Source organism: Streptococcus sp. ELY_86, from assembly GCF_058314495.1.
Map to the genome: position 1 here is coordinate 1 of NZ_JBZFUK010000002.1, position 57,671 is coordinate 57,671.

At 42.4% G+C, this 57,671-nt stretch carries 49 protein-coding genes, 3 tRNA genes, 1 other RNA gene and 2 riboswitches (1 of these 55 running past the window's edge); of the genes, 7 read left to right on the plus strand and 46 right to left on the minus strand.

Annotation, left to right across the window (positions count from 1 at the left end):
- Positions 1-208: 208 nt before the first annotated feature.
- The 14 genes from AC4HAN_RS03025 to truB all read right to left on the minus strand — a co-directional run bounded on the left by AC4HAN_RS03025 (position 209) and on the right by truB (position 13,883).
- On the minus strand, positions 209-751 hold the full coding sequence (locus tag AC4HAN_RS03025; RefSeq protein WP_491091127.1) for a hypothetical protein: 543 nt from the start codon (positions 749-751) through the stop codon (positions 209-211).
- A gap of 719 nt (positions 752-1,470) precedes the next feature.
- Positions 1,471-4,017, minus strand: a complete 2,547-nt coding sequence (locus AC4HAN_RS03030; RefSeq protein ID WP_491091128.1) for a M1 family metallopeptidase — start codon at positions 4,015-4,017, stop codon at positions 1,471-1,473.
- A gap of 42 nt (positions 4,018-4,059) precedes the next feature.
- Positions 4,060-4,713: a phosphate signaling complex protein PhoU gene (gene phoU, locus AC4HAN_RS03035; RefSeq protein ID WP_491091129.1), complete on the minus strand. Its 654-nt coding sequence runs from the start codon at positions 4,711-4,713 to the stop codon at positions 4,060-4,062.
- Positions 4,714-4,740: 27 nt separating this feature from the next.
- Positions 4,741-5,502 carry a phosphate ABC transporter ATP-binding protein PstB gene (gene pstB / locus AC4HAN_RS03040; protein WP_491091130.1) on the minus strand — a complete coding sequence of 254 codons (762 nt, stop codon included), beginning with the start codon at positions 5,500-5,502 and terminating at the stop codon, positions 4,741-4,743.
- Positions 5,503-5,513: 11 nt separating this feature from the next.
- Positions 5,514-6,317: a phosphate ABC transporter ATP-binding protein PstB gene (pstB, locus tag AC4HAN_RS03045; RefSeq protein WP_491091131.1), complete on the minus strand. Its 804-nt coding sequence runs from the start codon at positions 6,315-6,317 to the stop codon at positions 5,514-5,516.
- A gap of 10 nt (positions 6,318-6,327) precedes the next feature.
- A complete protein-coding gene (gene pstA, locus AC4HAN_RS03050; RefSeq protein WP_491091132.1) occupies positions 6,328-7,215 on the minus strand; it encodes a phosphate ABC transporter permease PstA in 888 nt (295 codons plus the stop codon).
- Complete coding sequence (pstC, locus tag AC4HAN_RS03055; protein ID WP_491091133.1) at positions 7,205-8,140, minus strand: phosphate ABC transporter permease subunit PstC; 936 nt, start codon at positions 8,138-8,140, stop codon at positions 7,205-7,207. Before pstC ends, pstA begins: the two co-directional genes overlap by 11 nt.
- A 97-nt stretch (positions 8,141-8,237) precedes the next feature.
- Positions 8,238-9,101: a phosphate ABC transporter substrate-binding protein PstS family protein gene (locus AC4HAN_RS03060; protein ID WP_491091134.1), complete on the minus strand. Its 864-nt coding sequence runs from the start codon at positions 9,099-9,101 to the stop codon at positions 8,238-8,240.
- Positions 9,102-9,193: 92 nt separating this feature from the next.
- Complete coding sequence (locus tag AC4HAN_RS03065; protein WP_491091135.1) at positions 9,194-10,507, minus strand: RsmF rRNA methyltransferase first C-terminal domain-containing protein; 1,314 nt, start codon at positions 10,505-10,507, stop codon at positions 9,194-9,196.
- A gap of 54 nt (positions 10,508-10,561) precedes the next feature.
- The gene (locus AC4HAN_RS03070) at positions 10,562-11,320 is read right to left on the minus strand and encodes an inositol monophosphatase family protein (RefSeq protein WP_491091136.1); all 759 of its coding nucleotides are present in this window, start codon (positions 11,318-11,320) and stop codon (positions 10,562-10,564) included.
- The gene (locus AC4HAN_RS03075) at positions 11,310-11,591 is read right to left on the minus strand and encodes a UPF0223 family protein (RefSeq protein WP_491091137.1); all 282 of its coding nucleotides are present in this window, start codon (positions 11,589-11,591) and stop codon (positions 11,310-11,312) included. Before AC4HAN_RS03075 ends, AC4HAN_RS03070 begins: the two co-directional genes overlap by 11 nt.
- Entirely contained in the window at positions 11,581-11,997 is a 417-nt protein-coding gene (locus AC4HAN_RS03080) for a Spx/MgsR family RNA polymerase-binding regulatory protein (protein ID WP_491091138.1), read from the minus strand. Before AC4HAN_RS03080 ends, AC4HAN_RS03075 begins: the two co-directional genes overlap by 11 nt.
- Before the next feature lie 56 nt (positions 11,998-12,053).
- Complete coding sequence (locus AC4HAN_RS03085; protein ID WP_491091139.1) at positions 12,054-12,974, minus strand: bifunctional riboflavin kinase/FAD synthetase; 921 nt, start codon at positions 12,972-12,974, stop codon at positions 12,054-12,056.
- 27 nt (positions 12,975-13,001) lie between these two features.
- Positions 13,002-13,883: a tRNA pseudouridine(55) synthase TruB gene (gene truB / locus AC4HAN_RS03090; RefSeq protein ID WP_491091140.1), complete on the minus strand. Its 882-nt coding sequence runs from the start codon at positions 13,881-13,883 to the stop codon at positions 13,002-13,004.
- A gap of 188 nt (positions 13,884-14,071) precedes the next feature.
- Here truB and AC4HAN_RS03095 point away from each other — a divergent pair, with 188 nt between their 5' ends.
- Positions 14,072-14,584 (plus strand): NAD(+) diphosphatase, encoded by a 513-nt coding sequence (locus AC4HAN_RS03095; RefSeq protein WP_491091141.1) that lies wholly within the window; start codon positions 14,072-14,074, stop codon positions 14,582-14,584.
- A 124-nt stretch (positions 14,585-14,708) separates the two neighbouring features.
- Here the strand turns inward: AC4HAN_RS03095 and AC4HAN_RS03100 are convergent, their stop codons facing one another.
- The 7 genes from AC4HAN_RS03100 to AC4HAN_RS03130 all read right to left on the minus strand — a co-directional run bounded on the left by AC4HAN_RS03100 (position 14,709) and on the right by AC4HAN_RS03130 (position 23,961).
- On the minus strand, positions 14,709-16,058 hold the full coding sequence (locus tag AC4HAN_RS03100) for a DUF438 domain-containing protein (protein ID WP_491091576.1): 1,350 nt from the start codon (positions 16,056-16,058) through the stop codon (positions 14,709-14,711).
- The gene (locus AC4HAN_RS03105) at positions 16,058-16,291 is read right to left on the minus strand and encodes a DUF1858 domain-containing protein (protein WP_491091142.1); all 234 of its coding nucleotides are present in this window, start codon (positions 16,289-16,291) and stop codon (positions 16,058-16,060) included. Before AC4HAN_RS03105 ends, AC4HAN_RS03100 begins: the two co-directional genes overlap by 1 nt.
- Before the next feature lie 111 nt (positions 16,292-16,402).
- Positions 16,403-17,155, minus strand: coding sequence for an alpha/beta hydrolase (locus AC4HAN_RS03110; RefSeq protein WP_491091143.1), 753 nt, complete (start codon positions 17,153-17,155; stop codon positions 16,403-16,405).
- 22 nt (positions 17,156-17,177) lie between these two features.
- The gene (locus AC4HAN_RS03115) at positions 17,178-18,431 is read right to left on the minus strand and encodes a DUF2130 domain-containing protein (RefSeq protein WP_491091144.1); all 1,254 of its coding nucleotides are present in this window, start codon (positions 18,429-18,431) and stop codon (positions 17,178-17,180) included.
- Between the two features lie 204 nt (positions 18,432-18,635).
- Complete coding sequence (locus AC4HAN_RS03120) at positions 18,636-19,916, minus strand: O-acetylhomoserine aminocarboxypropyltransferase/cysteine synthase family protein (RefSeq protein ID WP_491091145.1); 1,281 nt, start codon at positions 19,914-19,916, stop codon at positions 18,636-18,638.
- A 184-nt stretch (positions 19,917-20,100) separates the two neighbouring features.
- Positions 20,101-22,383 (minus strand): DNA helicase PcrA, encoded by a 2,283-nt coding sequence (pcrA, locus tag AC4HAN_RS03125; protein ID WP_491091146.1) that lies wholly within the window; start codon positions 22,381-22,383, stop codon positions 20,101-20,103.
- 261 nt (positions 22,384-22,644) lie between these two features.
- On the minus strand, positions 22,645-23,961 hold the full coding sequence (locus AC4HAN_RS03130; RefSeq protein WP_491091147.1) for an FAD-containing oxidoreductase: 1,317 nt from the start codon (positions 23,959-23,961) through the stop codon (positions 22,645-22,647).
- A gap of 202 nt (positions 23,962-24,163) precedes the next feature.
- Positions 24,164-24,250: riboswitch (glycine riboswitch) on the plus strand.
- Positions 24,251-24,336: riboswitch (glycine riboswitch) on the plus strand.
- Positions 24,337-24,445: 109 nt separating this feature from the next.
- On the opposite strand from AC4HAN_RS03130, the gene AC4HAN_RS03135 reads away from it, so the two are divergent.
- On the plus strand, positions 24,446-25,777 hold the full coding sequence (locus AC4HAN_RS03135; protein WP_491091148.1) for an alanine/glycine:cation symporter family protein: 1,332 nt from the start codon (positions 24,446-24,448) through the stop codon (positions 25,775-25,777).
- A gap of 85 nt (positions 25,778-25,862) precedes the next feature.
- Positions 25,863-27,065: a cation diffusion facilitator family transporter gene (locus tag AC4HAN_RS03140; RefSeq protein ID WP_491091149.1), complete on the plus strand. Its 1,203-nt coding sequence runs from the start codon at positions 25,863-25,865 to the stop codon at positions 27,063-27,065.
- A 12-nt stretch (positions 27,066-27,077) separates the two neighbouring features.
- On the opposite strand, the gene AC4HAN_RS03145 is transcribed toward AC4HAN_RS03140, so the two are convergent.
- From AC4HAN_RS03145 to AC4HAN_RS03210, 14 genes are all read right to left on the minus strand, one after another.
- Positions 27,078-27,911 carry an amino acid ABC transporter substrate-binding protein gene (locus tag AC4HAN_RS03145; protein ID WP_491091150.1) on the minus strand — a complete coding sequence of 278 codons (834 nt, stop codon included), beginning with the start codon at positions 27,909-27,911 and terminating at the stop codon, positions 27,078-27,080.
- 21 nt (positions 27,912-27,932) lie between these two features.
- Positions 27,933-28,562, minus strand: a complete 630-nt coding sequence (locus AC4HAN_RS03150) for an amino acid ABC transporter ATP-binding protein (RefSeq protein WP_491091151.1) — start codon at positions 28,560-28,562, stop codon at positions 27,933-27,935.
- Positions 28,563-28,571: 9 nt separating this feature from the next.
- Positions 28,572-29,213: an amino acid ABC transporter permease gene (locus tag AC4HAN_RS03155; protein WP_491091152.1), complete on the minus strand. Its 642-nt coding sequence runs from the start codon at positions 29,211-29,213 to the stop codon at positions 28,572-28,574.
- Positions 29,214-29,429: 216 nt separating this feature from the next.
- A complete protein-coding gene (locus AC4HAN_RS03160) occupies positions 29,430-29,762 on the minus strand; it encodes a zinc ribbon domain-containing protein YjdM (protein ID WP_491091153.1) in 333 nt (110 codons plus the stop codon).
- A 141-nt stretch (positions 29,763-29,903) separates the two neighbouring features.
- Complete coding sequence (locus tag AC4HAN_RS03165; protein ID WP_491091154.1) at positions 29,904-31,052, minus strand: mannitol-1-phosphate 5-dehydrogenase; 1,149 nt, start codon at positions 31,050-31,052, stop codon at positions 29,904-29,906.
- Positions 31,053-31,272: 220 nt separating this feature from the next.
- Complete coding sequence (locus AC4HAN_RS03170) at positions 31,273-31,710, minus strand: PTS mannitol transporter subunit IIA (protein WP_491091155.1); 438 nt, start codon at positions 31,708-31,710, stop codon at positions 31,273-31,275.
- 1 nt (position 31,711) lies between these two features.
- Positions 31,712-33,664 (minus strand): BglG family transcription antiterminator, encoded by a 1,953-nt coding sequence (locus AC4HAN_RS03175; protein ID WP_491091156.1) that lies wholly within the window; start codon positions 33,662-33,664, stop codon positions 31,712-31,714.
- 29 nt (positions 33,665-33,693) lie between these two features.
- Entirely contained in the window at positions 33,694-35,466 is a 1,773-nt protein-coding gene (locus AC4HAN_RS03180) for a PTS mannitol transporter subunit IIBC (protein WP_491091157.1), read from the minus strand.
- A 296-nt stretch (positions 35,467-35,762) separates the two neighbouring features.
- The gene (glmS, locus tag AC4HAN_RS03185; protein WP_491091158.1) at positions 35,763-37,577 is read right to left on the minus strand and encodes a glutamine--fructose-6-phosphate transaminase (isomerizing); all 1,815 of its coding nucleotides are present in this window, start codon (positions 37,575-37,577) and stop codon (positions 35,763-35,765) included.
- Between the two features lie 181 nt (positions 37,578-37,758).
- On the minus strand, positions 37,759-38,313 hold the full coding sequence (lepB, locus tag AC4HAN_RS03190; RefSeq protein ID WP_491091159.1) for a signal peptidase I: 555 nt from the start codon (positions 38,311-38,313) through the stop codon (positions 37,759-37,761).
- A gap of 136 nt (positions 38,314-38,449) precedes the next feature.
- Positions 38,450-38,692: a GlsB/YeaQ/YmgE family stress response membrane protein gene (locus AC4HAN_RS03195; protein WP_027975968.1), complete on the minus strand. Its 243-nt coding sequence runs from the start codon at positions 38,690-38,692 to the stop codon at positions 38,450-38,452.
- A 333-nt stretch (positions 38,693-39,025) separates the two neighbouring features.
- Positions 39,026-40,528: a pyruvate kinase gene (gene pyk / locus AC4HAN_RS03200; RefSeq protein WP_491091160.1), complete on the minus strand. Its 1,503-nt coding sequence runs from the start codon at positions 40,526-40,528 to the stop codon at positions 39,026-39,028.
- A 63-nt stretch (positions 40,529-40,591) separates the two neighbouring features.
- Positions 40,592-41,605 carry a 6-phosphofructokinase gene (gene pfkA, locus AC4HAN_RS03205; RefSeq protein ID WP_491091161.1) on the minus strand — a complete coding sequence of 338 codons (1,014 nt, stop codon included), beginning with the start codon at positions 41,603-41,605 and terminating at the stop codon, positions 40,592-40,594.
- An 82-nt stretch (positions 41,606-41,687) separates the two neighbouring features.
- Entirely contained in the window at positions 41,688-44,792 is a 3,105-nt protein-coding gene (locus tag AC4HAN_RS03210) for a DNA polymerase III subunit alpha (protein ID WP_491091162.1), read from the minus strand.
- A 259-nt stretch (positions 44,793-45,051) separates the two neighbouring features.
- Here AC4HAN_RS03210 and AC4HAN_RS03215 point away from each other — a divergent pair, with 259 nt between their 5' ends.
- From AC4HAN_RS03215 to AC4HAN_RS03225, 3 genes are read left to right on the plus strand one after another with little or no spacing between them, the layout of a single operon-like run.
- A complete protein-coding gene (locus AC4HAN_RS03215; protein WP_491091163.1) occupies positions 45,052-45,423 on the plus strand; it encodes a GntR family transcriptional regulator in 372 nt (123 codons plus the stop codon).
- On the plus strand, positions 45,420-46,127 hold the full coding sequence (locus AC4HAN_RS03220; RefSeq protein WP_491091164.1) for an ABC transporter ATP-binding protein: 708 nt from the start codon (positions 45,420-45,422) through the stop codon (positions 46,125-46,127). Before AC4HAN_RS03215 ends, AC4HAN_RS03220 begins: the two co-directional genes overlap by 4 nt.
- 9 nt (positions 46,128-46,136) lie before the next feature.
- On the plus strand, positions 46,137-46,940 hold the full coding sequence (locus AC4HAN_RS03225; protein ID WP_491091165.1) for a permease: 804 nt from the start codon (positions 46,137-46,139) through the stop codon (positions 46,938-46,940).
- A 53-nt stretch (positions 46,941-46,993) separates the two neighbouring features.
- Here AC4HAN_RS03225 and AC4HAN_RS03230 read toward each other — a convergent pair whose 3' ends face one another.
- The gene (locus tag AC4HAN_RS03230; RefSeq protein ID WP_491091166.1) at positions 46,994-47,608 is read right to left on the minus strand and encodes a DUF3862 domain-containing protein; all 615 of its coding nucleotides are present in this window, start codon (positions 47,606-47,608) and stop codon (positions 46,994-46,996) included.
- Positions 47,609-47,655: 47 nt separating this feature from the next.
- Positions 47,656-48,004, minus strand: a transfer-messenger RNA (tmRNA) gene (gene ssrA / locus AC4HAN_RS03235).
- A gap of 78 nt (positions 48,005-48,082) precedes the next feature.
- On the opposite strand from ssrA, the gene AC4HAN_RS03240 reads away from it, so the two are divergent.
- Positions 48,083-48,694 (plus strand): TVP38/TMEM64 family protein, encoded by a 612-nt coding sequence (locus tag AC4HAN_RS03240; RefSeq protein ID WP_491091167.1) that lies wholly within the window; start codon positions 48,083-48,085, stop codon positions 48,692-48,694.
- A gap of 93 nt (positions 48,695-48,787) precedes the next feature.
- Here AC4HAN_RS03240 and AC4HAN_RS03245 read toward each other — a convergent pair.
- The 9 genes from AC4HAN_RS03245 to parC all read right to left on the minus strand — a co-directional run.
- A tRNA-Arg gene (locus AC4HAN_RS03245) sits at positions 48,788-48,859 on the minus strand.
- Positions 48,860-48,940: 81 nt separating this feature from the next.
- Entirely contained in the window at positions 48,941-50,845 is a 1,905-nt protein-coding gene (locus AC4HAN_RS03250; protein WP_491091168.1) for an ABC transporter ATP-binding protein, read from the minus strand.
- Complete coding sequence (locus tag AC4HAN_RS03255; RefSeq protein ID WP_491091169.1) at positions 50,808-52,541, minus strand: ABC transporter ATP-binding protein; 1,734 nt, start codon at positions 52,539-52,541, stop codon at positions 50,808-50,810. Before AC4HAN_RS03255 ends, AC4HAN_RS03250 begins: the two co-directional genes overlap by 38 nt.
- Before the next feature lie 241 nt (positions 52,542-52,782).
- Complete coding sequence (rpsA, locus tag AC4HAN_RS03260) at positions 52,783-53,982, minus strand: 30S ribosomal protein S1 (protein ID WP_491091170.1); 1,200 nt, start codon at positions 53,980-53,982, stop codon at positions 52,783-52,785.
- 132 nt (positions 53,983-54,114) lie between these two features.
- Positions 54,115-54,186: transfer RNA gene (locus tag AC4HAN_RS03265), tRNA-Gln, on the minus strand.
- 153 nt (positions 54,187-54,339) lie between these two features.
- Positions 54,340-54,420 (minus strand) — tRNA-Tyr (locus AC4HAN_RS03270).
- 59 nt (positions 54,421-54,479) lie between these two features.
- Positions 54,480-54,710: a DUF2969 domain-containing protein gene (locus AC4HAN_RS03275; RefSeq protein ID WP_027975956.1), complete on the minus strand. Its 231-nt coding sequence runs from the start codon at positions 54,708-54,710 to the stop codon at positions 54,480-54,482.
- 65 nt (positions 54,711-54,775) lie between these two features.
- Entirely contained in the window at positions 54,776-55,945 is a 1,170-nt protein-coding gene (locus tag AC4HAN_RS03280) for a branched-chain amino acid aminotransferase (protein WP_491091171.1), read from the minus strand.
- Positions 55,946-55,999: 54 nt separating this feature from the next.
- On the minus strand, positions 56,000-57,671 hold the 3' portion of the coding sequence (gene parC / locus AC4HAN_RS03285) for a DNA topoisomerase IV subunit A (protein WP_491091172.1). Its footprint extends 791 nt past the window's final position; the window shows 1,672 of its 2,463 coding nt (coding positions 792-2,463); the start codon falls outside the window, past its right edge — the gene reads right to left on this strand; the stop codon is at positions 56,000-56,002.

Genomic DNA, 57,671 nt, shown 5'->3' on the forward strand with positions numbered 1-57,671 from the left:
AAAATTTCTGTTTGGGCTAGCCCAAACAGCCTAAACAATGGCATCCTAGTCTATCCATGAACTTGTTGCACTTGACTTGACACTGTGCCAAATAAAAAGATTGAATCCAAATATACAGGATCCAATCTTTTGAACTCTATAATATCTAAAAAGTGTCCCAGTTTTACAAAGAACTTTCAAATAATTATTAAGCAAAAAGATTTTAAAACTAATAAATATTACGTACGTAAGAAGTTGAACCAATTTGTTTGCTATTAGCATAAGTAACAACAACTTCTTTTATTTTTGTAGGTTGAGCCGGATCGTAATACTGACTAAGTTTTACAGTTACATTTTTATTAACCGCCGCAGCTAATCCTAAACCTGCACCTGCAGCATTTATAAATGGTTTTGCTGGACCGGCAACAAGAGCCATAATTTTAAGCATGGCAGCTTGTACAGATTGAACATATCCTAAATTATACGTCGTGGATGTAACATAATTCCATGCTCCTCGGCGAAAACCGGTAGTTGCTCTGGAATATGAATTTCCATTAGAAACATCTGGAATATAATCATGATTATTATTAACTTCAACATTAGACACAGTACCATCAATATCAGTCAGTGTTCCTGTAGTAATGTCTAAATATGCTGATAATCCTGTTTGACTATCAGTAACAGAAATAATGTTATTATTTTGTGATACTGTATAACCATCAATATTATATGTATCTGCATATGTGGTATTTGCAATGATAAAACAAATCATACTGTATAATAAGACACCATAAAACCAAAGATATTTCGTTTCATTTTCATATTGCTACTCCTTCCTAAAATAAGAAATAAAAATCCCTAAGCCTATTATTCCAGCAATTACTAATATAGCATTGCTATTTTTCAATCCCCAAATTAACAAAAATATATCAATTAATAGGATAAATATAGATGTAAATAGCCTACTTTTACTCATAGCAACCTCCCAGAAGAATAATTCTGCAGTAGTACAGCTGGGACACAGCAAAAATCTTTATAAATATTTTATTTTTAAAAATCGTGCTTGCCTTCTAGCGTTTTAACGCTTGGTTTCATATTCAATATCATTTTTATCTTCCCGCTTTTGTCTCATCCTACCATACTTTCTATTTTTCCTCAAGCATATAACTTTATTCTCAGTACTTTTTCAAAAGTCCAATTCTTTGATTTTACTGAAGACATCTTAAGGTCTTTCTCAGATATCGAAAACAAATTAAAAATAATTGAAAATAGACTCGTTCTAAGGCTAAATCAAAGGCAATCAGCAGTTTCATCAAGGATATAAAAAAGTCCTTAGCTTTAGAAAATTTTATGATTCTCATCACTCTGAGTATCAAAAAAGAGAAAACCAACTTGGTCTTCTCAATACATTAAAATAAACCATCCACTACAGTTGACAATAAGCCAATAAAATCTGTTTTAGCTGATCTTATTTTCAAGTTTCTCAGCCCCTCAAAAATGACCTGTAACAGCCTGCCAAACTGCAGCTTTTTCTCTTTCAATCAAGTCTGTTCTGGCTGCTATTTCCTTGATTCCCATCGTAATGTTCCGGCTGATAGCCAAATTATCCAACTGTGGTTCAAAGAAAGCTTTATATTCTTCTAAACGCTGTTTGGTTTTAAAGATATTGGCCGGAATAATGACAAAGCTGTCAAAACTCATGTCGCCGCCAAGCGTATCTTTAATCCACTCCCAGTTACTGCGCGCCCATGTCCAGAACGCTTCCTGAGTAAAAGGTTCACTGAGGAAAAGCCTGTACCAGAGCGACAGATCCTGAGGTTTAATGACATCTTTATTTTTCAGCTGACTCAAAATCCTCTCAAGCGTTGCTTGTGATTTTGTTTGTGCCAAAGCACCGGCTAACTGTCTGCGGAAATTCCCGTCGTTGGTCAGCACATAAGTATCCAAATAAAGCGTTACCAAGTCATCCGTTTCAGCATGCTTGATTTGATTGGTCAAGACAGCGAGCCGGACTGCAGCCGGGATAGATTCGATGTTGCCTTTGTGCCTTTCAAAAAGCGCCTGCGCTTTTTCATTAGCATCAGGATCATCGGCATAAATCATATTAGCCAGGACAATCTGACGAACCATCTCATCCTCGTCATTCTCCTGATCTGATTTTTCAAAACCGAGGCGCTGATAATTAGCCTGATAAACATCACGAACCAAGGATTTAAAATCTGCTTCGATTTGGCTGCCTTCTTCTAAGAATCTTTCGATACCGGCTACCAACTGATGGCTTGCCGACATGACCATATAAGAAGTTTCAGCTGACAGGCCTGACAAAAGCGCCACCAGTTCAGCGTAAGAAATCTGACCGCTCTCTGCCAGCAGACGGCGCTCTTGAATAATCTGAAGTTTGGAAGTGTGATCAAGACGGTCAAAATCCGCCAGAACAGCCTCTAAAAGCTGACCATCATAATTACTGATATAGTGAGCAGTATTGTCTGTATTTAAGCGCAGAGGCCCTTTATCCTTATTGGCAGCAGACAGCTGACTAAAGTTAGGAATTTCAACTGTCTCTTCTTCCAAGGTATCAGGCAGACCGGACCAATTGCTGTTAAGCGGAATTGGCCAAAGACGTCCAGCTTCTTCATAATCACCGATAAAAAATTGTTTTTGCGAAATACGAAGTTTGTCATCTTGGACGGACAATGTTACTAAAGGATAGCCCGGCTGTTCCAACCAAGCATCCATAAAACCGGCAACATCTTTGCCGGAAGCAGCAGACAGCGCATTCCAGAGGTCGCGTCCGACAGTATTGGCATACTGATATTTTTCAAAATAATTCTTCAAGCCGGCGGCAAAGTCTTTATCTCCCAGCCATCGGCGAAGCATGTGCATTAAGCGGCTTCCCTTAGCATAGACAATGGCTGCATCAAAGATGGTATTAATCTCATCCGGATGATTAACAGTGACATGCACAGACTGAACTCCATCTGTCGCATCACGTTTGAGGGCATGCGGAACACCGCTTGTCTGGAAGTCCTCAAAAATATTCCAGCTGGGTTCGATCGCATCGACAGCGACGTATTCCATCATATTGGCAAAACTTTCATTAAGCCAAAGATCATCCCACCATCTCATGGTAACTAAGTTACCGAACCATTGGTGAGCCAGCTCATGAGCAATAACAAGCGCCACTTGCTGGCGGCTGCTTGCTGTTGAATTGTCGTCAACTAAGAGATAAACTTCTCGGTAGGTAATCAGTCCCCAATTTTCCATAGCCCCGGCAGAAAAATCCGGAAGAGCCAGATGATAAGACTGCGGAATTGGGTACTTAACGCCAAAGTAGCCTTCGTAAAAATCAATCACACGAACAGCAACGTCTAAGGCAAAATCAACTGAGTCGCTGTTTTGGGCTTCAGTTGCAAAGACACCCACTTCTGTACCATTCTTTGTGCGAGCCTTTTTCCCATGAAGACTGCCAACAGCAAAAGCCAAAAGATATGAAGACATTCTTGGGGTTGTGTCAAAGGTCCAGACCCCAGTTTCCTCACGGCGGCTGACGTTAATTTCGGGCATATTAGAGAGGGCGATATCGCCCTCTTCCTGATCAAATTTCAGTGCTAAATCAAAGGTAGCCTTTGCTTCCGGTTCATCAATGCTTGGAAATGCTTCACGGGCAAAGTGGCTTTCAAACTGCGTTGAAACAATCTCCTTTTTAATCCCGTTAACAGTATAATAAGAAGGATAGATGCCTGTCATATTATCTGTAATCTTACCTGCAAATTCCAATACCAGAGTCATGCTGCCGGTTTCAGGGAGCTCAATATGAACAGCCTCACGGTCATTGTCCAGTTCGTAAACCAACTCAGTATTATCCAAAAGAACAGAGCTGATCGTCAAATTTTTCTGATGCAGCGAAATCACATTGTCAAGTGCTTCTCCGTTAATGGCTACATTACCGGAGAAAGTTCTTTGCTGGCGGTTAATGTCTAGAAAAATATTATAATTTTCAGGCACAAACTTTTCAATAAAGTGTTCTACAGATTCCATGTATCTCCCTTATTATTTCAAAATTTCTAAATTATTATTGTATCATAATTCAATGATTTTTCCAGTTTTAAGATAGACAATCCATTCACAGATATTCCGTGCGTAATCACCGATTCGTTCCAGGTACATCAGCACTTGGAAATACTCCTTGCCCGCAAAAGCAGCATCTGGTGTCTGCTTAATTTCTTCGACTGCCAGATTTTGGATATCTTTAAAATAATTATCAATCACTTCATCCGTTGCTGCGATTTCATAGGCTTTATTGTCATCACCGTTGATATAGGCATTCAAGGCATCCTCTACCATACGCTTAACAGCCTTGCCCATTTCACTGATTTTTTCTTCTACATCAAGCAGACGCTCTTCGCCCTTCATGCGGATAGTCGCCTTAGCGATTGACGAAGCATGGTCTCCCATTCGTTCAATATCGCTCGAAGCTTTGAGGACAGTGATAACCGTTCTCAAATCATTAGAGACAGGCTGCTGCAAGGCAATGATTTCCAGAGACTTTTTTTCAAGTTTCGTTTCATATTCATTTACCACATCGTCATCAGCGATAACTTCTTTGGCCAAATCGCGGTCGTGGCTGACAAAAGCTCGCACAGTCTTATTGATCTGTGCCAGTACTTCTGTACCCATCGCGTAAAATTGATTGTGTAATTTATCTAATTCTTCTTCAAATTGCGATCTTAACATTTTCTCATCTCTTTTCTATTGTTACTTTTATCCAAACTTACCTGTAATGTAATCTTCGGTTTCTTTTTTCTGTGGATTCAAAAACATTTCTTTGGTATTGCCGTACTCAATCAAATCTCCGGCAAGGAAAAAGCCGGTTCGGTCTGAAATACGCGAAGCCTGCTGCATGGAACGCGTAACGACAATCATCGTATACCTTTTTTTCAGATCATACAGGGTATCTTCGATTTTTCCTGCCGAAATAGGATCCAAGGCTGAAGTCGGCTCGTCCAGCAGAATAATCTGCGGGCTGGTTGCCAAAACTCTGGCAATGCAAACGCGCTGCTGCTGCCCGCCGGACAAACCAATGGCCGAATCGTGCAGGCGGTCTTTAACTTCATCCCAAATTGAAGCACCATTTAAAGACTTTTCAACAGCTTCATCAAGAACTTTCTTGTCCTTGATTCCCTTTAAACGCAAGCCGTAAACAACATTTTCATAGATGGTCATCGGAAAGGGATTGGGCTGCTGGAAAACCATACCGATTTCCTTGCGCAGCTCTACAGTATCTGTCCGCGGACTGTAAATATTGTGTCCATTGTACATAATAGAACCTGTGACAGTTACTTCAGGATTGATATCTCCCATGCGGTTGATGGCACGCAGCAAAGTTGATTTGCCGGACCCTGACGGACCGATCAAAGCAGTGATTTCCTTAGGATAGAAATCAATGGAGACATTATTAAGTGCTTTCTTTTTACCATAATAAACAGACAAATCAGTTACTTTTAAAATAGGTTCTTCTGTCATCGCTTTCCTTTCTATCCAAAGTGTCCGGACACATAATCGCTGGTTGATTTTAATTTCGCATTCTGGAAAATATTATTTGTCGTATCATACTCAATCAAATCTCCCAAATAGAAAAAGGCTGTATAATCACTGGCGCGGGCAGCCTGCTGCATGTTGTGAGTTACGATGATAATCGTATAGTTTTTCTTTAGATCAAACATCGTTTCTTCCAGCTGCATTGTTGCCACTGGATCAAGAGCCGAAGCCGGTTCGTCCATTAAAAGAATATCAGGTTTCACCGCAATCGCCCGAGCGATGCACAAGCGCTGCTGCTGTCCCCCGGAAAGAGTAAAAGCAGACTTATGCAAATCATCCTTAACTTGCTCCCAAAGCGCCGCCTGTTTTAGAGAAGTCTCAACAATTTCATCCAAGACTTTCTTATCTTTGATACCGGCACGTTCATAAGCAAATGTGATATTTTTATAAATCGATTTAGCAAAAGGATTCGGTCTTTGGAAAACCATGCCAATGTGCTTGCGCATTTCATAAACATTGATATTGGGAGCATTGACGTCAATCCCCTCATACATGATTTCTCCGGTTACTTTGGCAATATCGATAGTATCATTCATTCGATTGAGACTGCGGAGAAAAGTCGACTTACCGCAGCCTGACGGACCGATTAAAGCTGTAATTTTATTCTTTTCAAACTGCATATCAATCCCGTTGATAGCCTCATTGTCACCGTAATAGACGTGCAGGTCTTTGGTTGACAAAGCAAGGTTCCCTTCCGGGAAAGTAATAATATGCCGTTCATTCCAATTATAATCTGCCATTTGTCCTCCTTTAGGCTGCTGAGGTCAGCTTAGCATGCAGTTTTTTACCAATATAGCGTGCTGACACATTAAAGATAAGGATAAAAACAAGTAAAACTGCCGCACTGCCTTCAGATACTTTAGTTGCATCCGGAATCGTTCCTTCACTGTTAACCTTCCAGATATGGACAGCCAAGGTTTCCGCCTGACGGAAAATTGAAATCGGACTCGTTGTACTGAGCGGATTCCAGTTTCCCCAATCCAGAGCCGGCGCAGACTGACCTGCTGTATAAATCAGTGCTGCTGCTTCCCCGAAAATACGGCCGGAAGCAAGTACAATACCAGTTACAATACCGGGAAGTGCTTCAGGAATAACGACATGAAGCACTGTTTCCCAGCGAGAGATACCCAAAGCAAGACCAGCTTCGCGCTGAGTGTGATGGACATTTCTCAAACTGTCTTCGATATTACGCGTCATCTGCGGTAAATTGAAAACGGTCAGCGCCAGAGCACCTGAAATGATTGAAAAGCCATATTGAAACTGCACAACAAAAATTAAATAGCCAAACAGACCGACAACCACAGATGGCAGAGAAGACAAGATTTCAATACAGGTACGGATAAAATCTGTCAGGCGGCCTTTTTTAGCATACTCAGACAGATAAACACCAGCTCCCAACGACAAAGGGATGGAGATAATCAGTGTTACTATTAAAAGAAAGAAGGAATTATAAAGCTGAATGCCGATACCGCCGCCGGCTTCATAAGAAGATGAGCGGCCTGTCAGGAAGTGCCAGTCAATGCTTGGAATGCCCCGAACAAGAATAAAAAGCAGGAGCGATGCCAAAATCGCAATAATAATACCGGCAATAGTATATAAAATACCAGTAACTAATTTATCCAGTTGTTTAGCGTGCATAATTTTTCTTACCTTCCCTCGTAATAAATTTCATCAGCATATTAAAGGCCAAACTCATAATCAGAAGGACTAGGGCCAGCGACCAAAGAACATTATTTTGAACGGTTCCCATGACTGTATTTCCGATCCCCATTGTTAGAACAGACGTCAGAGTAGCCGCAGGTGTTGTCAGAGAAGTCGGGATGACTGCTGAATTTCCGACAACCATCTGAATAGCCAAGGCTTCACCAAAGGCACGAGCCATTCCAAAAATGACTGCGGTAAAGATACCTGGTTTTGCTGCATTTAAAATAACACGCCAAATCGTTTGCCAGCGGGTTGCCCCCATAGCAAGACTGGCTTCCTTATAGTGCCTTGGAACAGCCTTTAAACTGTCAACAGTCATAAAGGTTACCGTCGGCAAAATCATAACGAACAAAACAAAGACCCCGGACAAAATACCAAATCCTGTGCCGCCAAATAAGGTTCTGACAAAAGGTACGACAACCTGCAAACCGATAAAACCATAAACAACAGATGGAATCCCAACAAGCAGCTCTACAACAGGCTGAAGAATTTTAGCACCGTATTTAGGCGAAATTTCAGTCATAAAAACTGCTGCTCCGATGGCAAAAGGTGTTGCAATCAAAGCGGATAAAATGGTAACGATGAAAGATCCTAAGATCATCGGCAGAGCTCCCAGCAAGGGTTTTCCGTCCGGTCCTTTAACATTAGGCTGCCACTCCTTCCCAAAAAGAAATTTGAGAGGACTGATTTTATCCACAAAGAAAGTCGACAGACCTTTTTGAGCAACAAAAATAAGAATCATTGCAACGATAAGGACAATCAAAGCCAGACAGCAAAAGGTAATTGTCTTACCGAATTTTTCTAAGCGGGAATTTTTAGAAGGGGATGTCAGCTTTTTAACCAGTTCTTGATTTTTCATGATTCCTCCATACATCAAGATAAGAACTTTGAAAAGCAATAAAAGCAGCTGAGCAATTCGGCTAAGCAGCTTTTACGCCTTTCACTTGTATCATTTATTATTTAGCTATTATAGTACCGTCTGCACTCTTAACAACTTTCATGTCATTAACAGAGATGTAACCCATTCGAGGGACGATGCTCTTTTGCACCTCATCACTCATCATGAATTCCAAAAATTCCTTGGTTAGACCTTTGGCTTTTCCTTTGGTATACATGTGTTCATAAGACCAAAGCGGCCAGTCGTTGGTGGTCACATTTTTTACAGTTGGTTTAAAACCATTCAATTGTATCGATTTTACTGAATGATCAACATAAGCAAATGCCAGATAGGAAATCGCACCCGGAGTCTGTGAAACAATTGATTTTACCATACCGTTGGAATCTTGTTCCTGACTTTGCTTGGCATCTTTTCCGTCCATGATGACACTGTCAAAGGTTGCCCGAGAACCGGAGCTCGCAGCTCGGTTAATAATCGAAATTTCTAAATCCTGACCGCCGACTTGTTTCCAGTTGGTATATTCACCGGTAAAAATTTTTCGCAGCTGTTCAACAGTTAAATTTGAAACTTTAACATTTTTGTTGGCAATAACAGCAATTCCGGCAACTGCAACCTGATGGTCAACCAGCTCTTTGGCATTGATTCCGTCTTTTTCTTCGGCAAAAAGGTCACTGTTGCCAATCTGAACAGCACCTGACTGCACCTGCGAAAGTCCTGTACCGGAACCGCCGCCTTGGACATTGATAGTTTTACCTAAATTAGACTGAGCAAACTCATCTGAAGAAGCCTCTACTAAGGGCTGAAGGGCTGTTGAGCCGACACTGGTGATCGACTGTCCCTTATCAATCCAGCTGGAACAGGCTGCTAAGCTCAGACTGACCGCGGCCAGTACCAAGGATAAAACTATTTTTTTCTTTCTCATTTACTTGCTTTCCTTTCCTAATCAATTATAACAATAAAATAAATGAAACGGTTTGCAATTGTAAAATTTTTTAAAAATGTATTCTATAACATTTATACTTGAAAACGAAGCCCTTTAGGAAAATAATTCTTTAGCGTGTTGCCTGTTACCTTGGCAAAACCCAAGCCATTCCCATTTATAAGAATTTGATACCAGCCCTTTTCATAATCGTGCGAGAGGGGCAGAACATTTCCGGAAGCGTAAATTTCAAACTGTTCTACATCAATTTCAAGAGACTGTACCACCTCATCTTTTTTCAATGCCAGCCCCAGGGCGAAAGACGGCTCAAACCGGTCTTTCTTAAAGGTCCCTAAATGCAGGCCGTTTCTTGCAATCTTCAATTTGGACAGGTCGGGCAGCCCTTGCGGTAGTAAATAAAGCTGGCTGCCAAAGGTTTGGTATAGACCTTCTAATTTAACTTTAAGATGTTTATCAGCAAAGGTCTTCCAGAGTTTTTCCTGATCTTTTTTCAAATGCGTCTTAGCAGTTTTTGACAGAGCAGAGGGCTGAGACGGCCGTTTATCCCGAAGCTTAGCCACAAACTGGCCTTCCCCTTTAAAGCGATGGGGATACATCCTGGCAGCTTCTGGCATATCAATGCCTTCGGTCATACCATTGATTTTGGGAATGTCTTCCAGCTCCAGATAATCATACTGTGAGAGCAGCCAGCGGACAACATCCTCGTTTTCTTCCGGCGCCCAAGTACAGGTTGAATAAAGCAAACTGCCGCCAAAAGCCAGCATTTTTACAGCTTCCTGCAGAATCTCTTTTTGAAGTTCGGCACATTCTGCCGGGTAATCTTCATGCCAATAGTTTATAGCTGACGGGTCTTTTCGGAACATTCCTTCACCCGAGCAGGGTGCATCTAAAACAATAAGATCAAAATAATGGTCAAAGGTTTGCGCCAGATTTTGAGGACTTTCATTGGTAACAATGACATTTCTGGCACCAAAACGCTCTACATTTTCTACGAGAACTTTGCTGCGCTTTTTAGAAATCTCATTGCTCACCAAAATGCCCGTATTATCCAGATAAGAAAGCAGGTGCGTCGTTTTTCCTCCCGGTGCCGCTGCCAAATCAAGTACTTTCATTCCTTTTGCAGGTGCCGCTGCCTGGGCAACCATTTGGGCAGCCGGTTCTTGAGAATAGACCAGTCCTGAAACATGCTCAGCAGACCGGCCGGAAACCTTGCCGTAATGACCCCAAGCTGTAGTGGGAATCGGATCCTCAAATGGAATCTGACTGCCCTTTAAAGGATTGGTTCGAAAAGCAGCAACTGCTTCTTCTTTGAAACTTGCGAAAAAATCTTCGGCTTCGCTTCCTAGAATGTTTTGATATTTTTCTACAAATTTTTCAGGTAATGACATATAAATAATCTACTTTTATTCCTATCCAAGACAAATTCCCTGTCGGATAAGATACTATTTAATATAGTTTTGGATTTCGTTTAATTTAGCCTTAGGAACAAACATGACCATCTGCCGGCTTTTGTAGTCGGGTTTATGACCGTACAAATCAAGAACAGTGTAGCCCAGTTTTTCCCCCATGATACTGCCTGCAGCATAATCCCAGGGAGCAATATTGGAAAAATAGGCCATAAAACGTCCTTCTAAGACGCGGCAAATGCTGAGCCCGGCACTGCCAATCCCGCGGATTCCCAACGTATGGCGGCCTAAATCAGCTATACCCATAATATTTTGGGCACACATGGCACTGTTGGCGCCGATTAACGAACGCTTGAAGGGTCTGTCTTGAAAAGAACGCAAAGGCTTAGCATTAGCAGTCACTTCAAATTGACCGCCGCCGCTGTAAAGAACATCATTCATAACATCATAAATGAGTCCGAATTGACCGACGCCATTTTCATAATAAGCAATCATAACAGCAAAATCGCAGCCCTGGACGATAAAATTAACGGTTCCGTCAATCGGATCCAAAACCCAGACACGGCCATCCTTGATATCTGACACAAGACCGTCCTCTTCTGCAAAAAAATGATCCTCCGGATAAAGACTGTGAATCCGTTCAACCATTAATTCCTGAACAGCCTTATCTAAATCGGTAACCAGATCGTCAAAGCGTGACTTTTCTTCAATCACCAAATCGTGCGTCATGTTATCACGAATATAGCGTCCTGCTTCATAAATCAGTTCTTTTGCAAATTGAAATTTAGTTTCCAATAGAGATAAATCCTTTCTCTTTAGCCTTTGCCGCCTGAACTGCACGGTAGACAGAATAGCCGCTGACCTTCTCAAACTCACGGTCGATTTGCTTTTCCTGCGATTTAGTGCTGACAACTGTCTTATATGTCCTGTAGCCTTCTAAAAGGAGGGCAGCCTCAACCTTGCTTTCGTAAGCCTTTTCGATTAAATTTAAAAAAGAAAGCACTGAGGTTATTTCTTCAGTGCTCCACGATAAATCTAAAGGATAAGAATAGTTTTTATGACTCATCTTCTTCCTCTGTTTCTGCTTTAATCGTTGCCTGACGTAGTTCCTGCTTGCGGTAATCTCGTGGTAAAAAAGCCCGAATCTCATCTTCATTAAAACCAATCTGCATGCGCTTATCATCCATAATAATGGGACGCCGAAGCAGACTAGGATTTTTAGAAATAAGGTTGATCAACTCAGAGACAGACAATTCATCCACATCAATATTTAATTTTTGAAAAACTTTTGACCGGGTTGAAATAATGTCTTCGGTTCCGTTTTCTGTATAAGAAAGAATTTTCAGTAAATCATCACGGCTTAAAGGGCTTGTGATGATATTGTGCTCTCGAAAGGCAACATCGTGTCTATTTAACCAAGCCCTTGCCTTGCGGCAGCTTGTACAGCTGGGCGATAAAAATAAGGTAATCATAACCTACCCCTTTATTCATACTCGCTTTTTATTATACAAGATTTTAAGTGACTTGGCTATGCTTTTCCCCAATTTAGGGCAAATTCTTTATCTGTTTCAAGCTGTTTAACTAAGTCATCAATACCGTTAAATTTGACCATTTCACGGATTTTATCCAGCCATAAGACTTCAATTGTTTCTCCGTAGATATCTCCGTCAAAGTCAAATATATTGGCTTCTAAGCGCAGCTCTGTTCCGCCAAAGGTCACATTTTTGCCGATGCTGGTCATGGAGCGATACCGTTTTTCGCCCACCAAAACATCGGCCACATAAACGCCGTCTGCCGGCAGATAGGTGCGATCAATAGGTGCCAGATTGGCCGTCGGAAATCCGATCGTCCGTCCTCTGGCATCACCATGCACAACAATTCCTCTTGTTGAAAACTCATAGCCTAAAAGCTGATTAACCTGAGCAACATCTCCCTGGCTGATCAAGCGGCGCACTCGAGTTGAGCTGATTTTTTCCCGTTTATACTGTACCTCAGGCACCGTGATGACTTGACCGGAAAAATTGCGTTTAAGGTAATCAGCATCTGTTTTATTGTGCCCGAACTTATAGTCAAAGCCAACAACAACAGCTCTGGCTTGAAGGGCATCGATATAGTCATTGATAAAATCATCCGAACTGGTTTTGGCAAAGGCCGAAGTAAAATCAGTCAGATAAAGATCATCAACCCCATACTCTGCAAACTTGGCATAACGTTTTTCGGGATAATTGATATGATTAAGCAGCTCCGGACTGAAACGCGAAAAAGCCAGCTGAGGAGATTCCGGAAAAGTAAGCACAGTGATTTTCAGTTTTTCCTTCTCCGCCAATATTTTCGCTTCCTCAAACAGTTTCCTGTGCCCCTTATGGAGAGCATCAAAATAACCTAAAACCAAAACTGAAGGCTCCTTGCGGCGGATATCCTTATGGCTGCGAATTCTAAAAATATTCATCTTCTATCATCTTTCTAAAGCACATTTTTACAGAAAAACCTTTTTGGGTTTATAAAAAGATTCTCGTTTTTCTAAAACAGCGACAAGCTTATTTTCATAAAAGGCAGACAGCAGCTCATCTTTTTGGAGCAGACTGATTCGTCTGCCAAAGGAGATCTCTTTAACTTGTTCCTTACTTAATTCTGCCTGCGGCAAAGATAAAACACCGTATTCAATGGGCAAAATAAAAGAAAAATCACCTGCTGCTGCCTTGTCAGCAATCTCATTTAAACTCAAAGCATCTTCTAATTTTAAACCGGCTGAAGCAGTCCTTTTAAGAAAAGACATGTGGCTGGCATAGCCGAGCCTGGCTCCTAAATCAACGGCCAAAGTCCTGACATAAGTTCCTTTGCTGCAGACAGCTCTGAAAGCAAAAGAACACAGACCGTCTTTAAAAATCAAATCACCACTACGCTTAAATTCATAAATGGTCACCTGACGCTCGGGCCGCTCAACAGTTTCACCGGCACGCGCATAGTCATAAAGTTTACGGCCGTTGACTTTCACAGCCGAATACATAGGAGGAATCTGATTGATCTGCCCGACAAAGGCTGACATGGCTGTATCAACAGCTTCTGCTGTTAAATTTTTATCAACCGGCGTTCTCTCAACAATTTCACCGCCGGCATCTTCTGTCGTTGTCGAAAAACCAAGGGTTATCTGCCCCTCATAGACCTTGCCGGAGTCTGTCATATATTCCAAAACACGGGTCGCCTTGCCCAAAGCAACAGGCAGCACGCCAACGACATCGGGATCAAGCGTCCCCCCGTGGCCGATTTTCTTTTCCTGCAATATTTTTCGAAGCTTAAAGACCGCATCATGCGAAGTCATTCCTGCTTCTTTTTTGAGATTGATAATTCCTGAAATCATAATTCCTATTATAGCATAGATTGCTGACAGCCGGCCAATTGAAAACTTTTAGCAGCCACCTGCACTCACAGCTCTTACCTAATAGAACAATTTTATTTGTGCTCTGCAGGCTTAAAGCAGCAGCAGCAAAACCTGGAATAATTTACGAGAGCTGTTTTTTCTGTTAAAATAAGGACAAAGGAGCTCTTATGACTTATCCTATTCAGAAATTTTGCACAGAATGCGGAACAAAATTACAGCCTAAGTTCTTAGAAAACGAGGGTCTCATTCCATACTGCGAGAAGTGTCAGGCCTTTCGCTTCCCTATTTTTAATACAGCCTGCAGCATGATTGTTCAAAACGAAGATCAAACTAAAATACTGCTCATCAAGCAATACAGCAGACCGGATTACATTTTGGTTGCCGGTTACATCTCTCAAGGTGAAAGTGCCGAAACAGCTGTCAAGCGTGAAATTAAAGAGGAAACCGGTCTTAAGGTGACATCGCTTCATTTTAACCAGAGTCAGTATTTTGAAAAATCCAACACGCTCATGCTTAATTTCGCTGTTACTGTTTCAGGCAGTCTTACTCCCAACAGTGAAATTGATGATTGGGCCTGGTTTGACTTTGACAGAGCCAAAAAAGAAATTAAAGACGGCAGTTTAGCCGAAAAATTTTTACTGGCCTATCTGGATAAGACACATCAATCATTGCAGGGCTAAGCAAAAGCTTATCAGCAGCTTTGCTTTTTTCATAATTACTAAAGTCACTGACATAAAAACGAATAGCTGTTTGGACATTCACCAGACAGCTATTTTTTTGACTTCTGTTTCCTTAATTTTTTAATTATACATCGCGCTTGCTGTCGCTGTCCAATTCAAAGAAAGGGTTGATGTCTTGGACGTATTCCAAAACTCCCTGAAAAATCCCTTGTTCATCACGAACCGCAGCATAGGTAACATAGACAAATTTGCCCAGGCGCTCAGACTGAAACCACATCTCCACCTTATCTTTTTGACCGGAACGCAGGACTTCAAAAACTTTCTTGACCTTGTCCAAAACTTTGGGCGGATGGCAGAGTTCGACATTGCGCCCTATTTGGCTGGGTGTACGTTTAAAAACCATCTCGGCAGCCGGAACACTGTCATTGTAATATTGAAAGATATCATCCTTATTGACAAAAGTAATCTCCAAAGGTAAATGATTCAAAATAAGGTTGGCCTGTTCAACCGACAGATAGCCATTGCCAAAAGGCTGCTGAGCCGCGCGGTCAGCTGCTGTGCTTTCCTTAGGTGTAAAGGTAATAGTGAACTGACCTTCCGGTGTCTCAATGATGCGCTTATTGCCAGATTCTTCCAATGATGGCTCTGCTGAAGATTCCGCCTGCGGCTCTCCGTCATTTTTTCTTTCAGCATCATCAAAGGATACACGCTGAGGGCGCCATTTTTCAGCCGGTTTGAGAATAGCATAGCCGTAAGCATCACTTTCATCAGCAATCTGCAGCCAGTCGTCCTGTGTGAAAGACTCCAGAAGAATCATCAGCAAGATAGCTTCTTCTTTGAAGATCATTTCTTCAAATTCATCAGCAAAAATCTCGAATTGCTCAGAAACCTCCTCAATAGAACCCTCTGGCAGCTTCTCCAGAGCCGTCTTAGCGTTTTTAAAGAGCTGACGAATATTATCATCCACTCCCCACATCACTTTGGGCGGCGCATCGTGCCCATAGCCTTCCATAATAGGAAAGAAGAGTTTTTCCTTGCGGGTATAGTGATTGTCAAACTGCCCCAGTAAAGCAAACTGATGCCTGAGACCTTTTAACATTTCTTTGCGAAAGTCCGTATTTTCAGGTTTGCCGTAATTGGCGATAATCCGGCGAATCCGCATAAGAGCGGCACGCAGAGCCAAATTTTCATCCTTAAACACTTTGACCGGATGCCCCTCCTGCTCACTGTCAGGTACATCAACGCCAGAAACGGCTCCCTTAAAAAGATTGGCATGGACATTGCACAGATCCATTACATCTTCAAAGGTAATACCGGTATCCGCATTCATCAGCTCATGTTCCATCATGGAAATCTCAATGGCAGAAACACCTTTGAAATGCCGATTAAACCGCTCCTGCACAGACTCAGCACTGGCACCGTGGTGGAGTTCCAATAAAATATCTTTTAAGACTTCAATTCTTTCATCAGCCATCATTTGTCTCCAATCACTTCATAGCCGTTAAATTCCAACGTCCGTTTAATTTCAGCAAGGGAAATGCCGGTCATCTTAGAGCCTGCCGCCAGCGTTGTCACCTTGCCAACGGTATTGAGCATGGCAGAATTAGCCAAGGGCTTAAAGCCCAGTTCCACCAGAATAGCCTTGACCTCGGGATGCTCCTTAATGGTCTGTGCAACGGGTTTTGATAAATCTATTGTATTGTTCATGATTATACCTCATAATATGGTGATAACCCTATTATAACGAAAATCAAGCGAGAATTCATATCCAAAATCCGAACCAGCCTGAGTTAATACCCTTACCCCTTTTAAAAAGTTTTATTTTTCTAAAAAACGGCTGACCAAATCAAGCACTGTCTGCCGCTGATTGTTTTCACCGGACAGGCCGTGATCGGCTCCTTTGACCAAATGATAGCTGTCATTTTGATAAACAGCATGATAGCGTTCCGAAGCGACAGAACTGACAACTTGATCAGCATCACCATGCACCAGTAAAGTTGGTCCTTGGTAAACCTGTGCCACCTCATAAATCGGCAGGGTCTGAGCCGTTCTGAAATAATCCCCCCCAACAGTAAAACCATCGATCACAATGCTGTCGGGAATATGATGCGGATCATAGACAACACCCTGGCATTCCCCCTTAAGCGCATCATCTTTAAGAGTTGCAGCGGGTGCAAGCAGGACCAGCTTATCAATAACATCCGGGAAATAGCCTGCCAGCATACTGGCAACCACACCGCCTTGAGAATGCCCGACCAGGTAAATTTCTTTAGCCTTTACAGTATGGCGGGCATAATCAATAATCTTCAGACCATCGAGCAGCTCACTTAAAACAGTCATGTCCTCAAAGCGCCCGCCGCTTCTGCCGCAGCCGTTAAAATCAAAACGAAGAGTGGGCAGACCAGCAGCATTTAACGACTGAACCAAGTCATTGAGCAGCTTTCCTTTTTGATAACCCAGATCTCCTTTGAAGCCGTGCATTAAAATAGCAATTCTATCGTTCTCGATCGTCTGAGTTCCTTCCAATAAGCCAAATAGACTTAAACCATCCCGTTCAATAGTGATTTCCATCGTTAAAGCCTTCTTTCTTTGTTTAATCGTTATCTAAAGCAGCAAATTTTGCCTTCATGGTTGGGTTTTTGCGGGTCAGTTTTTTAACCGAAACGTCGTCCAGTTTATTATTAGCCTTGCTGAGATGGCCTGAGCTGATACGCAGCGCTTCTTTTACCTTTTCCATCTGCTTGATGGATTCATCGATGCGTTTGATGGCCTCTTCAAACTGGGTGCTGGCGTTGGTATAGTGTTTGGCAAAAGCATTTTTAAAGCTTTCCAGATCTTCTTCGAAATGCGTGATGTCAATGTTTTGTTCACGCACCAAAGCCAGCTCCTGCTTGTACTTGAGTGAATTGAGCGCAGCATTTCGCAAAAGCCCGATCAGCTGGATAAAGAACTGCGGCCGAACCACATACATCTTTTCATATTCATGGCTGACATCGACAATGCCTGTATTATAGTAATCATTCTCAGCCTCAAGCATCGTCACTAAGACAGCATACTCACACTTTTTCTCCCGGCGGTCCTTATCAAGCTCCTTAAAGAAATCAGCATTCTTATGCTTGGTTTTGGTCGTATCCGCCTCATTTTTCATCTCAAACATGATAGACAAAAATTCAACACCGTTTTCATCGGCCTCACGAAAAATAAAATCACCCTTAGAACCGCGGCCGGAAACCTCATTATCCTTAGCAAAATAGGCATTAGGAAAAGCATAGCTGCGCACCTTGTTGAATTCTGTTTCAGCATAAATTTCTAAGCTCTCCCCGATAGCCTTGGTTGATTGCTGCGCCTTGAAATCCTTATAAAATTCTACTTGTTCATTGGCCGCCTTAAGCTGACTTTCATAGTCGCTGCGCACTGACGAAAGCTCCAGTTCACTTTCTTTTTCCTGCAGTGTCAGCTGATTTTTAGCCTCATCACGCTCTTTTTCAACAGCTGTCACTGCCTGAGCCAGCTCTGCTTCTTTTTTCAGGGCGGCCTTATCCAGCTGATTCTGCAAATCGGTGACTTCTTTTTCCTTTTCAGAGAGAGCCTTAGCCATTTCAAGGGCATTGACAGAGGATAAGTTCTCAATTTCTGCTTTTAATTCAGCTATCTCAGCGTCTTTCTTACCTAACTCCTGCTGCAGATTGTTTTTCGACTTTTCTTCCAAAAGCTGCGTCTCACGCGCTAAGCGATCATGCAGTTCCTTATCAAATTCGCTGCTGCGCACCTGCGCCAAAAGCTGGCTGTATTCTGTTTCATTGATGGTAAAAACTGTCCCGCAGTGCGGACATTTGATATTATTCATGACTACACCCCTATAAAATTTATAGCTCTATTATAGCAAAAAATAAAACCGGCAGCGATGTCTGACAATTCCTTTAAAAATTGCAGATAGATTCTTGATTATCAGAGGTTGTTGCCAAGGCACTTAAAAATACAAGCATCCCCTGTCTGACAGACAGGGGATAGTCATTAGTTCATACAAAGCTTTCTCAATCCGGTTATGTGATCAAATATTGTCTAAGGCTGAGCCTAAATCCTCAATTAAATCATCAGCATTTTCCAGTCCGATAGAAACACGGATCTGATTGGGTTCGATACCGCAGGCAAGAAGATCTTCCGGGCTCATCTGGCCGTGAGTTGTGGTCGCCGGATGAACCACAAGAGATTTGGCATCAGCGACATTGGCAAGATCCGAAAAGATTTCTAAGCTGTCAATAACCTTGCGAGCAGCTTCTGCTCCTCCAGCAACATTGAAGGTAAAGATGGAGCTGGCACCCTTTGGCAGGTATTTTTGTGCCAGTTCATAATAAGGGCTTGATGGCAGGCTGGCATAGTTAACTTTGGTTACCTTGGGATGCTTTTCCAGATATTCCGCGATTTTCTTGGCATTTTCGACATGGCGTTCAACCCGCAAAGACAGAGTTTCTAGACCCTGTGTCAGCAGAAAAGCGTTAAAAGGGGACAGGCAGGCTCCGGTATCGCGCAGCAACTGTGTGCGAACAGCTGTAATAAAGGCTGCTGCCCCGATATCACGGGTATAGCTGAGATTGTGGTAAGACGGATCTTCATCGACAAACTGCGGGAACTTGCCGGATTTTTCCCAGTCAAATTTGCCCGAGTCCACGATTACACCGCCGATAGACGTGCCGTGACCGCCGATAAACTTGGTTGCCGAGTGCACGGCAATATCTGCACCGTAAGAAAAAACATTGATCAGATAAGGGGTGCCAAAGGTATTGTCAATAACCAAAGGAATATTGTGGCGGTGGGCAATCTCTGCCAATTTTTCAAGATCGGCAACATTGCCTAAAGGATTTCCCAATGTCTCAGCCAGAATAAACTTGGTATTATCCTTGACAGCTGCTTCGATAGCTTCAAAATCAGCCACGTCCACAAAGCTGGTTGTAATCCCATAGCGCGGCAGCGTTTCTTTGAGCAGGTTAAAGGTCCCGCCGTATACTGTGGTTGCTGACACGATGTGGTCTCCGACATGGGCCAAGGCCAAGGCAGTGTAGGTAATGGCTGCCATCCCAGAAGCTGTCGCCAAAGCACCGACACCGCCTTCAAGAGCAGCCATGCGTTCTTCAAAAACGGCAGTCGTTGGATTGGTAATTCGTGTATAGATATTGCCTTCTGTGCGCAGGGCAAAAGAATCCTCAGCATCCTGCGAATCGTTGAAAACATAAGATGTGGTTTGATAAATGGGCAGAGCCCGCGACTTAGTCGTCGGATCAACCGTTTGACCTGCATGCAGCTGCAGGGTTTCAAATGAATAGTCTTTCGTCATAAGCTTTCCTCCAAAAACATAACTAGAGTTATTGTACACCTAAAATCCTTTACTGGCTAATAGTTATCCGTCTAGAAGGGGTATAGCCGAAAACTATACCCCACTGCAGTTGCTGTACAGAACAGAAATATCCTGCACCGATAAAACACCTCTCAAAAACAAAAGCTTGTCGCGCAAGAACGTATTATTTCTTTTCAATGGGTGCAACACTGGCTAAAACCTTTTTCAGGCCGACATCTGGGAACTTAATTTTAAGTTCTTGAGTTTTGCCGCTGCCGGTCACTTCAAGAACTGTACCGTCTCCCCATTTGCGATGGCAGGCAGTATCACCAATCTGCCAATCAATCTCTGCTTTAGCGTCTGAATGTGCGGCAGCGTTTGCCAGAGGCAATTTGGTGTTTGTCGGCTGTGCTGCGGTTTTGCGCGCCTGCAAAGCCTGGGCAAGACTCATGCCTTGACCGAATTTAGCAGGTCTGTCGTCAGTATAACTGGCTTTAAAAGATGTAGCTGCAGGACGCGCTAAGCCTTGATAAGTCAGCAAATCTTCTGAAATTTCCTTAATAAATCGGCTTTCGCGGTTATAATCCGTCCGTCCATAAAGGGTACGGGCATTGGCATTAGTAATGAACAAGAGCTCTTCTGCACGGGTAATGCCAACATAGGCCAAACGGCGCTCTTCTTCTAATTCATCAGCTTCTTCAATGGAGCGAGACAAAGGGAAGACCCCTTCTTCAAGACCGATGATAAAGACAACCGGAAATTCTAAGCCCTTAGCGGCGTGCAGAGTCATCAAAGTCACTTCGGCTGCTTCAGCATCGCCTTCATCCGTATCGGCAATCAAGGCCAAATCATTAAGGAAACGGCTGAGTTTATCAAGACCTGCTTCGTTTTCGGGACTATCTTCAGTATTGTCATCAAAATTTTTAGTGACAGATAAAAATTCCTCAATATTTTCGATCCGAGCCTGACTTTCCAGTGTATTTTGCAGCTGCAGAGCCTCCATATAGCCTGTCTTTTCCAAGACCTCTTCGACCAGCTCGGTTATACTGTACTGATCCAAATCAGCCCGCAGACTAAGCAAGGTATTGGCCAGATCCCAGACAGCCTGAGCAGCCTTCCCCTTGATATTTGAGAGCATGATTTGTTCTGAAGCTTCCAGCAGACTCATGTTTTGAGCAGCCGCAAAAGATCGGATTTTTTCTAAGGTCCCGGGACCGACACCGCGCTTAGGTTCATTGACAATGCGTTCAAAAGAAATATTGTCAGCACCGTTGGCGATGACATTAAGATAAGTAATGACATCACGGATTTCCTTGCGGCTGTAGAACTTGGTTCCTCCGACCATGGTATAGGGAATATTGGATTTGAGCAGGGCTTCTTCAATGGTCCGTGACTGGGCATTGGTACGGTAGAGAACAGCGAAATCTTTAAAATTATGATCCGTCTCTCGCACAATACTGTCAATCGTTGAGGCAACAAAGACAGCTTCATCGCGCTCATCTTCAGCCCGATAATAAACAATCTTCTCACCGTCGGCATTTTGAGTCCAGAGTTTTTTAGGACGGCGGTTGCGATTGTTTTTTATGACTTCATTAGCCGCCTGCAGAATTTTTTTAGTCGAACGGTAATTTTCCTCTAAAAGAACGACCTTGGCTTGTGGATAATCCTTTTCAAAATCCAAGATATTTTGCATATCAGCACCGCGCCAGCCATAGATTGACTGATCCGCATCACCGACCACACAGATGTTTTTAAAGCGGGAAGCCAAAAGCTTAACCAGCTGATACTGGGCATGGTTGGTATCCTGATACTCATCGACATGGATATACTGATAACGCTGCTGGTAGTAAGCCAATACATCAGGATTTTTATCAAAGAGACGCAGCGTCAGCATGATTAAATCATCGAAATCCATAGCTTCACTGCGGCGCAGCTCTTCTTGATAGGCCTTATAGCACTTGGCCACGATTTGCGTGTACATATCGCCGGCTAGATTTTCATACGCTGCTTCATCTATGAGATCATTTTTAGCATTGGAAATGGTTCCCAAAATGGCTCGTTCATTCCATTTCTTAGAATCAAGATTAAGATTCTTGATGATGCGTTTCATAAGGGTGCGCTGCTCACCCGGATCAACAATAGTGAAATTACGATTATAGCCGATATGGTCTGCTTCACGGCGCAGAATCCGCACACACATCGAGTGAAAGGTCGCAATCAAAGTATCACTGGTTGCAGGATTCAAAAGCGCAGCCCGCTCTCTCATCTCACGCGCCGCCTTATTGGTAAAGGTAATAGCCAAGATGTTCCAAGGGTTGACCATTTTCTCATCAATCAAGTAGGCAATGCGGTGAGTTAAAACCCGTGTTTTACCGGAACCTGCTCCTGCCATAATCAAAAGCGGTCCTTCTGTCGTTTTAACAGCCTCTGCCTGTTTTTCATTCATTCCGTTTAATAAAGGATTCATTGCACTTAACCAAGAGCCAGTCTTTTGACTTTTCGCAAATACAGTCTTCTTCAGGATTAGCGAATTCTGCACAAGCAGACAAATCTGACTCTGCTGTTTTATTCCTTTCTTTCCTATAATGATGCCTGTCTATTGTACCATTTTTAAAGCTAAAAAGAAAAGAACTCAGGAAATAATAAAAGAGTTCATCTTCTCACCCCCTGCGTTAGGGGTTAAAATGAACTCTAAATGGGGAGATTGGACTTTTGCCATCCTCTCTTTCTAAAAATTAAAAACATCATTGAGATTCTCAGCCATTGTCGGATGAGTAAAGATTTGATTTTTTAGATAAGTATAGGGAATCTGATTGTCCATGGCCATCTTGATCAGATTAATATTTTCCTGAGAAGTTTCAGCAAAAAGTGTAGCACCGAGAATTTCCTTAGTTTCTGGATTGACCACCACCTTATAGAGACCGCGCAGATTATTATTGACATGAGCACGCGGCATAGCGGCAACAGCTAATTCTTTACTCTGATAAGGCAGGCCTGCAGCCTGAGCCTCTTTTTCAGTCAAACCAACCTGAGACAGGGGCGGCTGAATAAAGATGGTAGCAGGAACATTGCGGCGCTCTTTCAAGCTGTAGCTGCCTTGGCCGGTCAGTTTTCCAAACACAATCCGAAAATCATCAAGCGACGTATAAGTAAACTGAAGACCGCCGTGGACATCCCCTACAGCATAGACATTTTCCACGGTCGTCTCACAAAAATCATCCACCTGCACAGCACCGCGCTCAGTTAATTGGATATCGGTATTTTCAAGTCCTAAGTCCTTGACATTAGGCTTTCGTCCTGTCGCATAAAGAACCGCATCAAATTCATACGTTTGGCCGTTTGACCTTACAAGCACCGCTTCACCTTGGTTGCTTACCTTTTCTACTTGAGCTGAAAGGATAAAATTTACCCCGTCTTCTTCTAAGTAAGATTTCGCCAGCTGTGCCACTGCTTCATCGGCACGGCCGAGAATCATCGGTGAGTTTTCAAAGACCGTCACCTGACTGCCTAAATGAGCATAGAGACTGGCAAACTCTAAACCGATATTGCCGCCGCCAATAATCCCCAAACGCTCAGGCTGACTCTCCAACTGCTGAATGCCTGTGCTGTCATAGACATGGCGGCTTTCTGCCAAGCCTTCAACAGGCAGCTGGTTGGAAACAGCTCCTGTGTTGATGACAATGACTTCAGCACTCAGCTGTTCACGTTCATCGCCGGCAGAGAGTTCTACCACTTTATTAGAAAGAAATTTGGCTTTGGCTGTATAGAGATCTGCACCCGAACCTGTCAGTGCAGCCTGATTTTTTTGCCGAAGACGTGCTGTAACGACATCTTTTAGTGCCATTGCCTGAGTGAAAGACAGATTTTCCTCAGCTGCATGAATCAAGGTCTTTGTCGGAATACAGGCAACGTTGATACAGGTTCCGCCGTACATCAGCGCATCCTTTTCTACCAGAGCGACCTTCTTGCCAAGGCTGCTCATCTTAGCTGCCAAGGTCTTTCCGGCCTTGCCAAAACCAATAACCAATAAGTCATATGTTTTCATATTTGTCTCCCTCTTATTCTAATAATGCCATTCTACCAAGTCACAGAGCTTTTGTCATATATCTGCTACGGAATCAGCAGCAGACAGGCCAAGCAAAGCTGTCTTTTTGATAATCATTCGGCTTTTAACCAAGAAAACAGGAAAGCCGTCTTGACATCATTCGACTTTTATTATATTATAATTTTACTATATTAAAGCCGATTGACGTTTTTCAGGAGAGAAAAGATGGCTGACCATCTTTCACCGAAGGAGTAATACTTTCAGGTGTCTAAAGACAGGACTGATAAACTGACGGACTTCTGGAGAGACCTTTTTAGGCGCCGAAGGGGCAAGGCATATGCTCAATCTCTCAGGCAAAAGGACAGAAGATAAGTAGGTTTTTAGAGTTTTTCTTGGTCTTGCTTATCATGTACTCACAGAAGTTGTTTGCAGACAGCTTCTTTTTTCTGTGAAAAAACGCAATCGCTAAAGGAGATATGTTTTCATGTTGGACTTTTTTAAAGCCCTTGACAATATCGTCTGGGGCGCACCCTTGCTGATTCTCTTGGTAGGTACCGGTATCTATCTCAGTATGCGGTTGGGACTTTTGCAGATTTTAAAACTTCCCAAAGCTTTTAAACTCATCTTTACCGATGACAAAGGTGAAGGGGATATCTCAAGTTTTGCGGCACTGGCAACAGCTCTTGCAGCTACTGTCGGAACAGGGAATATTGTTGGGGTTGCCACAGCTATCAAAGCCGGCGGACCCGGCGCTTTGTTTTGGATGTGGGTTGCTGCCTTCTTTGGTATGGCAACCAAATATTCAGAAGGGCTCTTGGCTATTAAATACCGTTCCAAAGATGCTAACGGTGAAATCTCAGGCGGCCCGATGTACTATATCACTAACGGGATGGGCAAACACTGGAAACCCTTAGCAGTATTCTTTGCTGTTGCCGGCATTCTTGTTGCTTTCCTAGGAATCGGAACCTTCTCGCAGGTAAATTCCATTACCTCTTCTCTTGAAAACAGCTTTCATTTTTCACCAAAAATTGTCAGTATCATCGTCGCTGTTATTGTTGCTGTTATTATCTTTGGCGGTATTCAGTCTATCTCCAAGGTGTCTGAAAAAATCGTTCCTTTCATGGCAGTCATCTATATCATTGCTACTCTGAGTGTCATTTTCGTTAATGCCGATCAGATTATACCGGCCTTTAAGGCCATTTTCACCGGAGCCTTTACCGGAACTGCTGCTGTCGGCGGCTTTACCGGAGCTGTTGTCAAAGAAGCTATCCAAAAAGGGATTGCCCGCGGTGTTTTCTCCAATGAATCAGGACTTGGTTCTGCACCGATTGCCGCTGCTGCTGCCAAGACTGAACAGCCTGTCGAACAAGGTCTTATCTCAATGACAGGAACTTTTATTGATACGCTGATTATCTGTACTTTGACAGGGATTTCTATTCTGGTAACGGGTAAATGGACAGTTGCAGGCTTGGAAGGTGCACCTTTGACTCAGGCTGCGTTTTCAACTGTTTTTGGAACACCGGGAGCCATTGCCCTGACACTTTGTCTGGTCCTCTTTGCCTTTACCACGATTCTTGGCTGGTCTTATTATGGGGAACGCTGTTTTGAATTTCTCTTTGGAACAAAATACATCGCTGTTTATCGCACTATTTTCGTTATCATGGTCAGCCTCGGCGGCTTCCTCAAGCTGGAACTAATCTGGATTATCGCAGATATTGTCAACGGGTTGATGGCTCTTCCGAATTTAATCGCTCTGCTCATGCTTTCACCGATTATTATTAAAGAGACAAAGACATATTTTGCTACTAAAAAATAAAGCGCAAAAACCATTTTTTAAATGGTTTTTGTTTTGCCGTAAACGTGTTATAATAAGGACTATTAACAACTTTCGGGAGAACATTATGGCGACACCGGCAGATAATCTCAAACTGGCACAGCGCGGTCCTGTGCTCAGTATCATTGTTTATTTATTATTAACTGTATTTAAGCTTCTTGCTGGACATTTTCTGCATTCGGCATCCTTAACGGCGGATGGCTTTAACAATGCTTCAGACATTGTCGGAAATGCAACGATTCTCATTGGACTGCACTTAGCCAGCAAACCCGCAGACCGCGACCACAAATTCGGCCACTGGAAAATAGAAGATCTGGCCAGCCTCGTGACCTCTTTTATCATGTTTACCGTAGGTTTTCAAGTGCTTCTTGAAACCATCCATAAATTGCTCCACGATGATCACGTCAGAATCGATCCTCTTGCAGCGTTTGTCGGTCTCATATCGGCCGCTCTTATGCTTTTGGTTTACAGCTATAACATTAGTTTAGCCAAACGGCTGAAATCCGGAGCTCTCAGGGCAGCTGCCAAAGACAATCTCTCTGATGCTCTGACTTCACTTGGAACAACCATCGCTGTCACAGCCAGCAGCTTCAGCCTCCCTATTATTGACAAAATCGCTGCTATTATCATTACCTTTTTGATTTTAAAGACAGCTTACGATATCTTTATGACCAGTGCTTTCAGCCTTTCTGATGGCTTTGATGACAAACAGCTGCAGGAATACGAAAAAGCTATTTTAGAAATCCCCAAAATTTCCGCGGTTAAATCCCAGCGCGGACGTACCTACGGCAGCAATGTTTATTTAGATTTGGTTTTAGAAATGAATCCGGATTTATCTGTTTATGAGAGCCATGATATTACAGAGAGGGTAGAAAACCTTTTGCAGGAACGCTTCAATGTCTATGATATTGACATACATGTTGAGCCTGCCGCCATTCCAGAGGATGAAATCTTTGAAAATGTTTATCATAAGCTTCACAAATATGAAAAAATCATCTTATCCAAGATTCCCGATTATGAAGATCTGCTGGCAGAACATTTTGCCCTGATTGATGAAGATGGCCATATCGTTACCAAAAAGAATTTCCTCCAATCGCGGCAAAGCAGAGCAAGCAATTTCACTTATTTTAAAATGATTACCATCAGCCAGAAAACCAAGCTCATTACCTATGAACTGGATGGCTGCCGTCACAGCAGTCTCTGGCGCAGGCATGAACAATGGCTGCTCATTTATCACCAGATCACACTGATCCTTAAACTAAAAAAATAAGTCCCGCGGGACTTATTTTTTTATGGCCTTGCTTGCGACGTCTTCGCCAAACCATTTCTTAGATATTTCTTGGAATTTGCCCTCTTTGTAAAGTTTCTTGAAGGCTTGGTTAATCTTCTTGACCAAGGTCTTGTCTGACTTACGCACGCCGACTGAAAAATCTTCGCTGGCATATTTGCCTTTGATGATGTTATAATTTTCCAGCTCTTCTTCCTGCTTAAGATAGTAATTGGCATAGACACGGTCAATCAGGAGGCCGTCGATGCGGTCATTTTTCAAATCAATAAAGGCCTGTGTGAAGGTTTCATACTGAGTAGCATCATTATCCTTGACAATATCCTTTAAAACCTTTGGATTAGCCGTGAAGGCATCATAGCCTGATGATCCGGACTGCGCTCCCAGAGCCTTTCCTTTCATGTCAGAAAAGCTGGCAATGCCGGAGGATTTCTTAGCAACCAGAACCTGATCATTTTTCATGTAGGGTTCTGTAAAGCTGACCTTACGGGCACGTTCCTTTGTTTTTGAATAACCGTTCCAAATCAAATCAATCTTCCCGTTTTTTAACTCAGTTTCTTTCAAATCCCAGTTGATAGGCTGCCATTTAACCTTGATACCGTATTTGGCAAAGACGGCATTGGCTAAGTCAATGTCAAAACCAACGTTCTTTCCGTTTTTATCCTTGAATCCCATAGGAACAAAGGTGTTGTCAAAACCGATGGTGATGGTTTGCTTTGATTCAAATTTTTTCCAGTTATCCTTAGCATTGCTGTCTTTTTTGCCGCAGGCAGCCAAAGTGACTGCCAAAAAGACGGCAAAAAATCCCAAAATTATTTTCTTAAACGTCATTTTACTACCTAAACCTTCTTTTTATTTTGGATTGATTTTAATAATCCCATCAGAGATAGTTTGCGCAAACTGCATATCATGCGTGACAACAATCTGCGTAATTCCCATTTCCTGATTTTGCAAAATCAGCTTTTCCACTTCCTGACGCAGCTCCGGATCAAGGGCACTGGTCGGCTCATCGTAACCGATAATTTTAGGATTAACCATCATGGCACGCGCTAAAGCCACCCGCTGCTTTTGTCCGCCCGACAGAGAATAAGGATAAGCATTCTCATGCTCTTGCAGTCCTAAGCGTTTCAAAAGCTCTCTGGCTTTTTGTTTAGCCTCGTCTTTTGACATGTTCATCGTTTTAGTTGGTGACAAAATCAAATTATCTAAAACCGTCAGATGCGGAAACAGCTGAAAATCCTGAAAAACAAAGCCCAGCAAATTGCGATTTTCTAAATGATTGATGGGAACTTCCTCGTCATTATAGATAACCTGACCGGAGTCAATTTTTTCAAGCCCTGCCAGCATCCGAAGAAGGGTGGTCTTGCCGCCGCCGGACGGTCCCACTAACGACAGAATCTTGCCTTCAGGAATGCTTAAATTAAACTGATCGAAAATCACTTTCTGACCAAATCGTTTGGATATATTTTTTAATTCTAACATGATTCACCCTTACTTGTAATAGCTAAATTTCTTCTCAACATACTTAGACAAGATCGTGACGATACCAATCAAAATCAAATAAATACCGCCGGCAATAAACATCGGTGCTAAGGTTGCATCGCGGTTGGCTGCTGTTTTGCTGGCCAAAAGCAGATCTCCCACTCCCAGAACATAAACCAGCGAGGAATCCTTAACCAAGTTAATAATCTCATTAAAAACACTGGGCAGAACAATCTTAACCACTTGCGGCAGGATAATATAACGGATTGTCTGCAGCTGACTCAGTTTTAACACCTTTGCCGCTTCATACTGCCCCTTAGGAATAGCTTCAATACCGCCGCGGAAGATTTCCGCAAAATAAGCAGCGTAATTCAGGGTAAAAGCCAAAATTGCTGCCGGCATCCGGTCAAAAGTGACCCCTGCACTCGGCAGTACATAATAAACAAAAATCAGCTGCAGCAGAAGCGGTGTTCCACGCATGACCCAGACATACAGATTGAGCAGCCAGCGTAAGGGCTTGAACCTAATCTGCATCAGAAAAGCCAAAACAGCTCCTAAAGGAATAGACAGGACAATGACAATAAAAAAAACCTGTAATGTAATAAGCGCCCCATCTAAAAGACTGGGTAAAACTTCCGATATATAAGACATAACCGCTCCTGTAAAGATAATCATTTCTTATTATACCAAATTTTCTGAAAGTTTGATAGGCAGATTTGAATCTTTAACCGTATTTTATCATCCAAATCATTGAAGAGGATAATCCATTTTAAAAACTAAATAAGAGCAGGATTCTTTTTCGATAGCTTTTACCGAAAAATTCCCCCTGCTCTTTTCAGCTTCCCTCAAAAAAACATTTGCTGTGGCCTACAGCTTTTTAACGAATTCCGATTTTAATTTCATGGCGCCAAAACCTTCTATCTTACAGTCAATATTGTGATCCCCTTCAACAATACGGATATTTTTGACACGCGTCCCTTGTTTCAGGTCCTTTGGTGCCCCTTTAACTTTAAGATCTTTAATCAGGCTGACAGTATCACCGTCTGCCAGTTTATTGCCATTGGCATCAAGAACGACAAGGCCTTCATCAGCATCTGCTTCTGCCGGATTCCATTCATAAGCACATTCCGGGCAGACTAAAAGAAGACCATCCTCATAAACATATTCTGACTGGCACTTTGGACAATTTGGTAAAGACATATAAACTCCTTAGTTGTTTTATTACTATCTAAGTTTACCTGAGTTTTTACCGCTTGGCAAGCCCTAAATTCCTCATTTCCGAATAAGCCGGCAGGCTGTTAAAAAAGCAGCTAACGTTTTGAATCTAGCTGCTTTTTATTTTTATGCTAAAGATTGAATACTGGCTGCCACTTCTTTTACCAAGATGGTATCTGTTAATCCTGTTACTTCTTTAATAACCTCTTCCAGCGGTTTTTCCTGCAAGAGTTTTTGCAGCTGAACGCTTTGTTCATCTGTTTCGTCCTTATATTGGAAGACATAGGCAACAGTTTGCAAAAGATTGTCATAGGACAGCTGACGTTCCTTTAGTTCACGGATAGGACGGATAAACCGTTCATCATAACCTAATTTTCGAATCGGTGTGCGAGCCACACGGGTGACATTATCAACAATATAAGGATTTTCAAAACGACTGATGATGATATCGTGATAAGCTTTTAAATCCTCTTCCTTGAAATTCCATTTAGCTATCAAGAGCTGCCGAATTTCTCCCAGAACAGCCTTGACCTGCTCTTTGACCTGCTGATTTTGAAGGGCTTCTAAGACTGTTTTAGCGCCAAAATAAGCACCGGTATAGGCTGTTGTCGCATGACCCGTATTAACCGAGAACAGTTTTCTTTCGATAAACGGTTCCAGGTTTTCCTCATAGTGAACCTCTGAGAGTTTCAGATCAGGATTCTTCATGGCTGCTGTTTCGACAACCCATTCAGAGAAAGGCTCAACCACGACAAAGAGAGAATCTTCGTGGGTCTGAGCAGGAACGATGCGATCCACCGCTGCATTTGGAAAACCGATATAGTTTTCAGCAAAAGCAAGGCCCTCAGTGCTCAGGTATTTTTGCACTTCTTCCCAAAGAAAAGCGGAGCCTCCGATCATATTCTCACAGGCAATAACATCAAGGGGCTGCCGGTTATTATTTTCACGGCGTGTTTCAATCCCTTTGGCAATCAATTCTGCAATCAAAGGCAAAATATTAGGACCGATAGCAGTCGTTACCAAATCAGCCTGCGCTACCGCTTCTACAACGTCCTGAGGGTTATCCTTATTATTAATTCCCGAAACATTTGACACAGCAATATGGCGTTTGCCGTCTTCGGCAATTTCAATCTCATAAGCGTGCCGTTCATTGAGAGCGTCAATAATCTTCTCATTGACATCAACAAAATCAATAGCAAAGCCATTTTCAAATAAAATTTGCCCGATAAAGCCGCGTCCAATATTTCCGGCACCAAAATGTACTGCTTTTTTCATGGTTTCTCCTTTATTTAAGATACAAAGGCGTCAGCGACACAAAGCAAAATAAGCGGTAAGTCAGAAATCTGAGATTTCGTTGACGCACCCTCGTCAGGACGACTAGAACTCTCAATGCCTGTAAGGCGCAGAGAGTTCAGACGTCTACGACGAATTTAAACCCAAGCGTCGCAAAAACTCTAAGCGAAGCTGTTTTTTTGCTCAGTGTTGCAGCCCGTATTTAGTTCACATTGCTCAACAGTTTGATAACGTCATCTTCTGTCTGTGCATCAGCTAATTTGACAACATTGTCGACATCTGCACAAAAGATAGAGATGTTCTGAATGATTTGCAGGTGCTCATCACCGATTCCTGCAATACCAAACAGCACTGTAGCAACCTGAGGATCTTCTTCTGTTCCGAAATTCACGCCGTCAGGTACCTGAACAACCGTGATACCGGATTTCAGAACGTTTTTCTTAGCATCATCGGTTCCGTGCGGAATAGCAATAAAGTTGCCCATGTAAACAGACAATTCTTTATCGCGCTGTATCATAGCATCAACATAAGCAGGCTCTACATAACCACCGTCAAGCAGGAGCTGACCGCAAAAACGGATGGCTTCTTCCTTATCTGCAAAATGCTGATTCAGTTTGATTAAGTCTTTTTGAAATTCCATCTTAGGTCTCCAATTTCTTTATTTTTTCTGTAAATATTTGATTCAACAACTGATAAATAATATCTTTATTACCTGTCTTATAGATTTCTGTGTAGAGGTGATTTTCAATAATGGACTGACTGATTGCTGTCATTAAATCTCTGATTTCACTCGATTCGTCCATCTTAGTCAGCATGACCAAAATTCTGTTGACCGTCTCTTCCTGATAATTCATGGAAAGTGCTTTGACAGGCCTTTTTAAGTCATAAATTTTAAAACACGACCTCTTTACTTTGCTGGACTGCGTATGCAAAAGGGCCAAATTTGTTTCCGGAATTGCTAAGGGACTGACTGCAAAACGTCTCAGCAGTTTATCAGACAGATAACTTTTGTCTGATACCATATCCAAAGTATCAATAATCTTAGGAACACTGGTTTCAAATTGATCCGGATTGTCAATTTTTTGATAGGAAAATTCCTGCAAAAGCTGCTGAGCAGCTGCAAAATATGTTTGCAAATCATAACCGGCTGACCTTTGAGGTTCATCGCGGATAATAATCTTTTGATGGGCCTGCGTATCCTGCAGATACTCCTGAAGCTGCAGGATTTCTTTAGCATCCGGGTAAATAGGGATATGCTTAACATCTTTATCCGGCAAAGGTTTGGTAGATAAGACACAGTTATAATAATCCTGATCTGCTGTTTCATATTGATTCAGAGCCTTAACATCAACTTTATCAACAAAAGGAGCTATTGTCTTAATGCGGGTAATCAAAAGTTCTCTCGCCAAAGGCCTCTCATCTGTCAAAAGCAAAATCTTAATCGGATAGATATCCGGACTTCGTCTCAGGCTAGAAGCAAAATGCAGTGTGATCAGCTCGTATTCAGACTCTTTTTGCAGGTATTTGGGAAAGATATCCTGAACCAAAAGACTGACAACCCGATGAAGGTAGTCATTGCCGGCTGCCGCATCATGAGCGATGCTGACTTTGGATTTATCTTCAAAAATCTGAGGGACTGCCAAATTCAGACGAATATGGTTAAACAGAAAATGAAACAGTGTCTTATCCTTTGCAAAATTGATTTTGGTATAAAGCGACACCTTATCAATGAGATTGGAAATATTATAGTAAAAGGCACTGTCAAACTTTTCATGAAAGAGAGGCGTTTCCTGTCTTTTGATAACCAATTCATCCAGTACGCTCGCATAGTAAAGAATTTCCTGAATATTGTAAAACTGATTGGTTTGCTGTGAAAATTCTGTGTAGATTTTCTGTGAAAAATCAAGTGCAGCTTTGCTGATGTTTGGTCCGACCGGCTCACCGTCCTGCCAGCCCGACAGGGCTAAGAGAATGGTAAAAAATTCATTCATCTTAGCATCTAAATCAGGCAGGTCAGTCTGTGAGGCCTGAAAAATCTGCTTGGCAATGGCAAGCTTAGTACTGTCAATATCTGTAAAACGTCCGTATTTCCCGGCCCAAAAATCAGAAACAGAAATATTATTTGTTAAGAGAACAGCCAGCAAACGCCGCAGAGCGTTCCTGTCGCCTAGCAGCTGATAGCCTTTTTTACGCTCTAAGTGTACATCAAAATCGGCTAAACGTTTTTCTATTTCTGCGATATCCTGGATGATGGTCACATTTGATACCTTAAAATCAGCCTGCAGCTGCTCGTTGGTAATTCTGTCAGCAGCCAGTAAGAGCTTATAAGTAATCAAATTCAGCCGCTCATACTGCTCGTAAGTATCCAAATAATGAAAATCCGCTAAATTTTCTAATTCTCCCACTAAAAAATAATACTGATCTTCTTTGATGATACTGATGTTAATGGCATTAAGACTTTTTGTTAAATCAGAAATAACCCGATACACGGTCCGCTGCGATACCTTCAGCAAATCTGCCAGCTGCTTGATTGAAAGCTTTCCATAATCTTGGAAAGCTTTCAGCAGTTGTTCTTCTCTTTTTGTTAGTAGCATAAACTTATTATACACTATTACGATTGATTTTACTTATGCATTCTGGCAACAAGCTTATCGTATTCCGGTGTTGTCACAAGGCTGTCAACGACCAAGAGCTGAGCATGAGGAGCCGACTGCTGTGCTTCTCCTTGATGCGCAATCGTTGTTACCACTAAAATATTTTTAGCATTGTACTCATTTAAATCCTTATACGCTGCTGTTGAAACCGGAATTCTGACCTCATTGTTTTTAAAGATTGAACGAAGTGTTTCCTGTCCCATGGTTGCTGAACCTTTAGCTTTTCCATAAGCAAAGACCACGGCATCAATATGGTTTAAATCAATTTCTGTATTGCTGTCAGCGTCTGCTGCAGAACTGTCGCTTGTTTGAGAAACAGCAGAATCATTTGTCAGATTGGCAACAATTTCATCATATTTAGGAGTTGCCAAGAAATTATCTACAGCGACATGTACCGCACGCGGTGTTTTTTGTCCCGCACGGTCAGCCAGCTCTTCTTGTGTTACAATCAATGTATTAGCAGTATCCTGCAAATTAGAAATAGCTTGGTTGGTTACAGGAATGTCCAAACCTGCTTTTTTCACCTTGTCACGAAGAATGGATGCTCCCATAGCTGAGCTGCCCATACCGGCATCACAGGCAAAAATGATTTGGTGAATATTATCCGTTGTAATGTCTGCATTGAGCGGTTCTGCTTTAACTGCTTTTCCTTTAGACTCAGCTTTTGCTGCCTGAGTAGCTTCCTGTGCTGCTTCAAGGGAACCATCATCAGATTTGTCGGCCTTGAGAATCACTGAACCTACTAAGAAAGATACAATCGCTGCTGCGAAGACACCGGCAAGAACGACCAAGTGAGGGCCCCAGCCTTTAGGTGCCATCCCCATGATAGCGATGATTGATCCCGGTGAAGCAGGCGCTGTCAGTCCGGCACCAAGGGTTTGGAAAGTAAAGGTACCAGTAAGACCGCCGGCAATAACAGCTAAGAACATCGCTGGTTTCATCATAACGTACGGGAAGTAGATTTCATGGATACCCCCAAAGAAGTGGATAATCATAGCTCCCCAAGAAGTGGATTTGGCAGAACCTTTGCCAAACATTGCATAAGCAACCAAAACACCAAGACCAGGTCCCGGATTAGCTTCCAGCAAGAAGAGAACGGACTTACCGACCTTAGCCACTTGTTCAGTACCAAGAGGAGTAAAGATACCATGGTTAAGTGCATTGTTCAAGAAGAGAATTTTAGCCGGTTCAATAATCAGATTTGCTAACGGCAGGAGATGGACTTTGACAATCGCTTCAACTCCCAGGCCTACCCATTCTGTTAATTGGGCAACAACCGGTCCGATGATAAAGAAGGCAAGCACCATCAGGGCAAAACCAATCAATCCAAGTGAAAAGTTGTTGACCAGCATTTCAAAACCGGTTCTGATTTTCGGCTGAACTTTTTCATCGAATTTTTTCAAAAGCCAAGCTGATAAAGGCCCCATGACCATAGCACCAATGAACATGGTTACTGTTGACCCTGCAATCGCACCAAAGGAAGCAATCGCACCAATAACGCCGCCGCGCTGCTTGTGAATATTATACCCTCCGGTATAACCGATTAAGAGGGGCAGCACATATTTGAGCATTGGTCCGACAACATTGGCATCCAGATCTTTATTAGGCAGATAGCCGGTTGCGATAAACAGCGAAGCTGCAACCCCCCAAGCAATAAAGGCGCCAATATTAGGCATAACCATGTTTGATAATGAGGTTCCGAGTTTTTGTATCCGAACCTTTAGTGAAGATTTTTGTTCCATCAGAACGCCTCCTTTTTATTCTGATACTACTATACCACCATCCTTTTTCCAATGAAACTCAAACTTTGGCAAAATGTTTTTGACATTTATGGCTTCCTGTGACAATTTAAAATTAAAGTACTGTCCGGTCAGACTGCATCAAACATGCAGCAGGTGTTTACATCAGTAAGCCGTCAAAATATAAACCTATGTTTTTGCAGTCATTGTCTGGAATATCTGAATTATTTTATTTCAATTAACAGCTAACTAAAGCTTAAGCACATGAAAAAACCCGGAACATCGTCCCAGGTTTTAAACTATTCAACGGTAACGGCCTTAGCCAGATTACGAGGTTTATCAACATCAAGCCCGCGCTGCAGCGAAGCATAGTAAGCAATCAGCTGTGTCGGAATAACCATTGAAATGCTTGACAGGTAAGGATGCACCTGATTGACAACAATGTCATCACCTTCCTTATCCAGCCCTTCTTCAACCACTGTCAGGACATTAGCACCGCGTGCTGCAACTTCCTGAATATTGCCGCGGGTATGGGCAGCAACAGTCTCACTTGATGAAATCAAGGCCAGAACAGGGGTACCGTCTTCGATCAGTGAAATGGTTCCGTGTTTTAATTCTCCGGCAGCAAAACCTTCACACTGGATATAGGAAATTTCTTTGAGTTTTAAAGAAGCTTCCATAGCCACATAGTAATCGTTGCCGCGGCCGATATAAAAAGCATTTCGTGATGTTGCCAAAAGATGAGAAACTTTTTCTTCAATAACTTCCCGCTCAGAAAGGCTGGCTTCAATAGACTGAGCAACGATGGACAGTTCGTGCACTAAATCAAATTCCAAAGCTTCTTTTTTGCCATTAGCTTCACCGACAGCCTTTGAAAGGAAAGCAAGAGCTGCTATCTGAGCTGTATAAGCTTTGGTAGAGGCTACTGCAATCTCAGGACCGGCATGGAGCAGCATTGTGTAAGTTGCTTCACGAGACAGGGTCGAACCAGGCACGTTTGTAATCGTCAGACTAGGAATTCCCATCGCATTGGCCTTGACCAACACCTGACGGCTGTCAGCTGTTTCGCCGGATTGACTCAGCAGGATAAACATTGGTTTTTTGCTCAGCAATGGCATGTTATAGCCCCATTCAGAAGCAATTCCCAATTCAACCGGAGTATCTGTCAGTGTTTCAATCATTGATTTTGAAGCAAAACCTGCATTGTAAGATGTTCCGGCAGCTAAGATATAAATGCGGTCAGCCTCCTGAACAGATTTGACAATAGCAGGGTCAACGGTGATGTTTCCTTTATCATCTGCATAGGTTGAAATTAATTTGCGCATAACAGTAGGCTGCTCGTCAATTTCCTTAAGCATATAGTAAGGATAAGTTCCCTTGCCAATATCCGATAAATCAAGCTCAGCTGTGTAGGCTTCACGCTCAACAGCATTACCGTCGTAGTCTGTCACTTCCGCATTATCCTTCGTCAAGACAACCAATTCTTTGTCATGGATTTCCATGAACTGATTGGTTTCGCGAATCATAGCCATGGCATCTGAACAGACCATATTGTAGCCGTCGCCAAGACCGATCAAAAGCGGCGATTTGTTCTTAGCAACATAAATAGTATCCGGATTTTGTGAATCAACCAAGGCAAAAGCGTAAGAACCTTCAATAATATGGAGGGCTTTTTTAAAAGCCTCAAGTACAGACAAACCGTCTTCAACGAACTGACCAATTAAATGGACGGCAATTTCAGTATCCGTTTCGCCTTTTAATGTATGACCGGCCAAGTACTCTTCTTTGATTTGCAGATAATTTTCAATGACACCGTTATGGACTAAAACAAAGCGTCCAGTTGCTGATGTATGCGGGTGAGCGTTGGCCTCTGTAGCCTGACCGTGAGTCGCCCAGCGCGTGTGACCGATTCCTGTAGAACCAGCTACGTCAATACCAATTTTAGCCCGCAAATCGGCAATACGGCCGACTGACTTAATCAAACGTCCGTTTTCAGCTTTATCAATAACATAAATTCCGGCAGAATCATATCCGCGATACTCTAATTTTTCTAATCCTTGCATCAAAATATCTGTTGCATTACGATTTCCTACAACACCTACAATACCACACATAGTTTTCTTGCAGCAGAGTCTTTCCTGCTGCTTCCTCCTTAAATTTTTATAATTGGTATAGCCTAATTAGGCCTCCAAAAAATCAACAAAACCAGTATATAACTTTATTCTTCTAAAGTCAACAACAAAATTGGTCTAGTCTTATTTGATAGCACAAAGCAAGAAAAAAGAGCAGCTTGTGCTACTCTTTGCGGACAAACCCAAAGGTTTTTAATGGCAAAAGTCTAAAGGTTACAACACCTTTAATCTGTGATTTTTTGATAAGGCCAAATGTCCGGCTGTCCTTGGTATTTGTGCGGTCATCATTTAAAATCAAATATTGTCCCTTAGGAATTTCCTGATATTTTCCTTTAGTGACAGTGGCAACAGTAAAGTCAGCTGTGAAAGGATTGTCTGCGTTTTTTGCATGATAGCTGTTTTTCAGTTTCTCAATATAGGTCTGATCTTCTACCTTGTTGTTGAGATAAAAAATATCATCCATATATGTGATACTGTCTGCAGGTTCGCCAACGATACGGCCGATATGAGATTTACCGGCAGCCTGATAAACGACAAATTCTTTATAATCCGGTTTTTCTTTTTTGGAAATCGTAATGAGATCACCCGTTTTCAAATAACTGTTTGCATCATCTTGTGCTACCCGATAGGTAGAAAAAACAAAAATCCGCAATAAAAGCAGGATGAAAACTGCCAGCACGGCCAGAAGAATATTTCTGATAAAGTCACGTTTAACCATAGATCTCTCCTTAAGTTGTTACTCTTTATTATAGCATGTTTCAGACAATAAAAAAAGAGAGCGATTTTAAAATCATGACCAGCAGTTAAATGCCTCATCATCACTCTCTGATTATACTTACAATAGAACTATCTGCTTAATTTTCACCTAAAAAGAAGGACACTACAGCCACAACAATAACTGCTCCTAAGATAGACGGAACCAAAGCCATACCGGCCAGACTGGGTCCCCAGCTGCCAAACAGAGCCTGACCTGCCCAAGAACCAACCAGACCTGCAAAAATATTGGCAAAACAGCCCATCGTTTTTCCTCTGTTTGTCAGAGCACCGGCAATAGCTCCAATAATAGCTCCGACAATCAGCGACCAAATCAATCCCATAATTTCTGCCTTTCTGTATAAGAATTATATCTAGTTTAACAGGAAAATCCCTAAATGCCAAGAAAATTGCTTTTATCCCCGGCAGTCAATACTTTGCAAATCACATTCCAAAGAAAAAGGGAGTGGGAAAGAACCTAAAAATTGAAAATTTTGGTTCCCACCACTCCCTAGTTTCAAGGTGGTGACCTGAAACGGTCTCTCACCAGACCGTTTCACTCCCACCCCCGCACAGTTGGCTAGGCCAACTTAGTCTTACTCCCAACCACTGCGTCAAGAGCTTATTCCAAAACAAGAATATTGGATGAGTTTTTGCCCAGCCTCTGTATGCAATTCTTATTTTACTGTACGGACACGCATGGTGTTTGTTCCGCCTGAACCAACTGGTACACCGGCAACGATAACAATGTTATCACCAGATTCAACCAAGCCTGATTTAAGCGCTGCTTTTTCAGCAATTTCGAACATGTCATCAGTAGATGCAGGTTTCTTCGTCAAAATTGGAATCACACCCCAGTTGATCATCAATGATTTTTGAATCTTTTCATCAAATGTTAAAGCTAAGATGTCAGTATCCGGACGGTATTTAGAGATTAAACGGGCTGTATTACCGGTTTCAGTGATGGTAACAACCAATTTAATATCCATTGATCTGGTTGCATCTTTAACAGCTGAGGCAACAACTTCTGTTTTGTTTGTACGAGGCAGATTGTCTGAGTTCAAACGGCCATATTCGTTAAGAAGCGTTTGAGCGTTTTTATCAATGGTTGCCATTGTACGTACTGATTCAACCGGATATTTACCGTTAGCAGATTCTCCGGAAAGCATTGTTGCATCTGTACCGTCAATAACCGCATTGAAAACGTCAGATACTTCTGAACGCGTTGCACGCGGTTTGTCAGTCATTGTTTCAAGCATGTTTGTTGCTGTGATAACTGCCTTGCCGGCTGCATTGACCTTAGTGATAATCATTTTTTGGTAAACCGGAACCATTTCAAACGGAACTTCAATACCCATATCACCGCGGGCAATCATGATACCGTCTGCAGCATCAATAATTTCATCAATGTTGTCAATACCTTGTTGGTTTTCGATTTTAGCAAACAATTTAACATGATCATTGCCGGTTTCTTTACAGATAGCACGCACTTCATTAACATCTTTTGCCGTACGAACAAACGAAATAGCAATGAAGTTAAGTCCTTGTTCCAAACCAAAACGAATATCAGCATTGTCACGTTCAGCAAGTGCCGGGAAAGGAATCTTAGTGTTAGGAATGTTAACACCTTTTTGCTTGGCGATAGTGCCGTCATTTTCAACAACGACTTCAAACTCACGGTTAGTAATATCTTTAGCTGTTACCGTAAGACCAAGTTTCCCGTCATCAATAAGAATGGTTTGACCGACAGCAACGTCATCATAAATATCAAGACCGCCGGCAACATTCAAAGCAATAACATCTTTTGTAGATTGGATACCTTGCTTAGTCGCTACACGAAGCTTATCGCCAGTCTTGTAAGAAAATTCTTTTGAACCATCTTCAAACAATTCTGTACGCATTTCAGGTCCCTTAGTATCAAGAAGGAATCCAACCTTTTGGCGTGCCAATTCTTCGGCACGGCGTACAGTTGCCATACGTTCACCCTGCTCAGCATGATCTCCATGTGAGAAGTTGAAACGAAAGACATTAGCCCCTTCAGTAATCAATTCAGCAATCTTGGCAGCTGAAGCTTCGACATCAAGCTTTTCATCCCAATAACCATCCTCACCGAATCTTTTACCGCCGCGGATTTCAACCGCCGGACCTAATGTTGCAACAATTTTTACGCGTTTATTCATTTTTTATGAAACTCCCTTATTTTCTGTCAATCATTGATTATTATTAAAAACTATAACGCAGTCTTAGTGAGCTAAGTCACGATTTAAAGCCGCAAAATCAAGGCGTGCTTTGTGAGGATTGTTCACAACAATATCCCCTGCTTCTGTCAAACTAAAGAGGGCACCTTCTTCTGCTGTTCCAAGAATTGGATGCTCAACCAGTTTTTCATTTTGAATGCCGACGGCCAGACCGCCCTTGCCGGCTTTCAGCAACTCGACTGCATGTGCTCCCATCCATGAAGCAATCACACGGTCACGAGGAGTTGGTGCTCCGCCGCGAAGAATGTGACCAAGGTTTGTCACCCGAAGATCACTGTCATCTCCTGCTTCTTTCATCTTGGCAGCAAATGCTTCACCATGCATAACACCCTCTGCAAGAACGATTAAGTGGTGGTTTTTGCCTTTAGTGGCATAGCCGTCTTTAACCTGGGCTACAACTTCGCTGATATCGTAGTCTTCCTCAGGGATGATGATTTGGTCAGCACCGGCCGCGATTCCAGACCAAAGTGCGATATCACCTGCATTGCGTCCCATCACTTCAACAACAAAGGTACGTCCGTGACTGAATGACGTGTCGCGAATTTTGTCAAGAGCTTCCATTGCCGTATTAACAGCGGTATCAAAACCGATCGTGTAATCAGTTCCGACAATATCGTTATCAATCGTTCCAGGAAGACCGATAGCAGGGAAACCGTGTTCGGTTAAGCGCATAGCGCCGTGGTAAGAACCATCGCCGCCGATAACAACAACACCTTCAATTCCATGCTTTTTGAGTTGTTCAATACCTTTTAATTGCCCTTCAAGCTTAGCAAATTCAGGATAACGTGCAGATTGGAGGAAAGTTCCTCCGCGAGAAAGGATGTTTGATACTCCTTTGGCGTCAAGCGGGAAAATATCACCCTCAACCATACCAGCATAGCCACGGTTGATGCCGCAAACTTCCATTCCCTCAGAAATTGCTTTACGAACGACTGCACGAACAGCAGCATTCATACCAGGGGCGTCTCCGCCGCTGGTTAAAACAGCAATACGTTTCATTTTGCTTGATACTCCTTTATTTAAATTAACGTTATTATTATAGCACAAACCTTGGTAAAATGTTCACTTTCTTTCTTACTTTTTAGCGAAAAAGCGTTTTCAACGCATAATTGGCCAGTTTTTCTTCCAGCTCCGGGCTTTTGGCAACAAAATGACGGCTGCTTTGCAGCGTTTCTTTGCTTTCTGCATAGTGCAGCACAACCGGAATATTTCCGGGATAATCCGCCAAAATAGCAGAAACTTCTTTATCATAGGCATGATTTTGCAGTTTTATCCAAAACTTCTCTGTCAAAGCAGGCTCTAACCGGTGCAAAACCATCTGCAGGCGCTGATCCCGCTCTTGAATTTTACCGGTAAAATAATAGATCGTTTTCTCAGCCAGAATCTGTCTGTATTTCTGATAAACTTCTGGAAAAAGAGTAATATCAAGCTTTTTCTTGGTATCGGTCACACTGAGAAAGGCCATCTGCTCCCCTCTTGATTTCGTTCTGATAATCTTGATGGTATTGATTTGCGCAAGCACAGTAACTTCGCTTCCTTCAACAAGATCACTTATCCCCACCAGGTTTTTCGATGAGTGCTTAGCAATTTCAACCAACGGATGAGGGCTGATACCTGCTCCGATGATATCCTGCTCCATCTGATATTTTTCCGCATTGGTATAATCCTCTTCTTCCAGCCAGTTGTAGGAAGAATCGGCAAAGAGACTTCCCAGCTCATTGACAAAAGTGAAGAGATGTTCCAAATTCACCACAATTTTTTTGCGGTTCTTTTCAAACTGATCGAACAAGCCAATTTGAACCAGAGGACTGATGATTTCAGTCTTCTGATATTTCTCCGGCATTCTTGTCAGAAAGTCTTCTACACTTGAAAAAGGGCGGTTTTCAATAATCCAATAGGCAAAATCACGCGCTATTCCTTTGATATTTTTCAAGCCTAGGTATATCTGACCCTGGCTTATTTTATCAGAATAGGGAATCGTATTGATGGACAGAGGACCAATTTTAAAATCCGCTTCCAGAGCATTATCAAGGTAGTCACTGCTGGAGTAATTTAGCATAATGTCAAAGAAAACAGCCGGGTAATGCGCCTTGAAATAAGCCATCTGGAAGGCCAAAGCTGAGTAGGCATAGGCATGGCTCCGGTTAAAACCATAACCTGCGAACTTAGCCATTCTGGCAAATAAATCCTTGGCTACTTTAGGATTTCGTCCGAGATGTTCGGCTCCTGCCAAAAAATCTTTTTCCATCTTTTGCATCTCAGCCGCATTTTTCTTAGACATAGCACGGCGCAGCAAATCCGCCTTTCCCAGTGTGAAGCCCGCAAACACCTGAGCAATCTGCATGACTTGCTCCTGATAAAGCATGATACCATAGGTGGATTTTAAAATAGGAGCAACCACAGGATCGATCAGATCAACTTTTTCCCGGCCGTACTTGCGCCGAATGAAGTTTTCCGTATAATCACTGGCACCGGGGCGGTTAAGACTGGTTGCTGCCACGACTTCTTCAAAACGGGACGGCTTAATGCGCTTTAAGAGATTGATGGCACCGGCAGCTTCAAATTGAAAAATTCCTTTTGTATTGCCGGCAGCAAACAGAGCCAATGTTTCTTTGTCTTCCAAATCAATGGATCTGATATCAATAATCTGGCCGTAATCCTTGGCTGCTTTTTCCTGCATCTTTTGAACAAAGGTCAGATTTCTAAGGCCTAAAAAGTCCATTTTCAGCAGTCCGTTAGCTTCAACTGCCGGTGCATCGTACTGGGTAATCATCATTTCCTCACCAGACTTGAGAGGAATGTGATCCGTTAAATTATCATCACTCATTACGATTCCGGCTGCATGGATAGAGGTCTGGCGAGGATTCCCTTCTATTTTTCGGGCAATTTCAAAGGCCCTACGGTACTCTTCTTTGCTGTTAATAATCTGACGAAAGGCAATATTTTTTTCATACACACTGGTCAGCGTATCCCGAAAACTAATCTTTTTAGTGATATTGCTGAGTTCGTACTCCGTTGCTCCGAAGCGTTTGAAGACATCTCGTATGGCTTGTCTGGCTCCAAATGTTGAAAAAGTAACAATTTGGGCAGAATGCGTTGAACCATAGCGGTCACGAACATAACTCAAAAACTGACTGCGGTAAATATCAGGAAGATCAATATCAATATCCGGCATGCTGTAGCGCTCTTCATTAAGGAAACGTTCAAAAAGGAGATCATTTTTCACAGGATCAATGCCGGTGATATCCAAAGCAAAAGCTACCAGACTTCCCGCAGCAGATCCCCGTCCCATTCCCATATAATAGTTTTGAGAACGGCCGAAGCGCAGCAGATCCCAAACAATCAAAAAGTAGTCATCAAATCCCATTTTATGAATGACAGTCAGTTCAGTTCTCAAACGTTCCTGATAGCTGTTGCCTGTAAGATTTTTAGCTTTCAGTCCTTGCTGTGCCAGTTCTCTCAACTCTTCAGCAGCAGGCTTGTGACGGTTAAAACGCGGCAGCTTTAAGTCAGTATTAAATTGATAAGAAACAGAAGCGACCAGTTTTTCTAAATTCACAAGACTTTGCGGAAAACGTTGGGCAAAAAGAGCTTCCATCTCACTTTCAGAAAACAGATATTGATTTTTAGCGACCGGCTCCACGTCCCTCAAAGGAAGATTATCTCTGATAGCATGCAGAATCTGCAGCGTTTCCGTTTCAGCATTTTCATAGTAGCGCACCGTGTAAAGAGGCAGGATTTGATGTGTAAAATTCAGCTGCGGCGTGTCCGGTCTGACACCAATGTAGAAAGAATCAGGCAAATCCATGTTTTCAATTCCTTCAAAATAAGGAACGACAACAGCCACTCCCTCCATAAATTCTTCTACATCAGAAAACAGATGATGGTCGGTCATTTTTGCTGTTGAAATCTTAAGCAGATTTTGATAACCTGCAGTATCTTGAGCAATAAAGCACATGGTCACCTGCTCGCCAAGCAGCATCAAGTCAGTCTCAAGCCCTAAAACCGGCACCAGATTTTCCCGCTGTGCCATTTTGATAAAATGAAAGGCAGCATAGAGATTATCCTTATCCATAATCCCGATATGTGAGTACCCCAGTTCCTTGGCCTTTTTGATATAAGACTTTAAGTCAATCAAACTATCCATAAAACTATAAACGGTTTTAGTATCTAACTGTGCAAACATAGCCTTCTCCTTAAAATCCTCTTATTTTCTATTATACTATAAATCCGTATAATTCTCTTCTCATTCTGTCATGGCATGATTTAAAGATCAAAACTAGCGAGAAAATTCCAGCAGCGTTCACTGACCTATAAAAAAGCCGCCAGCTTAATAATCTTTAATTTTCAGCGTCTGTCATAAACTTCTGAATTATTTCTTGACATTGCTTTTTTATAATTGTATTATAGATATAACACAATTATACATTTAGAAGGGAGAAAAGATGGCTTGGAAATTTGATGAAAAATCGCCTATCTATCTTCAGATTGCTAATCATATTAAAATGCAGATTATCAGTCAGGAAATAAAGCCCGGTCAACAGCTGCCCACAGTCAGAGATCTGGCCGAAGAAGCCGGTGTTAACCCTAACACTATGCAGCGTGCTTTTACATCGCTGGAACACGAAAATATGGTTTTTTCGGTCAGAACTTCCGGACGTTTTGTTACAGAAGACTTACAGCTTATTGAAGAGGAACGCCATAAACTGGCACAGACAGAGCTCAAAGGTTTTATTGACAAGATGACCAAACTCGGTTTTAGTAAAGATAATCTAGTAACAGTATTAGAACAATATATTAAAGGAGAGTCGCAATGACAGAACAACTGCCCCTGCTGCAACTGCACCACGTTACCAAAAAATTCGGGAAAAAAGCTGCCCTTGATGATATTTCCTTCAAACTGCCAAAAGGGAAAATTATCGGCTTATTGGGTCCAAACGGAAGCGGCAAGACGACACTTATCAAACTGGCTAACGGCCTTTTGCAGCCAACCTCAGGTGAAATCGTAGTGAACGGACTGAGACCCTGTCCTCAAACAAAATCAATGGTTTCCTACCTCCCTGATACGAGCTATCTCAGCGATAAAATGCGGGTCAGTGATATTTTGCGTCTGTTTGAAGACTTTTACAGTGACTTTGACAGGCAAAAAGCTGAACGGTTATTGGAAGATTTAGCTATCGGTCAGGATGAAAAATTAAAAAATCTCTCTAAAGGCAATAAAGAAAAGGTACAGCTGATTCTTGTGATGAGCCGCAAAGCACAGCTGTATATTCTGGATGAGCCCATCGGCGGTGTTGATCCCGCTGCCCGTGACTACATCTTAAGAACAATCGTTAATAATTACTCAGAAGATGCTTCTGTTCTCATTTCAACACACCTGATTGCTGATGTTGAACAAATTTTAGATGACGTTATTTTTATCAATCAAGGAAAGATTGTTTTGCAGGAAACTGTTGATGATTTACGTGAGAAATATGCACAGTCAATCGATCAGATCTTTAGAGAACGATTCAAAGCTTAGGAGGATGTCATGTTTGGAAAATTATTAAAATATGAATTTAAATCAGTCGGAGCTTGGTTTTTCGGCTTGTATGGATTAGCTGTATTTATTTCCTTGGGCTTGGGTTTTTGGTTCAGCCGCAATATCAAGCTTCAAAAGGAGACCAGTTTTAACTCAGATACGCAGGATATTTTGCTTTTTGCTTTATCAAGTGCATTGGTAGCCGTTTTTATTGCTATTTTTATCGCCACCCTGCTAATTATTATTCGCCGCTTTTATAATAATATTTTCGGCAGAGAAGGCTATCTGACCTTAACCCTGCCGGTATCAACGCACAAAACGATTTTGGCTAAATTACTGACCGGTTTTATTTGGAACGTCTGCAGCGGCATGATTTTCATAATCAGTGTCTTCCTATTAGCCTTTCCGGCTCTCAAACAATTACAGCCTACGTATCTGTCCGACGTGATGAATGCCGCCAAGGACGCTCTCCTCTCTCCTAAATTTGGATTGTTCATTCTTCTTATAATCGCAGGAATTTTCACCAGTATTTTAGAAATTTACTTTGCCATTTCTTTAGGCCAGCTTTTTCAGGATTACCGCGGTTTGCTTGCTTTTGCCTTTTACTTTGTTATCAATCTTACCCGCAGTTTTTTAGATTATCTTGCAACTGGTGCCGGAACCGGTTTGATTAATGCCATGATTTCGGGCAGTGATAGTATTTTTGAAGACTATTATCAGCTGACTCTAAATATTGTCGTTACTGTCATTTACGGCCTCATTTTCTACTTCGGAACACACTACATTATCAAAAACAAATTGAACATCCAGTAAAATTTGCTGCCACAAAAGCAAAGGAGATTAGTCTTTCTAATCTCCTTTATTATTTAGTTTAACCCATTTTGAAATTTATTTTTTAAGAGGCCGTTTTCAAAATACAATGTAATATCTGCCGATTCGGATTCTGCTTGTAAACCGCTGGTCCAGACTGCCTGAATTTCTGTTTTATCCGACGACACAGACTGAGACAGAACATCCGGCTCACCCAGTTGTTCAATGACTTGCTTGTAACTGGTCCGTGTCTGCAGTTTTTGAAAATCAGCTTGGGAAATTTTCGCCTTGCGCTTAAATGAAAAATTGGTGATAGAGCGTGCTACTGTACTGTTCTCATACAGATGAACGACGATGACCGCACCATCTCTTTCCCAAGTATAGCTGTCTAAAGTGACATCCCCTGCCGGCTTTTGCTCATGTTTAACGGGCTCACCCAGAAGCTTTTTTAATTCTTCCAGACTTGTCCCGCCTGTAAAGGCAGTCCTGTCCTCAGAAACGTTAATCTTGTTAAAATGCAAACGAAAGTCCGCATTCTCTGTTTTCATCAGCAAAGCCTCATCAGATGGCTGCGCTGGTTTTTGCTGAGACTCTCTAGCCTGACAGCCCAGCATCAGCAAACAGCATATAGCGGCTGCTCCTGCCTGCAGCACTTTCCTCAATCCTTTCATAACAGCCAAAATCTCCTTTAAATAAAAAAACGCCTATGCGTTTTCGTTTATGGAGCCGGTGGGAGTCGAACCCACGTCCAAACACCTGCCAGCTTATTTGTCTACAACCATAGGCTATGTCTTGATTTAACTGAGAAACGGTACATAGCTCAAATCTTTCCTCAGCGAGTCTGTCAATCTCTTTTTAACCAGCCAGACAATGGTTAAACGTAGCTTGCTAATCATAAGACTTCCGCCGAAACACAAGCAATCTCGTGGAAGTCACACAGGCTGGTTTTTAGGCAGCTACTGCGTAAGAATTTGTATTTTTTGCAGTTATATTTAACTGGCATTTTTACATCTGCCGATGAGTCGCAAAATAAGCCGCATAATGCCTGTCGAATCCGTAACGACCCCAAACATTATCCGTGAAAATAGTATAGCAAAATACAGAAAAAATAGCAAAAAAATACCCTAATATGTTATCATAATATTATGAAAATGAAATTAAGCAGGCGCTACCTGATACTGCAAAAGATTATCCAGATTTTAGGCGTTTTAGCCTTAATTGCTTCTGTCATTCTGGTTATCTGGTTCTATAAATTGGGCATTTTAAATGACAGCAATGCCTTAAAAGATCTGGTTCACCGTCACAGAGTCATAGGACCTTTGATTTTTATACTCGTGCAGGTTTTCCAAATTGTTTTTCCCGTTATTCCAGGCGGCGTTACTACGGTTGCCGGATTTCTGATTTTCGATACCTGGCTTGGTTTCATTTTAAATTATATTGGTATTATCATCGGCAGCGTCATGCTTTTTCTTCTGGTTAAATGGTTTGGCCGAAAATTTATTCTGCTCTTTATGAAAAAAGAAACCTTTTATAAGTATGAAGCCAAATTGGAAAGCGAGACTTACGAAAAGCTCTTCATTTTTTGTATGCTGTCTCCGGTTTCACCGGCCGACATCATGGTTATGATCACCGGTTTGACTAATATGACTCTCAAGCGTTTTACAACGATTATCGCCATCACTAAACCTTTATCCATCATTTCATACAGTTATTTTTGGATTTACGGCAGCAAATTCTTGGAACATCTTTTTAAATAATCAAAATGGGAAAGCTCATAAAATTCCCCCATACATGCAAAGCGAGTCTGGAAAATGTATTCCAGACTCGCTTTGCTGTTTCTTTATCAAAAATCCACCTTGAGGGAATCGAACCCCCATCTCAAGAACCGGAATCTTACGTGATATCCATTACACTAAAGGTGGACAACACTGATAATTATACCATAGTTTTGCCAATTTGGCTGCAAATTTAGCAAAATTATTTTATCTGTTCATCAATGTTTTTTAATCCAGCTCCAAACCGCCTGTATAGAGACGATAATAGGTACCTTTTTGCTTCATCAGCTCTTCATGGCTGCCCCGTTCGATAATGCGTCCGTGATCCATGACCATAATCAGATCTGAATTTACAATGGTAGACAGCCGGTGGGCAATGACAAAAACAGTTCGCCCTTCCATCAATTTGTCCATACCGTCCTGTACCATTTTTTCCGTTCGGGAATCGATAGACGACGTGGCTTCATCCAAAATCAGCACCGGAGCGTTGGCTAAAGCTGCACGGCCAATGGCAATCAGCTGGCGCTGACCATTCGACAGGCTGGCACCGTCTGATTTCAGCAGGGTTTCATAACCATGGTCCAAATGGTGAACAAAACTGTCAACATTGGAAATGCTAGCTGCTTCTAAAATCTCTTCCTGAGAGGCATTTTCACGGCCATAGGCGATATTTTCAGCAATAGTTCCTGTAAATAAATGCGTATCCTGCAGAACAATGCCCAAGGATTTTCGCAGCGAAGCTTTCTTTATCAGCTTGATATCAATACCGTCATAAGTAATAGAGCCTGACTGAATATCGTAGAAGCGGTTAATCAGGTTGGTAATGGTTGTTTTCCCGGCTCCCGTAGCTCCGACAAAGGCAATTTTCTGCCCTTGTTTAGCTTCAAGATTGATATCGTAGAGAATCTGCTTGTTATCATCGTAGGAAAAATTTACATTCTTAAAATTAACATTGCCGACCAAAGGTACTAAGGCAAAGTCCCCGTTTTCACGCGGATGCTTCCAAGCCCAAAGATTGGTCTCTTTGTCGGTCACTGTCATTTGGCCGTCAATCAGTTCATAGTTGACCAGAGTAACGATCCCATCATCCACTTCTTCTTTTTCATCAAGCAAGCGGAAAATGCGGTCCGCACCGGCCAGAGCCATTAGAATAAAATTCAGCTGCTGCGATACCTGAGCGATTGGCTGGGTGAAAGATTTGGTCAGCTGCAAAAATGATATCAATCCGCCGATTGTCAGCCCGCCCAGTCCGGAAATCGTAAAGGTTCCTCCGATAATCGCTACCAATACATAAGACATATTTCCCAGATTTGCAAGGGTAGGCATCAGGATATTGGCATAGGCATTAGCTTTATAGGAGGATTCAAAGAGTTTCTCATTGATGGCATCGAATTTTTTAGCAGATTCCTGCTCATATACAAAGGCTTTTACTACCTTTTGACCGGCCATCATCTCTTCTATATAACCATTTTCGGCCCCCAGATTTTTTTGCTGCTGGCCAAAATAAAATTTGGATTTGGCAGAAATCGTGCGAATAGTAATCACAATGATAACAATCATAGCAGCAACTACTAAAAACAAGAGCGGGCTTACCAGCAGCATTGATACGGTCACACCAATGATTGTAATGGAGGAGGCCAAAAGCTGCGGAAGAGACTGCTCGATAGCCTGACGCAGGGTATCAATATCATTAGTATAAACGGACATGATATCCCCATGCTGGTGCTGATCAAAATATCTAACGGGAAGCTTTTGCATGCGGGCAAAGAGCTGATCTCGCAGCGTCCGCAGGGTATCTTGGCTGACAATAGCCAAAATCAAACTAAAAGCATAGTTAGCCAGAACACCCGCCAAACAGAAAATTCCTAAGCGTACTAAAAAATAAAACAGCGGTCCAAAGTTTTTATCGTCACTCTGTGAAATGGGGATAATATAGCTGTCAATCAGTGTTTGAATAGAGGCTGTCAAATAGACTGTTGCCAAAGAGGAAACAGCAATTAAAAGAAAGGAAATCAGCAGGCGCAGCTTGTATCTTTGCCAAATGTAGATGAAAACTCGGCGGATAGAAGCCCAAGAATTATCAGGTCTTTGTTTGTTACTCATCTTGGTCACTTCCTTTCGTTTGGGTTTCATAAACTTCCTGGTAGATTTTATTGGTTTGCAGCAATTCTTCATGGCTGCCCAGACCATTGATTTTTCCATCGTCCAGAACAATGATTCGATCAGCATCTTCAACAGATGAGATTCTCTGAGAAATAATGATTTTAGTTGTTCCCTGAAGACTGGCAGCCAAGCCCTCCCGAATTAATTTATCCGTTTTGGTATCAACAGCCGATGTCGAATCATCCAAAATCAAAATTTTAGGATTGGTCAGCAAAGCGCGGGCAATGCACAAACGCTGGCGCTGTCCTCCGGATACATTGGCACCGCCGCGCTCGATCATTGTATCATAGCCGTCTTCAAACTGGGCAATAAATTCATCTGCCTGCGCAATTTTACAGGCAGCAATAATTTCTTCATCTGTCGCCTCTTTATTGCCCCAGCGCATGTTTTCTTTGATTGTTCCGGAAAATAGGACATTGGTTTGTAAGACCATGGCTACCTTGCGCCGGAGAGCATCCAGATTATAGTCGCGGACATCTCGGCCGCCGACCTTTACAGAACCGCCATCAACATCATACATGCGTGCCAAAAGCTGCACAAGACTGGACTTGCCGGAGCCTGTTCCGCCTAAAATTCCAATGACTTCACCAGATTTGATCGAAAGATTGACATCCCTTAAAACCAATTTTTCTTCAGACGTTTCATAGCCAAAATCAACATGTTCAAATGTGATAGAGCCGTCTATTACTTCTGTCAGTCCGTTTGGAGGTGAGACGATCGTTGCCTGTGTCGTCAGAACCTCTGAAATCCGCTCCACCGATGCCATTGATATGGTCAGCATGACAAAAATCATGGTGAACATCATCAGTGACATTAAAATCGTTATCGTGTAGGAAAACATGGAAGTCAGCTCACCTGTCGTAAATTCTTTGGCAACAATCAAATGAGCGCCCAGCCAGGAAATCATGATGAAGGACGAATACATGGACAGCATCATCGCAGGATTATTGATGATGACAATGCGGATTGCCTTGACAAACATTCCATAAATCTTGCGGGAAGCGCCTTGAAATTTCTTGGTTTCTTCTTCCTCTTTAACATAAGATTTTACAACCCGCATATTGGTGATATTTTCCTGTACACTGGAATTCAATTCATCATAGGCATTGAAGACTTTCCGAAAAAGCGGAAAAGCAAACTTTAATACGCCTGCCAAAACAAGAGCCAGAAACACAGCCACATAGACAAAGATCATGGCCATCTTAGCATTGATAAAAAAAGAGACAGTAATGGCAAAAATCAGATTGAGCGGTGCACGCACGCAGACACGAATGATCATCTGATAGGCATTTTGTACATTGGTAACATCAGTCATCATCCGTGTTACTAAACCGCCCGATGAAAAACGGTCTATATTTTCAAATGAGAAAGTCTGTACCTTGTTGTAGAGGGCACGCCGCAGATTTTTGGCAAAGCCGGCAGAACCAAGTGCCCCATAGCGAGCAGACTGCATGCCGCAGGCCAAAGACAGCAAAGCCAAAACAACCATAAGTATGCCATACTTAATAATATTTCCCATATCCTGTTTATTAACGCCGTAATCAATAATATAAGACATCAAAAAGGGCAGGGCTATTTCAAAAATGACTTCAAAAAACATGAACAATGAGGCCAGCAAAGAGGGCTTCTTGTACTCTTTTATTTGGGCCAGCAAAGGTCTAAGCATCCATTTCCTCCTTATCAAAACTCTTGTTTACCCTACCCTAAAAATGAAAAGGGCCAGGCTTTTTAAATAGCAGCTCCTAGTAAGCATCCCAAACTTATAAGGACTATGCCATTTTAGCATGAATCACTGTCAGCTCTTTGATGTTCAAAAAGCAAGTCAAACCATACTAACCATTGGAGCAAAAAAGGACTGGAAATACTAGTTTTCCGGTCCTATAGAAATATAGAAATTCTCTAATGAATTATAATTCAATATCACCAAACAAATCAGCCATTGAGAATCCAGTTTGTGTTTCCGGAAGCTCATAATCTTGTTTGTCTTGACGTCTTGGACGGCGAGGACGTGACTGACGTTTTTCACCGCTGTTTTCATCTTGAGCTGGACGCTCTTCAAGAGCCTTGATTGAAAGTGACACACGTTCATCAGCAGTATTAACATCAAGAACTTTGACAGTTACATCTTGACCGACTGAAAGAACATCTTTTGGATTTTCAACACGCTTGTGCGAAATTTGTGAAATGTGAACCAGCCCGTCAATACCAGGAAGAACTTCAACAAAAGCACCGAAGTCTGTCAAACGCTTAACTTTGCCTTCGATAACATCGCCCGCAGCAAGTTTTTGTTCAACACCATCCCATGGTCCGGGAGTTGTTGCCTTAAGAGAAAGTGACACACGGCCGGCTTCTTCATCAATGGCAAGAACTTTGACTTGAATTTCTTCACCGACTGTAACAACAGATTTTGGTGACACATTGCGTTCATGTGATAACTCACTGACGTGTACCAAGCCGTCAACTCCGCCAAGATCGATGAAAGCACCAAAGCTTGTCAAACGGGCAACAGTACCGGTAACAATATCGCCGACAGCAAGTTTTGAGAAGACTTCTTTGCGAGCTTCTTCTGCTGCTGCCTCAACAACATCGCGGCGTGAAAGGATGAAACGATTTTCTGCAGGATCAACCTCTTTAATCTTAGCTTCAAACTCTTGACCGACAAATTTTTCGGTATTGCGTACGAAACGTGTATCAATCATTGATGCCGGGATAAAACCGCGCAATCCTTCAAATTCAACTGAAAGTCCGCCTTTAACAGCACGTGTTCCCTTGACCGTTACAACTTCGCCTTCGCGGCCGACAAGTTTATCCCAAGCTTTGCGAGCTTCCAGACGTTTTTTAGAGACAAGGAAAGTCACTGTATCTGTATCTTTTCCGACAACTTGACGAAGGACAAGCACTTCAACTTTATCGCCCGGTTTAACCAAATCGTTAATATCCGCATTGCGATCATTAGTCAGTTCGCGAAGCGTCAATACAGCTTCAACACCTGTTCCATCAATAACAAGGTTTGCCTGTTCACCATCTACAGTTAACACTTCTGCAGTAACAACATCACCTGGATTTACTTCACTAACACTGTTGAGCAAATCTTCAAATTCATTCATTCTAAAAAAACCTCCGACAAGAAATAAGAAATCTTATCTCTTGATAACAATATATTTTCACAAGGTAACCCGCAAGGACAAACAACAAGACGCATATCACTGACGGCCTTAGACTCGGTCTAATACCTCTGACTGGGGTAGCTGGATTCGAACCAGCGCATGAGGGAGTCAAAGTCCCTTGCCTTACCGCTTGGCTATACCCCAAACTAAATCATTCGTACTCAGAAAACTCGTAAAACGAAGTTGAACACGACCTAAAATCCTAGTGAAAAAGACAAACTTCCTAGCGTTTTTAACAACGCTTCGTCAGTTTTCTATTTTCATACGGATTTTTTAACGGTCTTTGTATCCTGAGTATGGAAGGGGAGGGATTCGAACCCCCGAACCCGAAGGAGCGGATTTACAGTCCGCCGCGTTTAGCCTCTTCGCTACCCTTCCAGTGACAACTAAAGATTAGTTTATCATAATCTTATGTCAAAATCAAGCCTTTTCTTAGTTTAGTTATTCAAATTGTAGGCCTCAATAACAGCTTCTACAGCGGCTTCTAAATTTTTATGAAAATCAACAGCCTCACCGTTTTTCACTGCTGCATATTTTTCATCAATCTCAGCAATTTCACCGATAACTCTTTTCCCGACTGTCAGCTGATAGCCTGTCATTTTCGCACCATTGACTTCAACTTGAGCATCGCTGATCTGGATTTCAATTTTCTTATCTTTTTTACGCATAATTTACCTCTCAAATATTTTACAAAAAAAAAGAAAAGCTTGCAAGAGCAAGCAAATTTTTCTTTTTAGTCATTGACCTTGTAAATCCATCCTTCCGGTGCTTCAACGTCACCAAACTGGATACCTGTCAGCTCATCATAGAGCTTACGTGTTACAGGTCCTACTTCCGTTTCACTGTAGAAAACATGGAAGTCATCGCCGTGCTGAACACCGCCGATTGGTGAGATAACGGCTGCTGTACCGCAGGCACCTGCTTCAACAAATTTATCCAAATCATCAATTCTGACATCTCCTTCGATGGCTTTCATACCGAAGCGTTCTTTAGCCAAATAAAGGAGGGAGTATTTAGTGATTGATGGCAGAATGGATGGGCTGAGCGGTGTGATAAATTCATTATCTTTTGTAATGCCAAAGAAGTTTGCCGAACCCACTTCTTCAATCTTAGTGTGGGTAGCCGGATCAAGATAGATAACATCAGAGAACTTATGATCCTGAGCAACTTTGCCCGGCAGAAGACTGGCTGCGTAGTTGCCGCCGACCTTGGCTGCCCCTGTTCCGTGAGGCGCTGCACGGTCATAATCATCCTGAATCAGGAAATTAGTCGGTGCCAAACCGCCCTTGAAATAATTGCCAACCGGCATAGCAAAAACGGTAAAAATATATTCACTGGCCGGATGAACACCGATAACATCACCAACACCGATCAGTAGAGGCCGCAGATAAAGTGTCGCACCGGTACCGTATGGCGGTACATAGTCATCATTGGCGCGTACCACTTGCTTCACAGCGTCAATAAATTTATCAGTTGGTACCTGAGGCATTAAAAGGCGGTCAGAAGTCCGCTGCAGACGCTCAGCATTCATATTCGGACGGAATAATTGCACGGAACCATCTTTGGTGCGGTAGGCTTTTAGTCCTTCGAAAGCCTGCTGACCATAATGAAGAGCCGGTGAGCTTTCTGAGATGTGAAGCGTTGCATCTTCTGTCAGTTTGCCGTCGTCCCACTTGCCATCTTTATAATAAGAGATGTAACGAAATGGAAGCTTGTGGTATTCAAATCCAAGGTTTTCCCAGTCTAAATCTACTGTCATGTTAAATTCCTCTTTCTTCCTTTTTTCTTTTTCTATTGTACGCTTTTCCCAAAAATTTTCAAGTGTTTTTTCGTAAAATTCTGAAAATTCCTTAAAGAAATAAAACCAGACAGTCACATCACAGCTTCTGCCTAGCTTTATCATATTATTTCAAAGATTTCAGTCCTTCCGTCAGCGCACAGAACCATGGAAATATTCTCAGTATGAGTTTATTCTGGCAGAAAGCACGCCCTCATCGGAAATGGTATCTGAAATGAAGCTGCCGTTGCTGGTGCGCTCAGACATGGACAGCTCAGCCAGATTGACATCGTAAGCTGCCGTCTGTGATCTAACCTCAAGAACTTCCGCCTGCCCGCTGCTAGAATCTGCTGTCGTAAACAAATCAAGCTCCCCTGCCTTTGTTTCGGAAAAGACGGGGCCGGCCGCAAAGACACGGTGCGGCTTGTTCTTGAGTTCGCGCAGTACCTGCAGGCCTCTTTTAGCCCGGCCGGTAAGCGGAATAAGGCTGACAGCCATTCGTTTTAAGCTGCCTCGCTGGGTCAAAATATAGATGCTGTCCGTATTAGCGATAAAGGCACTGGCCACATAATCGCCATCTTTGAGATTAACAGCTTTGACACCTGCAGCCTTAGGCCCTACAATCGGTACTTCCTCAATATTGAAACGCAGAGCGTAACCTTTGTTGGTAACCAGCATGATATCGTCCAGTTTGATTGGTGAGATGGCGACGATGCGATCGTCATCATTTTTTAATTTAGCATACTTGACGGATTTTGTTTTATAGCTGCGCCATGGGGTTAAATCTTTACGCTCGAAACGCTTAATTTGCCCCAACTGGGTAGCCGCATAATAAGTGCCTTCTTCAAAATGATCCACCAAATCAACATAGAGAATTTCTTCGTCTGTAGCAAAATTAGTAACCGTCTGACTGAGGTGTTCACCGATTTCTTTCCAGCGGATATCCGCTAATTCATGAACAGGCCGGTAAATAACATTGCCCAGACTGGTAAATAAAAGCAGACTTTGAGTCGTCTTAGCGTTTTTAATAAAGACAGCGTCATCATCGTCGCGCTTGCCCAACTCCTCAATCGTTGACGCATTGAAAGAACGCGGGCTGGTCCGTTTGATATAACCGCCGCGGGTAACACTGACAAAAGTTTCTTCCTCAACAATGAGGCTGGCTGTGTCAATCTCTATCGTCTGCGCTTCGGCCTGTAATTCGGTCAAACGCGGGCTGGCAAATTTCTTTTTGACCTCACGCAGCTCGCGCTTCATGACATTGTACATGGTCCGCTCATCACCAATGATTGCAGACAGGGTCGTGATTTGTTCACGCAGGGCTGCGTCTTCTTCTTGCAGGGTCACAATATCGGTATTGGTTAAGCGATAAAGCTGCAGGGTGACAATCGCTTCGGCCTGCTCTTCGGTAAACTCATAGCTGACTTTGAGATTTTCCTTGGCATCAGCCTTGTTCTCAGATGCACGGATAAGCGCGATGACTTCATCCAAAATGGATAAGACCCTGATAAGTCCCTCAACGATGTGCAGGCGCTTTTCTGCCTTTTCCTTGTCAAATTTAGAGCGCGCAACAATAATATCCTTGCGGTGGGCAATATAGCTGGACAGCATAGGAATAATGCCGACTTGACGCGGCGTATAATTGTCAATAGCCACCATGTTAAAGTTATAATTGATCTGCAGATCCGTATATTTGAAAAGATAGTTTAAAATAATCTCTTCATCGGCATCTTTTTTGAGCTCAATAGCAATGCGCAGACCGTCACGGTCAGATTCGTCGCGGACTTCAGCAATACCGGGCACCTTGTTGTTAATGCGGACATCGTCAATCTTTTTGACCAGCACAGCCTTA

What these genes read in the sequence shown, in the direction of transcription:
- rpsA (WP_491091170.1), bottom strand. Translation starts at nt 53,982, where the DNA reads ATGAATGAATTTGAAGATTTGCTCAACAGTGTTAGTGAAGTAAATCCA.
- AC4HAN_RS03210 (WP_491091162.1), bottom strand. Translation starts at nt 44,792, where the DNA reads ATGTTTGCACAGTTAGATACTAAAACCGTTTATAGTTTTATGGATAGT.
- AC4HAN_RS03105 (WP_491091142.1), bottom strand. Translation starts at nt 16,291, where the DNA reads ATGAACAATACAATAGATTTATCAAAACCCGTTGCACAGACCATTAAG.
- AC4HAN_RS03275 (WP_027975956.1), bottom strand. Translation starts at nt 54,710, where the DNA reads ATGCGTAAAAAAGATAAGAAAATTGAAATCCAGATCAGCGATGCTCAA.
- AC4HAN_RS03250 (WP_491091168.1), bottom strand. Translation starts at nt 50,845, where the DNA reads ATGAAACCCAAACGAAAGGAAGTGACCAAGATGAGTAACAAACAAAGA.
- AC4HAN_RS03075 (WP_491091137.1), bottom strand. Translation starts at nt 11,591, where the DNA reads ATGAGTCATAAAAACTATTCTTATCCTTTAGATTTATCGTGGAGCACT.
- AC4HAN_RS03030 (WP_491091128.1), bottom strand. Translation starts at nt 4,017, where the DNA reads ATGGAATCTGTAGAACACTTTATTGAAAAGTTTGTGCCTGAAAATTAT.
- AC4HAN_RS03150 (WP_491091151.1), bottom strand. Translation starts at nt 28,562, where the DNA reads ATGTTAGAATTAAAAAATATATCCAAACGATTTGGTCAGAAAGTGATT.
- lepB (WP_491091159.1), bottom strand. Translation starts at nt 38,313, where the DNA reads ATGGTTAAACGTGACTTTATCAGAAATATTCTTCTGGCCGTGCTGGCA.
- truB (WP_491091140.1), bottom strand. Translation starts at nt 13,883, where the DNA reads ATGATTTCAGGAATTATCAATCTCAAAAAAGAAGCAGGAATGACTTCG.
- AC4HAN_RS03085 (WP_491091139.1), bottom strand. Translation starts at nt 12,974, where the DNA reads ATGAATATTTTTAGAATTCGCAGCCATAAGGATATCCGCCGCAAGGAG.
- AC4HAN_RS03080 (WP_491091138.1), bottom strand. Translation starts at nt 11,997, where the DNA reads ATGATTACCTTATTTTTATCGCCCAGCTGTACAAGCTGCCGCAAGGCA.
- AC4HAN_RS03280 (WP_491091171.1), bottom strand. Translation starts at nt 55,945, where the DNA reads ATGATAAAGCTAGGCAGAAGCTGTGATGTGACTGTCTGGTTTTATTTC.
- AC4HAN_RS03225 (WP_491091165.1), top strand. Translation starts at nt 46,137, where the DNA reads ATGTTTGGAAAATTATTAAAATATGAATTTAAATCAGTCGGAGCTTGG.
- AC4HAN_RS03160 (WP_491091153.1), bottom strand. Translation starts at nt 29,762, where the DNA reads ATGTCTTTACCAAATTGTCCAAAGTGCCAGTCAGAATATGTTTATGAG.
- AC4HAN_RS03195 (WP_027975968.1), bottom strand. Translation starts at nt 38,692, where the DNA reads ATGGGATTGATTTGGTCGCTGATTGTCGGAGCTATTATTGGAGCTATT.
- AC4HAN_RS03100 (WP_491091576.1), bottom strand. Translation starts at nt 16,058, where the DNA reads ATGGCTGATGAAAGAATTGAAGTCTTAAAAGATATTTTATTGGAACTC.
- AC4HAN_RS03140 (WP_491091149.1), top strand. Translation starts at nt 25,863, where the DNA reads ATGGCGACACCGGCAGATAATCTCAAACTGGCACAGCGCGGTCCTGTG.
- AC4HAN_RS03255 (WP_491091169.1), bottom strand. Translation starts at nt 52,541, where the DNA reads ATGCTTAGACCTTTGCTGGCCCAAATAAAAGAGTACAAGAAGCCCTCT.
- pstB (WP_491091130.1), bottom strand. Translation starts at nt 5,502, where the DNA reads ATGACAGAAGAACCTATTTTAAAAGTAACTGATTTGTCTGTTTATTAT.
- AC4HAN_RS03025 (WP_491091127.1), bottom strand. Translation starts at nt 751, where the DNA reads ATGATTTGTTTTATCATTGCAAATACCACATATGCAGATACATATAAT.
- AC4HAN_RS03170 (WP_491091155.1), bottom strand. Translation starts at nt 31,710, where the DNA reads ATGGAATTTCAAAAAGACTTAATCAAACTGAATCAGCATTTTGCAGAT.
- AC4HAN_RS03065 (WP_491091135.1), bottom strand. Translation starts at nt 10,507, where the DNA reads ATGTCATTACCTGAAAAATTTGTAGAAAAATATCAAAACATTCTAGGA.
- AC4HAN_RS03155 (WP_491091152.1), bottom strand. Translation starts at nt 29,213, where the DNA reads ATGTCTTATATATCGGAAGTTTTACCCAGTCTTTTAGATGGGGCGCTT.
- pcrA (WP_491091146.1), bottom strand. Translation starts at nt 22,383, where the DNA reads ATGAATCCTTTATTAAACGGAATGAATGAAAAACAGGCAGAGGCTGTT.
- AC4HAN_RS03215 (WP_491091163.1), top strand. Translation starts at nt 45,052, where the DNA reads ATGGCTTGGAAATTTGATGAAAAATCGCCTATCTATCTTCAGATTGCT.
- AC4HAN_RS03220 (WP_491091164.1), top strand. Translation starts at nt 45,420, where the DNA reads ATGACAGAACAACTGCCCCTGCTGCAACTGCACCACGTTACCAAAAAA.
- AC4HAN_RS03115 (WP_491091144.1), bottom strand. Translation starts at nt 18,431, where the DNA reads ATGAATAATATCAAATGTCCGCACTGCGGGACAGTTTTTACCATCAAT.
- AC4HAN_RS03130 (WP_491091147.1), bottom strand. Translation starts at nt 23,961, where the DNA reads ATGAAAACATATGACTTATTGGTTATTGGTTTTGGCAAGGCCGGAAAG.
- pstC (WP_491091133.1), bottom strand. Translation starts at nt 8,140, where the DNA reads ATGAAAAATCAAGAACTGGTTAAAAAGCTGACATCCCCTTCTAAAAAT.
- glmS (WP_491091158.1), bottom strand. Translation starts at nt 37,577, where the DNA reads ATGTGTGGTATTGTAGGTGTTGTAGGAAATCGTAATGCAACAGATATT.
- AC4HAN_RS03230 (WP_491091166.1), bottom strand. Translation starts at nt 47,608, where the DNA reads ATGAAAGGATTGAGGAAAGTGCTGCAGGCAGGAGCAGCCGCTATATGC.
- pfkA (WP_491091161.1), bottom strand. Translation starts at nt 41,605, where the DNA reads ATGAAACGTATTGCTGTTTTAACCAGCGGCGGAGACGCCCCTGGTATG.
- pstA (WP_491091132.1), bottom strand. Translation starts at nt 7,215, where the DNA reads ATGCACGCTAAACAACTGGATAAATTAGTTACTGGTATTTTATATACT.
- AC4HAN_RS03180 (WP_491091157.1), bottom strand. Translation starts at nt 35,466, where the DNA reads ATGGAACAAAAATCTTCACTAAAGGTTCGGATACAAAAACTCGGAACC.
- AC4HAN_RS03110 (WP_491091143.1), bottom strand. Translation starts at nt 17,155, where the DNA reads ATGGAAATCACTATTGAACGGGATGGTTTAAGTCTATTTGGCTTATTG.
- AC4HAN_RS03120 (WP_491091145.1), bottom strand. Translation starts at nt 19,916, where the DNA reads ATGACGAAAGACTATTCATTTGAAACCCTGCAGCTGCATGCAGGTCAA.
- AC4HAN_RS03060 (WP_491091134.1), bottom strand. Translation starts at nt 9,101, where the DNA reads ATGAGAAAGAAAAAAATAGTTTTATCCTTGGTACTGGCCGCGGTCAGT.
- pyk (WP_491091160.1), bottom strand. Translation starts at nt 40,528, where the DNA reads ATGAATAAACGCGTAAAAATTGTTGCAACATTAGGTCCGGCGGTTGAA.
- AC4HAN_RS03095 (WP_491091141.1), top strand. Translation starts at nt 14,072, where the DNA reads ATGACTTATCCTATTCAGAAATTTTGCACAGAATGCGGAACAAAATTA.
- AC4HAN_RS03240 (WP_491091167.1), top strand. Translation starts at nt 48,083, where the DNA reads ATGAAAATGAAATTAAGCAGGCGCTACCTGATACTGCAAAAGATTATC.
- phoU (WP_491091129.1), bottom strand. Translation starts at nt 4,713, where the DNA reads ATGTTAAGATCGCAATTTGAAGAAGAATTAGATAAATTACACAATCAA.
- AC4HAN_RS03165 (WP_491091154.1), bottom strand. Translation starts at nt 31,052, where the DNA reads ATGAAAAAAGCAGTACATTTTGGTGCCGGAAATATTGGACGCGGCTTT.
- AC4HAN_RS03145 (WP_491091150.1), bottom strand. Translation starts at nt 27,911, where the DNA reads ATGACGTTTAAGAAAATAATTTTGGGATTTTTTGCCGTCTTTTTGGCA.
- AC4HAN_RS03175 (WP_491091156.1), bottom strand. Translation starts at nt 33,664, where the DNA reads ATGCTACTAACAAAAAGAGAAGAACAACTGCTGAAAGCTTTCCAAGAT.
- pstB (WP_491091131.1), bottom strand. Translation starts at nt 6,317, where the DNA reads ATGGCAGATTATAATTGGAATGAACGGCATATTATTACTTTCCCGGAA.
- AC4HAN_RS03135 (WP_491091148.1), top strand. Translation starts at nt 24,446, where the DNA reads ATGTTGGACTTTTTTAAAGCCCTTGACAATATCGTCTGGGGCGCACCC.